General features: G+C 51.9%; 56 protein-coding genes, 1 pseudogene and 1 riboswitch. Of the genes and pseudogenes, 30 read left to right on the top strand and 27 right to left on the bottom strand.

All coding sequences use genetic code 11. The features are described 5' to 3' along the window. The 5 genes and pseudogenes from HCX92_RS01695 to HCX92_RS01715 form a co-directional block, all read left to right on the top strand. Window positions 1-606 (top strand): tripartite tricarboxylate transporter permease (locus HCX92_RS01695; protein WP_211182221.1); only part of this gene is annotated, 606 nt, incomplete at its 5' end. Between the two features lie 195 nt (window positions 607-801). Continuing rightward, window positions 802-1,407 (top strand): TetR/AcrR family transcriptional regulator, encoded by a 606-nt coding sequence (locus HCX92_RS01700; RefSeq protein WP_169293319.1) that lies wholly within the window; start codon window positions 802-804, stop codon window positions 1,405-1,407. A 2-nt stretch (window positions 1,408-1,409) separates the two neighbouring features. Further along, a complete protein-coding gene (locus tag HCX92_RS01705; protein WP_169293198.1) occupies window positions 1,410-2,561 on the top strand; it encodes an efflux RND transporter periplasmic adaptor subunit in 1,152 nt (383 codons plus the stop codon). Beyond that, a pseudogene (locus HCX92_RS01710) lies at window positions 2,558-3,304 on the top strand (ABC transporter permease); the annotation flags it as partial. The gene HCX92_RS01705 and the pseudogene HCX92_RS01710, both read left to right, overlap by 4 nt. Before the next feature lie 21 nt (window positions 3,305-3,325). Continuing rightward, on the top strand, window positions 3,326-4,042 hold the full coding sequence (locus HCX92_RS01715) for an ABC transporter ATP-binding protein (protein WP_169293200.1): 717 nt from the start codon (window positions 3,326-3,328) through the stop codon (window positions 4,040-4,042). 12 nt (window positions 4,043-4,054) lie between these two features. Here the strand turns inward: HCX92_RS01715 and HCX92_RS01720 are convergent, their stop codons facing one another. Together HCX92_RS01720 and HCX92_RS01725 are read right to left on the bottom strand one after the other, a co-directional pair. Continuing rightward, window positions 4,055-4,606, bottom strand: coding sequence for a cob(I)yrinic acid a,c-diamide adenosyltransferase (locus HCX92_RS01720; RefSeq protein ID WP_169293201.1), 552 nt, complete (start codon window positions 4,604-4,606; stop codon window positions 4,055-4,057). 84 nt (window positions 4,607-4,690) lie between these two features. Next, window positions 4,691-5,143 (bottom strand): universal stress protein, encoded by a 453-nt coding sequence (locus HCX92_RS01725; RefSeq protein ID WP_169293202.1) that lies wholly within the window; start codon window positions 5,141-5,143, stop codon window positions 4,691-4,693. 183 nt (window positions 5,144-5,326) lie between these two features. Here HCX92_RS01725 and HCX92_RS01730 point away from each other — a divergent pair, with 183 nt between their 5' ends. Then, window positions 5,327-5,620, top strand: a complete 294-nt coding sequence (locus HCX92_RS01730) for a copper-binding protein (RefSeq protein ID WP_169293203.1) — start codon at window positions 5,327-5,329, stop codon at window positions 5,618-5,620. A gap of 88 nt (window positions 5,621-5,708) precedes the next feature. Here HCX92_RS01730 and hslU read toward each other — a convergent pair whose 3' ends face one another. The 5 genes from hslU to HCX92_RS01755 all read right to left on the bottom strand — a co-directional run bounded on the left by hslU (window position 5,709) and on the right by HCX92_RS01755 (window position 10,097). Next, window positions 5,709-7,040, bottom strand: a complete 1,332-nt coding sequence (hslU, locus tag HCX92_RS01735) for an ATP-dependent protease ATPase subunit HslU (RefSeq protein ID WP_169293204.1) — start codon at window positions 7,038-7,040, stop codon at window positions 5,709-5,711. Between the two features lie 12 nt (window positions 7,041-7,052). Continuing rightward, on the bottom strand, window positions 7,053-7,586 hold the full coding sequence (gene hslV / locus HCX92_RS01740; RefSeq protein WP_169293205.1) for an ATP-dependent protease subunit HslV: 534 nt from the start codon (window positions 7,584-7,586) through the stop codon (window positions 7,053-7,055). 69 nt (window positions 7,587-7,655) lie between these two features. Then, entirely contained in the window at window positions 7,656-8,108 is a 453-nt protein-coding gene (gene dksA, locus HCX92_RS01745; RefSeq protein ID WP_169293206.1) for an RNA polymerase-binding protein DksA, read from the bottom strand. A 125-nt stretch (window positions 8,109-8,233) separates the two neighbouring features. Further along, window positions 8,234-9,346: a GTP-binding protein gene (locus tag HCX92_RS01750; protein ID WP_169293207.1), complete on the bottom strand. Its 1,113-nt coding sequence runs from the start codon at window positions 9,344-9,346 to the stop codon at window positions 8,234-8,236. 259 nt (window positions 9,347-9,605) lie between these two features. Beyond that, window positions 9,606-10,097, bottom strand: coding sequence for a Fur family transcriptional regulator (locus HCX92_RS01755; protein ID WP_169293208.1), 492 nt, complete (start codon window positions 10,095-10,097; stop codon window positions 9,606-9,608). Window positions 10,098-10,272: 175 nt separating this feature from the next. Between HCX92_RS01755 and HCX92_RS01760 the strand changes: the two genes are divergently transcribed. Genes HCX92_RS01760 through HCX92_RS01775 form a run of 4 tightly spaced genes read left to right on the top strand, consistent with a single transcriptional unit; the run spans window position 10,273 to window position 13,087 of the window. Continuing rightward, window positions 10,273-10,470 carry a hypothetical protein gene (locus tag HCX92_RS01760; RefSeq protein ID WP_169293209.1) on the top strand — a complete coding sequence of 66 codons (198 nt, stop codon included), beginning with the start codon at window positions 10,273-10,275 and terminating at the stop codon, window positions 10,468-10,470. Further along, window positions 10,467-11,177, top strand: coding sequence for a metal ABC transporter ATP-binding protein (locus HCX92_RS01765; RefSeq protein ID WP_169293210.1), 711 nt, complete (start codon window positions 10,467-10,469; stop codon window positions 11,175-11,177). The genes HCX92_RS01760 and HCX92_RS01765 overlap by 4 nt, the downstream gene beginning before the upstream one ends. Then, complete coding sequence (locus HCX92_RS01770; RefSeq protein WP_169293211.1) at window positions 11,177-12,043, top strand: metal ABC transporter permease; 867 nt, start codon at window positions 11,177-11,179, stop codon at window positions 12,041-12,043. The genes HCX92_RS01765 and HCX92_RS01770 overlap by 1 nt, the downstream gene beginning before the upstream one ends. Before the next feature lie 15 nt (window positions 12,044-12,058). Next, window positions 12,059-13,087 carry a metal ABC transporter solute-binding protein, Zn/Mn family gene (locus HCX92_RS01775; protein WP_211182222.1) on the top strand — a complete coding sequence of 343 codons (1,029 nt, stop codon included), beginning with the start codon at window positions 12,059-12,061 and terminating at the stop codon, window positions 13,085-13,087. On the opposite strand, the gene xerC is transcribed toward HCX92_RS01775, so the two are convergent. The 4 genes from xerC to HCX92_RS01795 all read right to left on the bottom strand — a co-directional run bounded on the left by xerC (window position 13,088) and on the right by HCX92_RS01795 (window position 16,553). Further along, on the bottom strand, window positions 13,088-14,041 hold the full coding sequence (xerC, locus tag HCX92_RS01780; RefSeq protein WP_211182223.1) for a tyrosine recombinase XerC: 954 nt from the start codon (window positions 14,039-14,041) through the stop codon (window positions 13,088-13,090). Between the two features lies 1 nt (window position 14,042). Next, entirely contained in the window at window positions 14,043-14,699 is a 657-nt protein-coding gene (locus HCX92_RS01785) for a DUF484 family protein (RefSeq protein ID WP_169293212.1), read from the bottom strand. A 4-nt stretch (window positions 14,700-14,703) separates the two neighbouring features. Further along, window positions 14,704-15,588 carry a diaminopimelate epimerase gene (gene dapF, locus HCX92_RS01790; RefSeq protein WP_169293213.1) on the bottom strand — a complete coding sequence of 295 codons (885 nt, stop codon included), beginning with the start codon at window positions 15,586-15,588 and terminating at the stop codon, window positions 14,704-14,706. Between the two features lie 74 nt (window positions 15,589-15,662). Then, window positions 15,663-16,553, bottom strand: a complete 891-nt coding sequence (locus HCX92_RS01795; protein WP_169293214.1) for a lysophospholipid acyltransferase family protein — start codon at window positions 16,551-16,553, stop codon at window positions 15,663-15,665. A gap of 407 nt (window positions 16,554-16,960) precedes the next feature. On the opposite strand from HCX92_RS01795, the gene metK reads away from it, so the two are divergent. From metK to metF, 4 genes are all read left to right on the top strand, one after another. After that, a complete protein-coding gene (gene metK, locus HCX92_RS01800; RefSeq protein ID WP_169293215.1) occupies window positions 16,961-18,124 on the top strand; it encodes a methionine adenosyltransferase in 1,164 nt (387 codons plus the stop codon). 89 nt (window positions 18,125-18,213) lie between these two features. Beyond that, window positions 18,214-18,329: riboswitch (S-adenosyl-L-homocysteine riboswitch) on the top strand. 71 nt (window positions 18,330-18,400) lie between these two features. Then, the gene (gene ahcY / locus HCX92_RS01805) at window positions 18,401-19,798 is read left to right on the top strand and encodes an adenosylhomocysteinase (protein WP_169293216.1); all 1,398 of its coding nucleotides are present in this window, start codon (window positions 18,401-18,403) and stop codon (window positions 19,796-19,798) included. Between the two features lie 121 nt (window positions 19,799-19,919). Beyond that, on the top strand, window positions 19,920-20,255 hold the full coding sequence (locus HCX92_RS01810) for a phage holin family protein (protein WP_169293217.1): 336 nt from the start codon (window positions 19,920-19,922) through the stop codon (window positions 20,253-20,255). Between the two features lies 1 nt (window position 20,256). Continuing rightward, on the top strand, window positions 20,257-21,099 hold the full coding sequence (metF, locus tag HCX92_RS01815) for a methylenetetrahydrofolate reductase [NAD(P)H] (RefSeq protein WP_169293218.1): 843 nt from the start codon (window positions 20,257-20,259) through the stop codon (window positions 21,097-21,099). An 87-nt stretch (window positions 21,100-21,186) separates the two neighbouring features. On the opposite strand, the gene HCX92_RS01820 is transcribed toward metF, so the two are convergent. Next, window positions 21,187-21,801: a 5-formyltetrahydrofolate cyclo-ligase gene (locus HCX92_RS01820; protein WP_169293219.1), complete on the bottom strand. Its 615-nt coding sequence runs from the start codon at window positions 21,799-21,801 to the stop codon at window positions 21,187-21,189. 23 nt (window positions 21,802-21,824) lie between these two features. Here HCX92_RS01820 and HCX92_RS01825 point away from each other — a divergent pair, with 23 nt between their 5' ends. Next, window positions 21,825-23,882, top strand: coding sequence for a lytic transglycosylase domain-containing protein (locus HCX92_RS01825; protein WP_169293220.1), 2,058 nt, complete (start codon window positions 21,825-21,827; stop codon window positions 23,880-23,882). A gap of 21 nt (window positions 23,883-23,903) precedes the next feature. Next, a complete protein-coding gene (locus HCX92_RS01830) occupies window positions 23,904-25,082 on the top strand; it encodes a hypothetical protein (protein WP_169293221.1) in 1,179 nt (392 codons plus the stop codon). Here HCX92_RS01830 and HCX92_RS01835 read toward each other — a convergent pair. Further along, the gene (locus tag HCX92_RS01835; protein WP_169293222.1) at window positions 25,079-26,263 is read right to left on the bottom strand and encodes a class I SAM-dependent methyltransferase; all 1,185 of its coding nucleotides are present in this window, start codon (window positions 26,261-26,263) and stop codon (window positions 25,079-25,081) included. The two genes, HCX92_RS01830 and HCX92_RS01835, sit on opposite strands and share 4 nt — an antisense overlap. 233 nt (window positions 26,264-26,496) lie before the next feature. On the opposite strand from HCX92_RS01835, the gene HCX92_RS01840 reads away from it, so the two are divergent. Genes HCX92_RS01840 through HCX92_RS01860 form a run of 5 tightly spaced genes read left to right on the top strand, consistent with a single transcriptional unit; the run spans window position 26,497 to window position 32,348 of the window. After that, the gene (locus tag HCX92_RS01840) at window positions 26,497-27,876 is read left to right on the top strand and encodes an imelysin family protein (protein ID WP_169293223.1); all 1,380 of its coding nucleotides are present in this window, start codon (window positions 26,497-26,499) and stop codon (window positions 27,874-27,876) included. A gap of 27 nt (window positions 27,877-27,903) precedes the next feature. After that, on the top strand, window positions 27,904-29,256 hold the full coding sequence (locus tag HCX92_RS01845) for a di-heme oxidoredictase family protein (RefSeq protein ID WP_169293224.1): 1,353 nt from the start codon (window positions 27,904-27,906) through the stop codon (window positions 29,254-29,256). Next, window positions 29,253-30,254 (top strand): imelysin family protein, encoded by a 1,002-nt coding sequence (locus HCX92_RS01850; protein ID WP_169293225.1) that lies wholly within the window; start codon window positions 29,253-29,255, stop codon window positions 30,252-30,254. Before HCX92_RS01845 ends, HCX92_RS01850 begins: the two co-directional genes overlap by 4 nt. A 2-nt stretch (window positions 30,255-30,256) precedes the next feature. After that, window positions 30,257-31,264 (top strand): sterol desaturase family protein, encoded by a 1,008-nt coding sequence (locus tag HCX92_RS01855; RefSeq protein WP_169293226.1) that lies wholly within the window; start codon window positions 30,257-30,259, stop codon window positions 31,262-31,264. Next, complete coding sequence (locus HCX92_RS01860; protein WP_248289973.1) at window positions 31,149-32,348, top strand: cytochrome-c peroxidase; 1,200 nt, start codon at window positions 31,149-31,151, stop codon at window positions 32,346-32,348. Before HCX92_RS01855 ends, HCX92_RS01860 begins: the two co-directional genes overlap by 116 nt. A gap of 783 nt (window positions 32,349-33,131) precedes the next feature. Here the strand turns inward: HCX92_RS01860 and HCX92_RS01865 are convergent. The 3 genes from HCX92_RS01865 to HCX92_RS01875 all read right to left on the bottom strand — a co-directional run bounded on the left by HCX92_RS01865 (window position 33,132) and on the right by HCX92_RS01875 (window position 36,490). After that, a protein-coding gene (locus HCX92_RS01865) for an IS5 family transposase (RefSeq protein ID WP_246587438.1) occupies window positions 33,132-33,895 on the bottom strand; the annotation gives its coding sequence in 2 pieces (ribosomal slippage) (window positions 33,132-33,580 and window positions 33,580-33,895; 765 coding nt in all). 636 nt (window positions 33,896-34,531) lie between these two features. Then, on the bottom strand, window positions 34,532-35,659 hold the full coding sequence (locus HCX92_RS01870) for an acyl-CoA dehydrogenase family protein (protein ID WP_169293227.1): 1,128 nt from the start codon (window positions 35,657-35,659) through the stop codon (window positions 34,532-34,534). Window positions 35,660-35,695: 36 nt separating this feature from the next. Then, complete coding sequence (locus HCX92_RS01875; RefSeq protein ID WP_169293228.1) at window positions 35,696-36,490, bottom strand: IclR family transcriptional regulator; 795 nt, start codon at window positions 36,488-36,490, stop codon at window positions 35,696-35,698. A gap of 120 nt (window positions 36,491-36,610) precedes the next feature. Here HCX92_RS01875 and HCX92_RS01880 point away from each other — a divergent pair, with 120 nt between their 5' ends. The 5 genes from HCX92_RS01880 to HCX92_RS01900 all read left to right on the top strand — a co-directional run bounded on the left by HCX92_RS01880 (window position 36,611) and on the right by HCX92_RS01900 (window position 42,592). Beyond that, entirely contained in the window at window positions 36,611-37,792 is a 1,182-nt protein-coding gene (locus HCX92_RS01880; RefSeq protein WP_169293229.1) for a thiolase family protein, read from the top strand. 30 nt (window positions 37,793-37,822) lie between these two features. Continuing rightward, entirely contained in the window at window positions 37,823-38,587 is a 765-nt protein-coding gene (locus HCX92_RS01885; RefSeq protein WP_169293230.1) for an SDR family NAD(P)-dependent oxidoreductase, read from the top strand. A gap of 106 nt (window positions 38,588-38,693) precedes the next feature. Then, entirely contained in the window at window positions 38,694-39,686 is a 993-nt protein-coding gene (locus tag HCX92_RS01890; RefSeq protein ID WP_169293231.1) for a tripartite tricarboxylate transporter substrate binding protein, read from the top strand. A gap of 18 nt (window positions 39,687-39,704) precedes the next feature. Beyond that, a complete protein-coding gene (locus HCX92_RS01895; protein WP_248289974.1) occupies window positions 39,705-41,420 on the top strand; it encodes a long-chain-fatty-acid--CoA ligase in 1,716 nt (571 codons plus the stop codon). Beyond that, a complete protein-coding gene (locus HCX92_RS01900; protein WP_169293232.1) occupies window positions 41,417-42,592 on the top strand; it encodes a CaiB/BaiF CoA-transferase family protein in 1,176 nt (391 codons plus the stop codon). The genes HCX92_RS01895 and HCX92_RS01900 overlap by 4 nt, the downstream gene beginning before the upstream one ends. A gap of 108 nt (window positions 42,593-42,700) precedes the next feature. On the opposite strand, the gene HCX92_RS01905 is transcribed toward HCX92_RS01900, so the two are convergent. From HCX92_RS01905 to rpe, 9 genes are all read right to left on the bottom strand, one after another. Continuing rightward, entirely contained in the window at window positions 42,701-44,290 is a 1,590-nt protein-coding gene (locus HCX92_RS01905; protein WP_169293233.1) for a DEAD/DEAH box helicase, read from the bottom strand. A gap of 376 nt (window positions 44,291-44,666) precedes the next feature. Continuing rightward, window positions 44,667-45,428 (bottom strand): uracil-DNA glycosylase, encoded by a 762-nt coding sequence (locus HCX92_RS01910; RefSeq protein WP_169293234.1) that lies wholly within the window; start codon window positions 45,426-45,428, stop codon window positions 44,667-44,669. Then, window positions 45,429-45,875, bottom strand: coding sequence for an HIT family protein (locus HCX92_RS01915; protein ID WP_169293235.1), 447 nt, complete (start codon window positions 45,873-45,875; stop codon window positions 45,429-45,431). Between the two features lie 4 nt (window positions 45,876-45,879). After that, window positions 45,880-46,671 (bottom strand): indole-3-glycerol phosphate synthase TrpC, encoded by a 792-nt coding sequence (trpC, locus tag HCX92_RS01920; RefSeq protein ID WP_169293236.1) that lies wholly within the window; start codon window positions 46,669-46,671, stop codon window positions 45,880-45,882. Beyond that, window positions 46,668-47,699 (bottom strand): anthranilate phosphoribosyltransferase, encoded by a 1,032-nt coding sequence (gene trpD / locus HCX92_RS01925; protein ID WP_169293237.1) that lies wholly within the window; start codon window positions 47,697-47,699, stop codon window positions 46,668-46,670. The genes trpC and trpD overlap by 4 nt, the downstream gene beginning before the upstream one ends. Continuing rightward, the gene (locus HCX92_RS01930; protein WP_169293238.1) at window positions 47,696-48,268 is read right to left on the bottom strand and encodes an aminodeoxychorismate/anthranilate synthase component II; all 573 of its coding nucleotides are present in this window, start codon (window positions 48,266-48,268) and stop codon (window positions 47,696-47,698) included. Before HCX92_RS01930 ends, trpD begins: the two co-directional genes overlap by 4 nt. A 23-nt stretch (window positions 48,269-48,291) precedes the next feature. Next, complete coding sequence (locus tag HCX92_RS01935) at window positions 48,292-49,815, bottom strand: anthranilate synthase component I family protein (RefSeq protein WP_169293324.1); 1,524 nt, start codon at window positions 49,813-49,815, stop codon at window positions 48,292-48,294. A gap of 232 nt (window positions 49,816-50,047) precedes the next feature. Then, the gene (locus HCX92_RS01940) at window positions 50,048-50,719 is read right to left on the bottom strand and encodes a phosphoglycolate phosphatase (protein WP_169293239.1); all 672 of its coding nucleotides are present in this window, start codon (window positions 50,717-50,719) and stop codon (window positions 50,048-50,050) included. Window positions 50,720-50,728: 9 nt separating this feature from the next. After that, a complete protein-coding gene (gene rpe / locus HCX92_RS01945; RefSeq protein WP_169293240.1) occupies window positions 50,729-51,439 on the bottom strand; it encodes a ribulose-phosphate 3-epimerase in 711 nt (236 codons plus the stop codon). A 91-nt stretch (window positions 51,440-51,530) separates the two neighbouring features. Here rpe and apaG point away from each other — a divergent pair, with 91 nt between their 5' ends. The 4 genes from apaG to HCX92_RS01965 are packed head-to-tail and all read left to right on the top strand — an operon-like array spanning window position 51,531 to window position 55,177. Next, the gene (apaG, locus tag HCX92_RS01950; protein ID WP_169293241.1) at window positions 51,531-51,905 is read left to right on the top strand and encodes a Co2+/Mg2+ efflux protein ApaG; all 375 of its coding nucleotides are present in this window, start codon (window positions 51,531-51,533) and stop codon (window positions 51,903-51,905) included. 19 nt (window positions 51,906-51,924) lie between these two features. Then, complete coding sequence (locus HCX92_RS01955) at window positions 51,925-53,196, top strand: murein transglycosylase A (RefSeq protein ID WP_169293325.1); 1,272 nt, start codon at window positions 51,925-51,927, stop codon at window positions 53,194-53,196. Beyond that, window positions 53,193-54,368, top strand: coding sequence for an FAD-dependent oxidoreductase (locus tag HCX92_RS01960; RefSeq protein ID WP_169293242.1), 1,176 nt, complete (start codon window positions 53,193-53,195; stop codon window positions 54,366-54,368). The genes HCX92_RS01955 and HCX92_RS01960 overlap by 4 nt, the downstream gene beginning before the upstream one ends. A gap of 47 nt (window positions 54,369-54,415) precedes the next feature. Then, the gene (locus HCX92_RS01965; RefSeq protein WP_169293243.1) at window positions 54,416-55,177 is read left to right on the top strand and encodes a DsbC family protein; all 762 of its coding nucleotides are present in this window, start codon (window positions 54,416-54,418) and stop codon (window positions 55,175-55,177) included. Window positions 55,178-55,241: 64 nt separating this feature from the next. On the opposite strand, the gene HCX92_RS01970 is transcribed toward HCX92_RS01965, so the two are convergent. Further along, window positions 55,242-55,967 (bottom strand): pyrimidine 5'-nucleotidase, encoded by a 726-nt coding sequence (locus HCX92_RS01970; RefSeq protein WP_169293244.1) that lies wholly within the window; start codon window positions 55,965-55,967, stop codon window positions 55,242-55,244. A gap of 3 nt (window positions 55,968-55,970) precedes the next feature. Then, complete coding sequence (argB, locus tag HCX92_RS01975; protein ID WP_169293245.1) at window positions 55,971-56,876, bottom strand: acetylglutamate kinase; 906 nt, start codon at window positions 56,874-56,876, stop codon at window positions 55,971-55,973. Window positions 56,877-56,878 lie beyond the last annotated feature (2 nt).

Consider the following 56,878-nt stretch of genomic DNA (forward strand, 5'->3'; position numbering starts at 1 on the left):
GCCGGCCCCGAGTCGGCCAACAACGCGGCGGCACAAACCTCGTTCATCCCCTTGCTGACCCTGGGTATTCCCGGTAACGCGGTGATGGCCCTGATGGTGGGTGCCATGACGATTCACAACATCCAGCCCGGTCCTCAGGTCATGAGCAGCCACCCCGAGTTGTTCTGGGGTCTGATCGTGTCCATGTGGATTGGTAACCTGATGCTGGTGGTGCTGAACCTGCCGCTGGTGGGCCTGTGGGTCAAACTGCTCAAAGTGCCTTACCGTGTCCTGTTCCCGGCCATTTTGCTGTTCTGCACGATCGGTGTGTACTCGCTGAACTACAACGCGTTTGATATTTACGTCATGGGTATCTTTGGCATCATCGGTTATATCTGGACCAAACTGAAGTGTGAAGGTGCGCCGCTGTTGCTGGGTCTGGTACTGGGCCCAATGATGGAAGAGAACTTCCGCCGGGCACTGTTGTTGTCCCGGGGTGACTTCCTGACCTTCGTTGAGCGTCCGCTGTCACTGACCCTGTTGTTAATGGCTGTTGGCCTGGTCATTCTGGTGGCACTGCCATCCATCCGCAAAAAACGCGAAGAAACGTTTGTCGAAGAGGATTAAAGACCGCTGAGATGCTGTTAACCGGCAAATAAACATTGCCATGCATGCAAAACTCCCTTGATGTCATTCCGGGCATCAAGGGAGTTTTTTTAACTCCAGTATCAGCGGTAATATTGTTTGGTGTGTAAAATAAACATACATTGTTAACAGAATCTGATAAGATAGTAATTGATTACTATCTTTTTGGGGGCGAACATGGAAGCCAGGGGCAAGAATCTTACTGCAGCTGAGCGCAGGTCAATGACAGTTATTTCTGTTGTTGAGCTTGCCGGTGCCCTGAATCCGGCAAATATTACGACGGCAGCGATTGCACAACAGATGAATTTGACACAGGGTGCCCTGTTCAGGCATTTTTCCAATAAAGATGCTATTTGGGAAGAGGTCATGAATTGGGTTGAACAAACCCTCTACAGCCGGATCATGAAAGCGATCCAGGAGAATCCGCATTCTGCGCTCGCAGCCCTGGAAAGTGTGTTCATGCAGCATGTGGATTTTGTCCTTGCTTATCCGGGGGTACCCAGGATCCTGTTTGGTGAGTTGCAGCATGTAGAGACCACACCCGCGAAGCGGATTGCTCTGGATTTAATACAGCGCTACACAGAGCGTGTCAGGCAATTGCTTGAGGATGGCAAGGCACAAAAGGAGATTACCCCTGGACTGGACTCGAAAGCTGCGGCTATCCTGTTCATAGGTACGCTTCAAGGGCTGGTAATGCAGTCATTGCTGGCAGGTGATATCCAATTGATGAAACAGAATGCCGGATCGGTATTTTCCTTGTATTTACGCGCAATCAGGGGTTAATAATGAGTAAAATTTCCATGCGTTCAAGGAAGCTAGGCCTGTTGCTGGTTATTTTGCCCTTGCTGGGTTTGTTTGGATATGTAGTCATCCGGACTGGTCCCCTGGCGGCGGTACCCGTGACCGTAACACAGGCTAAAGTCCAACCGGTTACCCCTTCAGTATTTGGCATTGGAACGGTTAGTGCACGCTATACCTATAAAGTCGGCCCTGTCATAACGGGCAGATTGCTTGATATTGCCGTTAATGTCGGTGACACGGTCAAGGCAGGACAAATTGTCGGGCAAATGGATCCGATTGATCTTGATGAGCGGATACATTCCCAGGAAAGAGTGCTGAAACGCGTCAGTTTGCAGCATACCCAGGCTCAAGTCAAATTTGAACATGCCGGTGTCCAGCTCAAGCGTTACCGTAAATTGTTTGCTTCGCGGTCAAGCAGTGAAGAAAGCCTGAATATCATGGAGCAGGAGTATCGGATTGCCCAGGCGGGGCTTGAAGCTGCGGCAGAAGATATTATCAAGGCAAAGGCGGATCTGGCTGCCCTGATGAGCCAGAGAAAATCACTGCAACTGATTGCACCTGTTGAGGGTATTGTGACATCACGAAATGCAGACCCCGGTTCTACGGTCGTTGCGGGGCAGGCCGTGCTTGAAATGATCAATCCGGCAGAGGTTTGGATTGAGGCGCGTTTTGATCAATCCAGTTCGATTGGGCTTGAGGCTGATTTGCCAGCCAGCATTGTGTTGCGCACACGTGGACAGGCCGTTTTTCCTGGCAAAATATCCCGAATAGAACCCAAGGCCGATATGGTTACCGAAGAAATGTTGGCAAAAGTCAGTTTCATTGCTTTGCCCGAACAAGTGCCTTCGCTAGGCGAACTTAGTGAGGTAACGGTGCATTTGCCTGAAATACCCGGTTTTGTGGTTATTCCCAATGCTTCACTGGTACGGGTGGACAACCAACAAGGTGTCTGGCGTGTTGTTGATAAAAATCTGCAGTTTGCAGCTGTGCAGCCGGGTGTAATTGACCTGGACGGTAATGTGCAGATTATTGCGGGACTGCAGGAGGATGATCAGGTTGTGGTATATAGCGAGAAAGCGTTAACGGCCAAAAGCCGTATCTTGATCACTGATCAAATTCCAGGGGTGACCCAATGATTAACCTGGCTTCCCGGGATATCCTGCACTCATGGGGTAAATTTATTTTTACAGGTATGGGTTTGGGCCTGCTTATCGGGGTAACCTTGGTGATGGCGGGCGTATACCGGGGGCTGGTCAGCGATGGCAAATCATTGCTTGACAATAGCGGAGCCGATATCTGGGTTGTGCAACAGGATACGCTGGGGCCTTATGCGGAACCTTCAAGCCTGAATGATGATGTGTACCGTGGTATCTTGGGCATTCCAGGTGTTGAACAGGCAAGCAATATTACCTACCTGACCATGCAGGTCCGTCATCATGACAAGGATATTCGGGTGATGGTGGTAGGAATTGCACCGGGAATGGCGGGAAAAACACCCGGCTGGCCCCGTTTTCTGGTGGCGGGGCGGCATATCACGCGCAGTCACTACGAAGCGGTTGCGGATATCGCAACAGGCTTGCAGCTGGGCGATAAGATAACTTTGCGCCGTAACCAGTATACGGTTGTTGGCTTGACCCGGCGCATGGTGTCTTCAGGCGGTGACCCGATGGTGTTTATTCCCCTGAAAGACGCGCAGGAAGCCCAGTTCCTGAAAAACAATGAAGCCATCTGGCTGGATCGTCGCAAAACGCAGGCCAATCCTGAATTCAACCGGCCTAATGTACCAGGCCTGCTGGATGCGGTTCTTGCATCAAAAACCAGTAATCTTTCGGTCAATTCGGTGCTGGTGACTTTAAAAGAGGGGGTTGATCCGGCTGAAGCGGTAGGGGGGTAAACAGTCATGTCCCAACGAGTGGGCGGTGTCAGGATCGAAAACCTGAAAAAGCAGTATGGGCAGGGGGCGAATGCATTTCTTGCTCTCAAAAACGTCAATATGCAAGTGGCTCCCGGAGAGGTGGTTGGGCTGATTGGTCCATCCGGTTCAGGTAAAAGCACTTTGCTTAAATGTCTGGGGGCCATTATTGACCCGACCGAGGGGGTGATGAAACTGGGTGATCAGCTTATTTATGACAATGGTTGGAAAGTGCGTGATTTGCGTGCTTTGCGGCGCGATAAAATCGGTTTTGTCTTCCAGTCACCCTATCTTATTCCCTTTCTTGATGTAGTTGATAATGTGGCCCTGCTACCCATGCTGGCGGGTGTGTCCAATGGGCAGGCAAGGCAAAAAGCCATGCATTTGCTGGAAGCGCTTGATGTGGCGCACCGGGCCCAGGCGATGCCATCCCAGTTGTCCGGGGGTGAGCAGCAACGGGTTGCCATTGCAAGGGGGCTGGTTAACCAGCCCCCCATTATTTTGGCTGATGAACCCACTGCCCCTCTGGATAGCGAGCGGGCGCTGGCGGTTATCCGTATCCTGAATGACATGGCGCGCGAGTATGAAACAGCCATTATTGTCGTGACGCATGATGAGAAAATTATTCCCACTTTCAGGCGTATTTATCATATTCGGGATGGCATTACTTATGAAGAAGCGGGGCAGGGGCGCCCGATTAATTAAAGAGTGGCTTGCCTAGCTTGTTTTTTCCTTTTGCCAGAAAATGTCCTGGCGGCCAGCTTCTTTGTTAAGAATGCGGGCAAGCATGAAAAAATAATCGGACAGGCGATTCAGGTATTGCCGGCCGATATCGTTCAGGGGTTCGCGCTGGTCCAGCGTAACCAGACCGCGTTCAGCCCGTCTGCAAATGCTGCGGCAGACATGCGCCAGGCTTGCCGGGCGTGTGCCTCCTGGCAGGATGAATTCTTTCAAGGGGGGCAGCTCAGCCAGTGAACGCTCAATTTCTGTTTCCAGAAAAGTCACATGGCTTTCGATTAGGGCTGAATAACCGGGCACACACAGTTCCGAGCCCAGATCAAATAAATGGTGCTGGATGCGTTCCAGGGCCGCTGGAATGTCCTTGGGCAAGGGTTCACAGGCCAGCAGACCGATAAAGCTGTTGAGTTCATCAACCTGGCCAATTGCTTCAATGCGGGCATCATTTTTGGCAATGCGGGAGCCGTCTCCCAGGCTGGTTGTGCCGGCATCACCCGTTTTGGTGACGATTGAGGTTAAACGGTCAGCCATGTTATATCCTTTTTCAGGCAGTTTAGGGTTGGGGGAAATAAAAAGAGCCATCAAAAGATGGCTCTTTGTTATGCCGCCAGAAAATTATTTCTTCTCTTGGGGAATAATGGTGACGGGGCAAACGCCAGCATTGATGATGGCGTAGCTGACACTGCCCAGCACACCGCTGAAGACGGGGTTGGTGCCTCGTGAGCCCATGACGATCAATTCAATGCGGTCTTCGCCTTTGGCGCTGTTGCGAACTTCCTCAACAATACGTTCTTTGGGGTCACCGATATCCAGTTTAAGATTGTAAGGAACTTCAGACGCTTTCAGTTTGTCTTCAACGCCTTCAGTGGCTTCCTTGAAGAGCTGCTGCTGGTATTCTTCCAGATCGGTTTTGTTGAAAAATGTTTTGGCATGAACGGTTCTGAAGCTGGGTTGAACATTCAGCAGCAGAATTTTAAAACCGGATACTTTTGCCAGGGAAATTGCCCAGTCCAGCGCTTTGTTTGCGTTAGACGAACCATCGAAGGGGACTAATATTGTTTTTGCCATTCATTGCTCCAAAGTTACTGGTATATTTTTAAGTCAAATGCTATGTACAACTTACATTCTAACTTAGTTTTATACTGCGTGAAATGAAATGCCTTTAGGCTTGTAAAGTAATTGATTTCCTCTTTTTCATAATAAATTTGTGTACTATGGAACGGTGGTCGTTCTTCCAGATAAGGAGTTTTCATGAAAAAGATGCTAGTGGCAGCGGTGCTTGGACTTGCCGGTTTACTGGCGACTGGCCCTGTGTTGGCGCAGAATGAAGCCAGTGCCACCGGAGAGGTTCGTCGCATTCAGGCAGAAAGGGGAAAAATCACGATTAAACATGGCCCGATTATTGATTTGAAGTTACCGGCGATGACATTGATTTATAACATTAACCCGGGTTTGCTCAAAGATATCCAGCCGGGTGATTCGGTCAAGTTCAGGGCATTGCACCAGAACGATCAATACATCATTATTGAAATCCGTAAAGATTAGGCGCCCATATCAATATTGCCCCCGTATGGGCAGCTGGTTCACTGCGGCAGCCATACGGGGGCAATACAGGGTTTTTCCAGGGGCGGAATTATAGAACGTAATGGGCCAGATCCTGGCTTTGGGCGGTTTCTTCCAGCTTGCTGTTTACATAGTTGGCATCAATGCGAATGGTTGACTCATTACTTGCCGTGGCATCAAAGGAAAGATCCTCCAGCAGTTTTTCCATGACGGTATACAGTCTGCGTGCACCGATGTTTTCGGTGCGTTCATTCACCTCAAACGCCAGCTCAGCAAGCCGTTTGATGCCTTCATCGGTAAAGTCCAGATGAACATCTTCAGTGGCCAGCAGGGCGGTATATTGCTTGATCAGGGAGTAGTCGGTGCTGCTCAGGATTTCCACGAAGTCTTCGGCAGTCAGCGAATCCAGTTCAACCCGGATCGGGAAACGGCCTTGCAATTCGGGAATCAGGTCTGAGGGGCGTGACAGATGGAAAGCACCTGAGGCAATAAACAGGATGTGATCGGTCTTGATCATGCCGTATTTGGTGTTGACCGTGGTGCCTTCAACCAGGGGAAGCAGGTCGCGCTGCACACCCTGACGGGAAACATCGGCACTGCTTTGTGACTGGCGTGCGGCGATTTTGTCAATTTCGTCCAGGAAGACAATGCCATTCTGTTCGGCATTTTTAACCGCCGCATTGCGGATTTCTTCTTCGTTGACGCGTTTGGCCGCTTCTTCTTCCACCAGCAATTTGAACGCGTTTTTAACGGTCATTTTTTGCGTTTTTTTCTTATCGCGATTCAGACCGGCAAACATGCCTTTCAATTGCTCGGTCATGTCCTCCATGCCCGGAGGCGCCATGATTTCCATTTGGGGCAATTGCTGTGCCACTTCGATTTCAATTTCCAGGTCATCGATTTTGTTTTCCCGCAGACGTTTGCGGAAATTCTGGCGTGCGCTGTTTTCTTCGCGAATCGGGTTTCCATTGGCATCGCGGGCGGGTGCTACCAGTACGTCAAGGATGCGGTCTTCAGCAGCGTCCTCGGCCTGGGTGCGTACGCGACGCATTTCCAGTTCACGGGTTTGTTTGACTGAAATGTCAACCAGGTCACGAATGATGGTGTCGACATCACGGCCCACATAGCCGACTTCGGTGAATTTGGTGGCTTCTACCTTGATAAAGGGAGCATTGGCCAGTTTGGCCAGCCGACGGGCAATTTCGGTTTTACCGACACCAGTGGGGCCAATCATGAGAATGTTCTTGGGCGAGATTTCGTGACGTAGCGGTTCTGCCACTTGCTGGCGGCGCCAGCGGTTACGCAGGGCGACCGCAACAGATTTTTTGGCCTTTTGCTGGCCGATAATGTTTTTGTCCAGTTCAGAGACAATTTCTTTGGGCGTCATTACGCTGGTTGTCATGAGATATCCTGATTAAAGCGTTTCAATAACGTGATTCTGGTTGGTATAAATACACAGATCACCGGCGATTTCAAGCGATTTTTTAACAACTTCGGCAGGCGACAGATCTGTATTATGAAGTAGGGCCAGCGCGGCAGATTGCGCATAGGCACCGCCTGAGCCAATGGCGGCAAGGCTGTGTTCGGGTTCAAGGACATCGCCATTGCCGGTCAGCACCAGAGTATGATCTTTGTCGGCCACAATCAGCATGGCCTCAAGGCGACGCAGGGCGCGGTCGGTGCGCCAGTCTTTGGTGAGCTCGACAGCGGCACGCATTAAGTGGCCTTGATGTTTTTCAAGTTTGGCTTCGAATAGTTCCAGAAGGGTAAAGGCGTCGGCAGTGGCACCGGCAAAACCAACCAGGACCTTGTCATTGTAAAGACGACGGATTTTTCGGGCAGTGCTTTTGAAAACGATATTGCCCAGTGTGACTTGACCATCACCGCCTATGGCAACGTCGTTGCCGCGGCGAACACAAACAATGGTAGTAGCGTGAAATTGTTCCATGAAATTCTTCCTGTAGTTTCCGTAGATGGGGCTGGCAAGAAGAATTTCAAGGGTGAAAAATGAAGATTTTTAATCGCCGTAGAGTTTTTGGCGTTTTTCGCGTCTTTCCTGGGCTTCCAGTGAAAGGTTGGCGGTTGGACGGGCTAACAGGCGACGCAGGCCAATCGGCTCTCCGGTTTCTTCGCACCAACCATATTCTTTGGACTCAATGAGCATCAGGGATTGCTGTACTTTCTTGAGCAGTTTGCGTTCGCGGTCCCGGGTACGCAACTCCAGGGCGTGTTCTTCCTCGATGGTGGCACGGTCTGCCGGATCGGGCACAAACTGGGTTTCGCGAAGGTTTTCGGTAGTGGCATCCGCATTATTGAGAATGTCTGCTTCCAGTTTCTTGAGTCGGTCCTTGAAGAACGCCAGCTGCTGGTCGTTCATGTAGTCCTCTTCAGGCATGGCGAGTAACTGCTCTTCAGTTAATAACGGTTGTTCTGTGATTGTGTCGGTATTTTTAGCTGATTTGTTAGCCATCAAACACTCCGTTCAGTAGTACTGCTTATTAATCAAATCAATGAGGGCGTGTTCAGGATGTATCAATTATTGTGTAAAAAAATCGAGAACCTGCCTTCATTGTGTGTAACAAACTTATTGCCTGTTTAGGCAAGGCATTGTGTCAGGCCGTTGGTAAATACGTCTTTGGGCAATTTGCGACCGATAAAAACCATCTTGTTGTAAGGTTTTTCTTTGGGGCCCCAGAGTTTTCCGGGTTCTGCACCCATGAGCATGTGCACGCCCTGGAACAGCATTCTTTGTTTGACGCCTTTCATATACAGGATGCCCTTGTAACGGTAAAGGTCGGGACCAAAAACCTGTACCACACCACTCAGGAATTCTTCCAGGCGTTGGGGATCGAAGGGCTTGCTGGAGGTAAATACAAAGGCACCGATTTCATCATCGTGATGCGCATGGTGATGATTGTGCTCATGGCCGTGATGATGGTCATGGTCGCAGTGTTCATCGCACTCATGATCGTGATGATGGTCATGGTGGCAGTGTTCATCGCACTCATGGTCATGATCATGGTGGTCTTCCTTCAGGAATTCCGGATCGATATCCAGAATGCTATTCAGGTTGAAGCCGGTGACATCCAGTATTTGGTTAAGATCGGCTTCACCAAAATGCACGGGCATGATTTGTGCACGGGGATTCATGTGCACCAGGCGATGTTTCAGCGAGGCATATTCCTCATCACTGACCAGGTCTTTTTTGGAAATCAGGATGCGGTCTGCAAAACCAACCTGTTTTTGCGCTTCGGGCTGGGTATCCAGGGTTTGCATGCCATGTTTGGCATCCACCACGGTGATGACTGCATCAAGACGGAAGTATTCGGCAATACCGTCATCCATGAAAAAAGTCTGGCAGACCGGGCCGGGATTGGCCACGCCGGTCGTTTCAATAATAACGCGCTCGAAGTTGAGTTCGTTGTTGAGGCGACGGTTTTTAAGGTCGGTAAGCGTTTTGAGCAAGTCTCCACGAACCGTACAGCAGACGCAGCCATTGTTCAGTTCAATGATTTCCTCATCACTGTCCTGGACCAGCAGTTCGTTGTCGATGCTTTCGGGGCCGAATTCGTTTTCGATGACGGCGATGCGTTTGCCGTGGAATTCGGTCAGGATTCGCTTGAGTAGAGTGGTTTTTCCTGCACCAAGGAATCCGGTTAGAACGGTGACAGGAACCATTTTATTGGCTTGTGCCTGGGTAACAGTCATAATTTGCTTCTTAACTAACATCGCAGGCCGAATTTCTGCCTGGCGAAAATTTTTAATATAATCGGGCAATTACATCACAGCTTTGATTATCTGGCAAATATATATCAGTGACTTTACAAAAAATTGAATCAATTTAGATATAAACCCTAATGTCGTCAGTATTGCCAGAAGAGAAAAGCGTTTTTGTGGTGCAACATCCCATAATGGGGGCATAAATGCGTAATGCAAGCCCCGGACCGGATTTCGTATGGCTAAGACATTAATGGTTATGTTGGGGCTTGTTTTTTTCCTTGCATTGCGCGCAGGTGGCCCTGATTTCCGTTTCGTTCGAGGTGAGCGAAAAACCGGTATTGGCGATCAGTTTTTTTAGCTGGCTGCTAATTTCAGGGGCGCTGATTTCAACCACTTTGCCGCATTGCGTGCAAACGACCAGCAAATCGTGGTGATGACTGTTGACATCGATACAGGCAGTCCAGGCATTGACGGCATCAAGGCGATGAATAAGCCCTTCCTCTTCAAGAAATTCAAGCGCGCGATAAACGGTGGGTGGTTTGGACTTTGGATGAATGGCCAACATGGCATCAAGAAGCTCATAGGCCTTGAGGCTACGCGATTCCTCGAGCATGAGCCGGAGCACCTGCTGGCGGATGGGCGTCAGTCGTTTGCCGCGGGACTCACAGAGCTGCTCGGCCTCAAGCAGTCGCTGGTCGACCGATTTATGCGAGTGAGAATGGTGATGAGTGGAATGCATGAGCGTTTTTAATACTAAAAATAATAAGTTGATCCTTTAGGTCAATGTACCATGAAGCGAAAAAAAGTGTGATCGCAAGAACAATTTTGATGACATTGCCGTTTATTTTATGTTTTAATATGTTATATCATATCATTTGTTGATTGTTTATACTTTTTCAACTCCGCGCACTGTTATGCAAACCACACTTTCCAGCAGCCATTCCGTTTCTGCCGATACCGTTCACCAGCGGATCCAGTCCCCATTGCTCAATTCCGCATTGGCAAGGGTGATTCAGGCCGGGCTTTTCCTGGCGCTGATGTGGGGCGTAACCGGTTATGCCTTGGGCTGGTTTCCGGAAATCGGCACACTGGTTTCAGGTATGGCCCTGTGAATCCGGTTATCCGCCTGAATGATGTATCGCTCGGGTGGCGGGACAAGCCAGTGCTTCAGCATGTTTCCGGGCAGTTCAACCAGGGCACGCTGACCGCCATTCTGGGCGCGAACGGGGCCGGCAAGTCCACCCTTGTCAAAGGTATCATCAATTTTCTCAAGCCCACTGCGGGTAGCATAGAATTGGCACCGGCTTTTCGCAAGGAATTGACCTTGCTGCCACAGCTGAGTGACCTGGATCGCAGTTTTCCCATCACGACTTACGAACTGGTTGCCATGGGTGCCTGGCGCCGGATCGGGCCATGGCGGCATTATGGCAAGGCAGAGCGCATCCGCATCAATCATGCCCTTGAAAAAGTGGGTTTGCAAGCCGTTGCCGACCAGTTGATTGGCAGTCTATCGGGCGGTCAGCTGCAGCGGGCCCTGTTTGCCCGTTTAATCGTGCGTGACGCACAGGTATTGCTGCTTGATGAACCTTTTGCCGCGGTGGATGAAGATACGTGTGAAGATTTGATGCGCATTATTTTGAACTGGCATGCTGAAGGACGCACCATTATTGCTGTTTTGCACGATGTGGAAAGGGTGAAACAGTGTTTTCCCGAGACGCTGCTGTTGGCCAGGCAGGTGGTGGCCTGGGGGAAAACCGCGGATATCCTTACTGAAGAAAATCTGCAGAAGGCCCGTCGCCTGTCGTTGGGAGGTTTCTGATGGGAGCACTGTATGAAATTTTCCTGTCTCCCTTCGTTGAATTCGGATTCATGAGCCGTGCCCTGTTTGGCGCCATATTTCTGGCTGTTGCGACCGGTCCGCTGGGTGTATTTCTTATTTTGCGGCGCATGAGTCTGGTGGCTGATTCCATGTCACATGCCATTTTGCCTGGGGTGGCTGCCGGTTTCCTGGTTGCCGGGGTCTCCCTGACAGCCATGTTGGTGGGGGGGATGGTAACCGGTTTGCTGGTGGCTTTGCTGGCTGGTGTGGTATCTCGGCTGACGTCCCTGAAAGAAGACGCCAGTTTTGCCGCCTTGTACCTGATTTCGCTTGGGCTGGGTGTTGTCTTGCTGTCTTTGAAGGGCTCCAATATGGATTTGCTGCATGTCCTGTTCGGTTCTGTCCTCGGGTTGGATGACAAGGCCCTGCTGTTTATTATGGTGGTCAGCAGCCTGACCATTCTTCTATTGTCTTTAATTTATCGGCCATTGATTATAGAGTGCCTTGATCCCGGTTTCCTTCGTTCGGAAGGGGGAGGCGGGTCGCTGGTGCATATGCTGTTTCTGATGTTGCTGGTTGTGAATCTGGTGGCCGGTTTTCAGGTTCTGGGTACCCTGATGGTGGTCGGGATGATGATGTTGCCCGCCGCCGCTGCCCGATTTTGTGGCCGCACGGTGGGTCGGCAGCTGGTGCTGGCCGCCGCTATTGGTGCATTGTCTGCCTATGTCGGTCTGGTCGTTTCCTATCATTATGGCGTGCCGGCATCATCGGCCATTATTCTGGTTGCCGGTCTGTTTTATATCCTGAGCTTGATGTTTGGTCGCCAGGGTGGCGTGATTCGCAGCCGTATTCGTTTTCTCAATTAATAACAGGATCAAGTAATGAAATTCCAGGTTTATCTGAAAGGAGCGCCAGCCATGGTGTTGGCGGGTTTGTTGGCCACTGCCTTGCCAGTACAGGCAAAGGCCCCCATTGAAGTGGTGACCAGTTTTTCCATCCTGGCGGATATGGTGAAAACAGTGGGTGCCGATCAGGTCAATGTTGTTTCACTGGTGCCTGCCGATGGCAACTCACATGAGGTTGAACTGACACCTCGGGATATCAAAAAAATGTCCTCACCCGATACCCAACTGTTGTTTGTGAACGGACTTGGCCTGGATAGCTGGACCGACCGTTTGCTGGCTTCTTCGGGCTTTCAGGGAAAAGTGATTGTGGCCAGTGATGGTGTGAAAGTGCGTAAACTGGACGAGGCAGCCGACCACGATGTGCATGATCACCATGCAGCCGATAAAGATGATCATGACAGTCATGAAGAGCATGATCACGAAGAAGGGCATGAACATGAACATGAAAAAGATCACGATCACGGTCATGGGCATGATCATGGAGAGTTTGACCCGCACGCCTGGCAGGATCTGGCTAACGGGCAGGTTTATGTGCGCAATATTGCCCGGGCTTTGTCGCAGGCTGACCCGGCCAACGCCGCGCTGTACGAAGGCAATGCCCGGGATTACATCCAGCAGATGCAGGCGCTGGACGAGCAGGTTCGCAAGGCCATGGCAGATATTCCTGCCGAACGCCGGAAAATTGTGACCACCCATGATGCTTTTGGATATTTTGCCGATGCCTATGGGCTTGAGGTGATTGCCCCATTAGGTATCTCTACCTCTGCTGAACCCTCAGCCAAGGACATTTCTGCGGTTATCAGGCAAATCAAGGAACAAAAAATCCCTGCCGTATTCCTGGAAAATGTGAAAAACAATAAACTTCAAGACCAGATTGCCAGGGAAACGGGGGCCAAAGTGGGGGGTATGCTGTATTCCGATGCCTTGGCCACGAGCGGCGAAGCCGCTTCCTATTTGGGGATGATGCGCCATAATACCGGTGTGATTACCGAAGCGATCAGGTAATCAGTTTTTGCGTTTGGCCCTGGGGTGTGCCTGGTCATAGGCTTTGGCCAGGTGCTGGAAGTCCAGCCGGGTATAAATTTGCGTGGTTGAAATGTTGGCATGCCCCAGCAGTTCCTGAACCGCGCGCAGATCCTGGGCCGATTGCAGCAGATGACTGGCAAAACTGTGACGTAATACATGCGGGTGGATCTGGCCGGGCACTTCCGATAGCTGTGCAAATTTCTTCAGTTGCAGCTGTACCACCCGTGGCGAGATGCGGGCACCACGTTCACCCAGAAAAAGGGCATTGATATCATTTTCAGGCGTCGCCGGTTTCAAGAGTGACGGGCGGGCGGCCAGCCATGTTGAAAGGGCTTCCTGTGCTTTCCTGCCCAAGGGAACCAGCCGTGTTTTATTGCCTTTTCCTTTTACGGTTAATTCCTGCTCAGCCAGGTTAAGCCAGCCAGCCGATTCATAATTGTCTTTTTTAACGTAATGGGTGTCCAGTTGCACCAGTTCGGACAGGCGCAGGCCACTGGCGTAAAGCAATTCGAACATGGCCTGGTCACGCAAGTGGATGGGGGCATTTTGCGCCTGTCTGGCCGGATGATCAAGCAGGGCCTGGGTTTGTTCGACTGATAAGGCTTTGGGAAGACTTTTGGGCACTTTTGGGGTTTTGACATTTTTGGCTGGATTGAGGCTTAATTTGGCCAGCGGTACCCACCACGCATAGAATCCGCGCCAGGCTGACAGAATCCGTGCCAGGCTGCGCGGACTCATTTGACTGGCGTGCAGGCGGGCAATGGCGGTACGGATTTGCGGGTTGCTCAGGGTGGCCAGATCGATATCGGGGTACAGGCGTGTCAGTTGGGCCAGATCTCTTCGGTAGGCTGCCAGCGTATGGGCAGAGTAACGCTTGTTGGTGCGCAAATAGTCCAGCCATTGCTCCATGGCTGCAGGCAGGTTGTGGTTCATTTTACTTAATAAGGCGGCTTAGGCCGGCACTGGCCAGTCGCCCCAGGTTTTCCAGGAAAACCGTGCCCATGTCGGGGGTAAAATGTTCTTCATGGCAAGAGCCAAACACCAGCAGGCCAAAGGTTCGGTCTTCTGTTCTCAGGGGGACCAGGGCCACTGAGGCCGGCTTTTCTTCAAGCCATTCATGCGCCGGCAGATAGCCTTCGGGACCGCAATAAGGTTTTTCCAGCGAATCGGTGTAAGCCTGCAATCCAGTATCATCATCAAGCTTGAATTTTTTTGCCCGGAGCATCGGCAGGTTCCACAGACGCAGGGAAACATCAAGTTGTTCAAAGGCCTGTTTCAGGCTGTCAATCGTGCGCTCGGGTAATTTCTGGCTGTTTTTTTCGGCCAGCATCTGAGAGCACCAAAGCGTCATGCTTTGGCTGATAGAGGCGTTTGAGTCGGCGTTATGCATCAGTTCCGCCAGTTTCCATTCAAGCGCTTTGCTACGCTTGCGCAGGGTCATGACTTGACGGGCACCTAAAGACAGGGTGCGGTCTGCATAAGGGTGTGGAATGGACAGGCTGGCAAACAGCTGGGCATGATCCTCAAAAAAAGAGGGGTTGTTTTTCAGGAAAACAGCAATCTCATCCGGCTCAAACGTTGTCTCTGACATAAGTCTACTCATCCTTTAAGCAAAAATCTTTGACCAGTTTATCAATATCAATCTGGCCAGAAAATACGGTGGTGGCCGGGCCGGTCATTTTCAATTGAGTGCCATTCCACTCAATGGTTAATAGTCCTCCCCGGGTTTGGACGGTGACCGGAGAGTCCAACAGGCCACGACGGATGCCAGTGGCAACAGCAGCACAGGCACCGGTGCCGCAAGACAGGGTTTCACCCACACCACGCTCATAAACGCGCAGCCGAATGTGGTGGCGGTTGACGACCTGCATGAACCCGACATTGACGCGATTGCCAAAGCGGGGGTGGCTTTCGATGAACGGGCCCAGTGTTGCAACGGGGGCGGTGTCAATGTTATCCACCAGCAGTACCGCATGCGGGTTGGAAATGGCCAGTGTCGACAGGGTAACCATACCCCCCTGTGGCAGGGGCAGGTTCCAGAGCGTTTCTTCATGTTCCTGGCTGTGGCTTAAGCCTTCTGTGTCAAAAGGCAGCGCAGCCGGATCGAAACGGGTAACCCCCATGTCAACGGTAACACTATTGTCCTCTTTTTCTTCAAGCGTAATCAGGCCGGTGGCAATTTCTGCCCTGAGTGGATTGCGGCGGGACAATCTTTGTTCGTGGACAAAGCGTACAAAACAGCGGGAGCCATTGCCACAATGCTCAACCTCACTGCCATCGGCATTGAAGATGCGATAGCGGAAGTCGGCTTCCGGGTGGGAAGGCGTTTCTACCAGTAAAATCTGGTCGGCGCCGATGCCAAGCTGGCGATGCGCCAGGGCACGTGCCCGTTCAGGGGTCATTTCAATGGGCTGGCTGACGCCATCAAGAACGATGAAATCATTGCCAGCACCATGCATTTTTGTAAATTGCCAAATCATGGGTGTCTGATACGTAAAAAAAATTCATTATGGACTGAAAATTCCCGTCATGCAGTGCTGTTGCCCGATCTGTTTCAATAAATTTTTTCCTCACCCTCGGGGCGTGTCTTGAAACGGCGGTGAACCCAGTAATACTGGCTGGGTGCTTGAAGAATCCATTGCTCAAGCAATTGATTGATGCGTGTAGTGGCGGCCTCAATGCTTTGTTCTCCGGGAAAATCCGTCAGGGGGGGCAAGACCTGGACATGATAGTGTCCGGTTGTCGGGTCCCAACGGCTCACAATCGGCACCACTGCCGCATGCCAGGATTTGGCAATTTGTGCGGTGGTGGGCAGGGTGGCGGCAGGGATATTGAAAAACGGCACGAAAATGGAACCCTTGCGACCAAAGTCCATGTCGGGAAGATAATAAACCGGTGTGCCTTCTTTCAGGTGGCGCAGCATGCCACGTACCCCTTCCTTGCGGCTGATCAGGTGAATTTCATTGAAACGACCACGTCCTTCCCGGACAATATCGTCAATGTCCGGATCGTGTTGAGGGGTGTAAATAGTGGCCGCTTTTTTCAGGGACATGGAAAGCCGGGTGGCTGCCGCGTCAAGCGCCACAAAATGGGGTGCCAGCATCAGGACGGGACGTTTTTCCGCCAGGAGCCGTTCTATGTGTTCAAAGCCATCCATATGGATGGTTGCCAGGATGTTTTCCGGTGAACCGAACCAGAACAGGCCTCGATCAACAATGGATTGGGCCAGTACCCGGAAGTGTTCTTTTTGCCATTGTTGGCGCTGCTCGAGCGATGCTTCGGGAAAGCACAGTTCCAGGTTCTTGCGAACGATGGCGGCCCTGCGCTTCATGATAAGCGGAGACAGGGTACTGAGCAGCCAGCCAAGTTGCTGGCGTCGCTTGTGTGAGGTGTTGCCAAACCAGTGGAAGACGGCGTCAAGGAATTTTCTTTTGGTGGATTTCATTCAATTGGACATTTATGGCTGTTTAATTCAGCGCAGGGAAACCTTAAACAGCTGAGGTTTCAACAGGGTGTTAGCTAAAAAGCAATTTAACATAAGCGGCCGGCGGATGGAAATGAGCGGCCTGGGAAACGAGAACAAGGGCTGGCCAAGCAACGTGACAGGGGGGCCGGGGATTTTTCAAAAAATCTGTGACAAAAAGAGGGGCTTTGCTTGGAAATTTTTGTAAATGTTTTAAAATGGCCGACAGTCGCTGAGTTAACCGACAACTTGCGGGGCGACATGAACTGGTTTCATAAAACACCGCTAAAGCGTCGCGCCTTAATTTTATTTCATTTGAAATAAGGGTGCTGCGCGTTCTTACCTCAAAAACGTCGGAGTTTCTGACATTAATAAAAGGACGCTGTTAAATGGCTCAAAACGATTTTTTATTTACTTCCGAGTCTGTTTCCGAAGGTCACCCCGATAAGGTGGCTGACCAGATTTCCGATGCCATCCTGGATGCCATTCTTGCCGAAGACCCCACTGCCCGGGTAGCTGCCGAAACCTTGTGCAATACCGGACTGGTCGTGCTGGCCGGTGAAATCACCACAACGGCCAACATTGATTATATTCAGGTTGCACGTGACACCATCAAGCGTATTGGCTACGACAATACCGCTTACGGCATTGATTACAAAGGCTGTGCCGTGCTGGTTGCCTATGACAAGCAATCGCCCGATATTGCCCAAGGCGTTGATCGCAGTCCCGATGAAATCCTTAATCAGGGTGCCGGTGACCAAGGCCTGATGTTTGGCTACGCCTGCGATGAAACGCCCGACCTGATGCCTGCTCCCATTTGGTATGCACATCGTCTGGTCCAGCGCCAAAGCGAATTGCGCAAAGATGGCCGCCTGCCATGGTTGCGCCCCGATGCCAAGTCACAGGTCACGTTCCGCTATATTGATGGTAAACCTGCAGAAGTGGATACGGTTGTGCTGTCCACCCAGCATGCCCCTGAAATTTCACAGTCTTCCATCCGCGAAGCGGTTATCGAGGACATTATCAAGCCCAGCTTCCCTGAAGGCCTGATTACACCCAAAACCAAATTCCTGGTCAATCCGACCGGTATTTTCGTGATTGGTGGTCCACAAGGCGATTGCGGTCTGACCGGACGCAAGATTATTGTGGACACCTATGGTGGTGCCTGCCCGCACGGCGGTGGCGCCTTCTCGGGTAAAGACCCTTCAAAGGTAGACCGTTCGGCTGCCTATGCCGCCCGTTATGTGGCCAAGAATATTGTGGCTGCCGGTCTGGCACGCCAGTGTCAGGTGCAGGTCAGTTATGCGATTGGCGTGGCCGAACCCATTAATATCACGGTTTACACTGAAGGCACCGGTGTTATCCCCGATGACGAAATTGCCTTGCTGGTTCGTGAGCATTTTGATCTGCGTCCACGCGGGATCGTGCAAATGCTCGACCTGTTGCGTCCCATTTACGGCAAAACCGCTGCTTACGGTCATTTTGGACGTGCCGAACCCGAGTTCAGCTGGGAAGCCACCGATAAGGTCGAGGCATTGAAAAACGCCCGTTAACGGGTTGATGTAAAGGGTGTCTTGTCATCTTTTGTGGCGAGACACTTTTTGAACCTTCAAGACCTCGTTTGAGGTAAACTGTTCCGGACATTTCCGAGGGGCGCTGCGACAGTTTTCCTGTATGGCATGATTGGGTCATGCCTTAACAGTGAATGCTGCCAGGCTCGGAATACCTCTTTTTTTCATGTAACGGCGCTCATCATTAACCTGCTTTGTAGTTGATGGTGAGACAAGCTCGCATTCATTACCAAAGCAGCATTTATTGGATTTTTTACAATGACTACTGCTGATTATAAAATTGCTGATATTTCCCTGGCCGGCTGGGGACGTCGTGAATTAAGCATTGCCGAAACAGAAATGCCCGGCCTGATGGCCACCCGTGAGGAATTTGCCGCCTCACAGCCCCTGAAAGGTGCCCGTATTGCCGGCAGCCTGCACATGACCATCCAGACTGGTGTGTTAATTGAAACCCTCGTTGCTTTGGGGGCCGAAGTGCGTTGGGCTTCCTGCAATATTTTCTCTACCCAGGATCATGCCGCCGCTGCCATTGCCGAGCGCGGTATTCCCGTGTTTGCGGTCAAGGGCGAGTCTCTTGAAGAGTACTGGCAATATACCCATAAAATTTTTGAGTGGCCCGGTGAACAGGCCAACATGATCCTTGACGACGGTGGTGATGCCACAACGCTGCTGCACCTGGGTGCCAAGGCAGAAAAAGACATTTCCGTGCTGGCTAACCCAGGCAGTGAAGAAGAGCGTGTGCTGTTTGCCGCCATCAAGGCCAGGCTGGCCACAGACGCAAACTGGTACTCAACCCGCCTGGCGCAAATCAAGGGGGTGACCGAAGAAACCACTACCGGTGTTCATCGTCTGTACCAGATGGCACAAAAAGGTGAGCTGCAGTTCCCCGCCATTAACGTGAACGACTCGGTAACCAAATCCAAATTCGATAACCTGTATGGTTGTCGTGAATCCCTGGTTGACGGTATCAAACGTGCCACCGATGTCATGATTGCCGGTAAAGTGGCTGTTGTAGTGGGTTTTGGTGATGTGGGTAAAGGTTGTGCACAAGCTTTGCAGGCCTTGCGCGCCCAGGTGTGGGTGTGTGAAATTGATCCGATTTGTGCGTTGCAGGCTTCTATGGAAGGCTATAAAGTGGTCACCATGGACGAAGCTGCCGACAAGGCTGATATTTTCGTGACCGCTACCGGTAACTACCATGTGATTGACCGCACTCATATGGAAAAAATGAAAGACCAGGCTATTTTGTGCAATATCGGTCACTTCGACAATGAAATTGACGTGGCTTCGGTTGAAGACCTGCAGTGGGAAGAAATCAAGCCGCAGGTTGACCACATCATTTTCCCCGATGGCAAACGCATTATTCTGCTGGCCAAGGGCCGCCTGGTCAACCTGGGTTGCGCAACCGGCCATCCTTCTTTTGTGATGTCCGCCTCTTTCACCAACCAGACCATTGCCCAGATCGAATTGTTCACACGTACCGATGCCTATCAAAAAGGCCAGGTTTATGTGTTGCCCAAACACCTTGACGAAAAAGTGGCCCGACTGCACCTGAAAAAACTGGGTGTGCAGTTAACCAAGCTGTCACAACAGCAGGCTGACTATATCGGGGTTCCCGTAGAGGGCCCTTTCAAACCCGATCACTATCGCTATTGATCTGTAAAATCCTGCAATCCGGCTATCCTGAAATATCCGGATTGCATATACGTTACTATGGAATTATTGTATAGGAACTGTCTTTAAGGCAGCTTTCCGATCCCCTTTTCTGGAGCAGCACATGTCATTAATACTTACCTGGTTGTTGCAGGCGCTGGCACTGATGGTGGTGGCCTATATCCTGCCTGGTGTTACGGTTGCCAGCTTTGGCGCGGCATTGATTGCGGCAGTTATCCTGGGTCTGATCAATACAATTATTTATCCTGTCCTGGTTTTTCTCACCATTCCCATTACGATTGTCACCCTTGGATTGTTCCTGTTTGTCCTGAATGCTTTGCTGTTCTGGCTGGCGGGTTCCCTGTTTAACGGGTTCCAGGTAGATGGGTTCTGGTGGGCACTGGCCGGGGCATTAGTCTATAGTATTATTTCAGGGATCCTTTTAAGTCTTTTGAATTAATATGAGTTCGTTTTCCAAAGAGTCGTTCAGCCTGGAGTTTTTTCCACCGAGAGACCAGGCTGGGCGTGAGCGTCTGCTGAGTACGGCCAAGCAGTTGCAAATCATCAATCCGAGTTATGTCAGTGTGACGTTCGGTGCCGGTGGCTCCACCCGTGAAGGGACTGCAGAAACCGTGCGTCTTTTCTCCCGGATGGGTTACGAGGCCGCACCGCACTTATCATGCATTGGTGCCGACAGGGATAGCATCTGTCAAATTCTTGATGCCTATCGGGCCGAGGGCGTCAAACGCCTGGTTGCCCTGCGGGGTGATTTGCCTTCGGGAATGGGTGTGGTTAGCAGCGACTTGCGTCATGCCAGTGACCTGGTGAAACTGGTTCGCGAGCATTCCGGTGACTGGTTCCATATTGAAGTGGCCGCTTACCCAGAAATGCACCCGCAGGCACAGGGGTTTGAGCAGGATATTGAGCACTTTGTGCAAAAAGTCAGGGCAGGGGCCGATAGTGCCATCACCCAGTATTTTTTCAATCCCGATGCTTATTTCAGTTTTGTGGACAGCGTGCGTGCCAAGGGGGTGGATATTCCCATTGTGCCGGGTATCATGCCGATTACCAATCACACGCAGCTGGTTCGTTTTTCACAAATGTGCGGGGCTGAAATCCCGCGCTGGATCCGTCTGCGTCTGGCCGAGTTCGGTGATGACAGGCAGTCGATCCGCCAATTCGGGACAGAAGTGGTTACCCGGTTGTGCCAGGAGCTTATTGACAATGGTGCGCCAGGTATTCATTTCTATACGCTTAACAATGCGGAAGCCACGTTATCCATTTGGGAAAACCTGAGCTATTGATCCGGGTTGAGCATTGTCTCAGTGGTCCCGGCTGAAAGGCCGGTGCCACCGTCAATCATCATCAGCTTTGCCTGCTTGTAAATCCGGTTAGTGAGCGGGTACATGCAGGCCTGAGGGCGTCAGGATATAGTCAAGCGGGATATCATGTGGTTCGGGCGTATAGGGTATGGTAATTTCCCCTTCATCCCAGGCAACACCCATTTTAATGAAATCATGGCCTTTTTCGTGCAACCCTGCCAGGGTACGGTCATAATAGCCTTTACCGTAGCCAATCCGGTGCCCATCACGAGTGAAACCCAGGGTGGGTACCAGTATAATATCGGCAGGCAATGATTTTTCAGTCAATTGCGGTTCGGGTATATTGAATTTGCCGGGGTATAAGGGTGTTGTAGCCGTCCAGCGGTAAAACTCCAGGGCGCTGTCCGGTTTTGTGATGCGGGGCAGGCTAAGTTCATGGCCCTGCCGGTCGAGCTCGGTCAACAGGGGAATCAGGTCGGGTTCTTCTTTGATGGGCCAGAATCCGGCAATCCGGCAAGAAGACTGCGGGTGCTCCCGGGAGAACTGCCTGAACCATGTCATGAAATGCCGCCGTATTTGCCCGCTGTATTTTTCACGGATTGATGCTGACAATGCCTGGCGTGAAGTGGTCAGCCATTTGCGTATTTCCTGATTGTTCATGGGAGCGGTTCGGGTTATGTTCATAGGTACCGGTTTTGAGGATCAAAATGACAGAAAGTAATCATTCAAAAAAAACAAGAATAACATGTTGGGGCATTTTCAAGAAACAGGCCTCCCGTTGGCAGTTGGGCATGATTCCATTCCTGTTATTGTTAACCGCCTGTGCCGAAACGTCCACATCGGCCGCTGAAAAGAAAATCGAAGGCCAGCTTGCCCCATCGTTGAAATATTATGGCCCGCCAGCCCAAGTGCCTGCCGATGCACGTAATGCTGTCATATCGGCTTATGCGGCGATGCAGGCCAAAAACTGGGCGCTATTGCCGGCTCTTGCCCAGCAGGCTCGTGCCGATCAGGAACTGGGCGAGTACCCCATGTTCTGGTATTTGCGCAACCAAATCAGGAGCCGTTCCGAACCCATTCCTGCCGCTGACATTCTGGCTTTTCTTGAAAAAAGCCAGAACCCTTATTTGCATGAGCGCTTGAAAGCGGACTGGATACTGGAAGCCGCGCGCACCAGGGATTTTGCCACAGTTCGCAAACTGGGTAATGTGAACCTGGATAATGCACAGGTGGATTGCGCTGTTTTGCATGCCCGACATATGGGTAATGGGCGCGTCAGTGCCAGTCAGGCCATGGATGCCTTTCGTCCGGGAACCGCCTGCTGGGATATGATGGCGCAACTGTATGCGTCAAAAGTGCTGCAATGGGATCACATTCAGCCCCTGTTGCGTGATGACATTGAATATGACAATAAGGCAAATGCCCGCCGTTACGCTGCCATGCTGTTCAGCCCTGCGCAAATGAAGGACTATGATGCGTTCATGGTCAACCCAAAAGCCTGGCTGTCGGGACAAAGCGGCAAGGCACAAAGCCGTGAGCAGGAAGAATTAAGAACACTGGCGTTCAGCCGCCTGGCCAGACAGGACCGTGAGGACGGTTATGCCTTTTTGCAACGTACCGGCAATACACTGGTGTCAGCTGAAAACCGGCAATGGATCCTGACTCAGTTTGGCCTGGTTTCCGTCCTGAACCTGGAAGACCGGGCGGATCAATGGTACAGGCAGGCCGGAGAAGGTTTTCGTTTAAGCGAATACAATCATGCCTGGCGGGTGCGGGCGGCTTTGCGTCAACCCAATATAGACTGGCCATGGGTGGCCAAAGCTATTGGCATGATGCCTCCTGCACAACAGCAGGAGCCCGTCTGGATATACTGGAAAGCCAGGGCCTGGCAAGCCATGGGCAATACGTCGGCTGCCCGTAAGGGGTTTGAAACGGTGGCCAATGAGGATCATGGCTTCTACGGGCAACTGGCCACTGAAGCCCTGGGGCGCAAAATCATGTTGCCACCCCAGGCACCAGCGAGTACATCCGCCGAACTGGCGCATGTCAGGCAGAACCGGGGATTGCAGCGTGCCGTCAGCCTGTTTAATTTAGGCTGGCGCCCCGAAGCGGTTGCCGAATGGAACTTTGCCATCAAGGGACTGAATGACCGGGAGCTGATCGCGGCTGCCGAGTGGGCGGTGCAGGAAAATATTTATGACCGGGCCATTAATACTTCTTTATTGACGCAGGGCGATATCAATTTCAGGCAGCGGTTTCTGGCGCCCTTTGAGGGCAAGGTGGGTCAGCAGGCCCGGAATGTGGGGCTTGACCCTGCCTGGGTTTATGGTCTTATCCGGCAGGAATCCCGTTTTGTGCCGGTGGCCCGTTCACAGGTGGGTGCAGCTGGCTTGATGCAGGTCATGCCCGGTACGGCAAGAATGGTGGCCAAAAAAATTGGCATGTCCGATTTTTCAATGAGCGATGTGAATGAGTTTGATACCAACACACGGTTGGGTACTTCATACCTGAGCATGGTGAAAAGTGATCTTGGCAATTCCGAGATCTTGGCCACGGCGGGCTATAATGCCGGTCCGAACCGCTCCAAGCGCTGGCGTAGCAGTTTATCGGGGCCGGTGGAAGGCGCCATTTTTGCCGAAACCATTCCCTTTACTGAAACCCGGCTTTACGTCAAGCATGTCATGTCCAATGCCACCTGGTATGCCACCCTGTTTAGCGGGCAGCCGCAATCATTGGTGCAGCGCCTGGGCACGGTTACGCCTTAGTCATGACGGGAGCGGGTTCAAGTGAGCAGTACAAAAAACAATAGCCTGGAAGGCCTGGAGGTTTATATTGTGGGTGGTGCGGTACGAGACCGCCTGCTGGGCCTGCCCGAAGGCGACAAGGACTGGGTGGTGGTGGGGGCCGCCCCCGAAGACATGACTGCACGCGGATTCCTGCCTGTGGGGGGGGATTTTCCGGTATTTTTGCATCCGCAAACCAGGGAAGAATATGCGCTGGCCCGTACCGAAAGAAAATCCGGGCGCGGCTATCAGGGGTTCACGTTTTATACCGGCAAGGATGTCAGTCTTGAAGATGACCTGAAACGACGCGACCTGACCATCAATGCCATGGCGCAGGACCGGGAAGGGAATATTATTGACCCATTGAACGGCCAGGCGGATTTGCAGGCATGTGTATTCCGCCATGTGGGGGATGCCTTTATTGAAGATCCCGTCAGGATTTTACGGGTGGCCCGTTTTGCGGCACGGTTTACCCATTTCAGCCTGGCGGACGAGACGCGCCAGTTGTGTCGCCAGATGGTTGACAATGGCGAAGTGGATGCTCTGGTGCCGGAACGGGTCTGGAAAGAAATTTCCCGGGGCATGCTGTATGAAAAGCCGTCGAAAATGTTCAATATGCTGGCTGACGTGAGTGCCCTGCCCAGGGTGATGCCGCAGCTGGTATGGAACGGGCGGGTGGCGGGTTTGCTGGATGCCGCGCATGGCTGCGGCTTGCCCTTGCCGTCGCGTTATGCCATTTTGTGCCTGGATACGCCAGATATTGAAGCCTTGTCCCGGCACTTGCGGGTGCCTAATGATTGCCTTGATTATGCCCGATTGTTGCCACTGGTTTTGCTGGGGCTGCAAGCATGGCAGGCGCAGGAAAATGAACATGATCTGCAAAAGGCGGATGATATCGTTGTGCTCATTGAGCGTTGCGATGGCCTGCGTAAACCAGAACGTTTTATGGATTTGATACAGGCCGCGGCATGTGCCGGAAAAACCGGTTTCCCCTTGCCGGATACGGCAGCCATACAGCATGTTGACGTTCCCGTTGCTTTCTGGCGTATTTGCCTGGAGCGGGCAAAAGATATTGATGCCGGTGCCATTGCGCGGGAATACGCAGGGCAAGCGGCTCAAATAAAAGAGGCTGTCAGAAAGGTCCGTGTTGAATCGGTTTATGAGTATTTAATTCAATCTTAAAGCGTATGACGACGGTCGGCTCGTGTGAAACCAAGCAAATCTTCGCCAATATCAAAGCCAATCGCCAATACCTTGAACAGTTCCCCCATTTCCGCTTCGGAAACCAGTTTTTGTACCGGGGAAATTTCTTTGGCATAGCGTGCCACGTCTTGCGGGTCCAGTGCTGCCAGCAGGTCCATCAAGCCGCAATTAAGCAGGAAATTGGCCTGGGACGTATAGCCCAGTACTTCAAGGCCGCTATCCAGGGCGGCATCGGCCATGGCCGTAAAATCAACGTGGGCAGTAATGTCCTGAATACCGGGGTAAATTAAGGGGTTGCCGTGGGCATGATGGCGCAAGTGGCACATCAAAGTGCCCTGGCTGCGTTGTGGGTGATAGTATTCCTTTTGCGGAAAGCCGTAATCAATCAGAATGGCCACACCTTTCTTTAGCCAGTTCCCCATCTCATGAATCCAGGCCTCTGCCTGCAGGTTTACTTCAGAAGCATAAGCTGGAAAAACCGGCATGCGGGCAGTGATTTTTTCCACCATTGCCGCGTTCGCAGGCTGTTTAAGCCAGGTAAATTCCCCTGCCTCGTTCAGGGAGACATGTTTTTCCGCCAGGGAGCCGTCTTCCTGCCATTCAAACAGGTTGACGGGCATGGCATCCAGTACCTCATTGGCAATCACGCAGCCCTCAAAGTGTTTGGGCAGGGCATCAAGCCATTGCACCTGGCCGTTAAAATCAGCCAGTTTTTCCTGTTGCCGGCTTTTCAAATCGGCAGATAATTCAAGTATTAAATATTTGATAGCAGGGTTATTGAGCGTGGATAAAATATCATAAGCCAGCTTGCCCGTACCTGCGCCAAATTCAAGAATGGCGGTGGTGCCGCTTGCCTGCAGCACTTGCTTTATTTGCCTGCTTAACGTACGGGCAAACCAGGGGCTTAATTCAGGGGCGGTTGTGAAATCACCTGGTAGTCCCTGTGTTATGGCCTGATTCTGGTAATTGCCCAGCTTGGTATTGCCACTGGCGTAATAACCCAGGCCCGGTGCATACAGGGCTTCATGCATCCACACCTGGAACGGAATGCTGCCCTGTTGGCCAATCAGCTGTTTTAAATGGGTAGCCGTATGGGTGCTGTGCTCAAGGGAGACGGGGTCAATGTCAGGAAAATGGTTCTTGCGTGGGATATGGGACATGATGGTGGAATCAATAAAATAAGCTGACACTATTGTATATAAAACATGATGCAACAAAGCGCATTCCATGGCAGCGTTGTAATTGCGTGTTTGAAGGGCGATATTGTATTATTTGATTTTTCGCAAAGCTGCTTAGGTAGATAAGACTTATATTTTTATTTAAGATCTATAATAATAATCATTATCATTTACGATAATTGATCAACGGTGTTATTTTAATAGAGATTTTCTACATGAGAAGCCATACTTTTACCAAAATTTCCCTCAGTGTCCTGGCCGCTTTTTCCATGGCTGCCGTTAGCATACCCATGCTTGCCCAGGCACAAACCAAAGCGACAGCGCAAGTCCAGGCACAGCAAAAAATCGCCATTGAAGATGTCCTGCAAACCTATGCGGCGCAGGCCCAGCAGCTTTATGCCAACAGCGTGAAAGATCTTGAGGCGCTGCAAACGGCCATCAATGCTTTTGCCAGCCAGCCAAACCAGGCTACGCTGGACGCAGCCAAGGCGGCATGGCTGCAGTCACGTGAAAGTTACGGCCTGACAGAAATCTTCCGCCTGTCCGAAGGTCCGATTGATGCAGAAGAAGGTTGGGTGGCAGAAGCCTATGGGGCGCTTGAAGGCCAAATCAATGCCTGGCCCCTTGACGAGCACATGATTGATTACACGCTTGATGCCGATAACAAGCGTACCAGCGGCAATATCATTGATACTATTGGTAAATTCACACCGGGCGGCGAAGAAGCCGCAGAGGTGGATGTGACTGAAATCACCGTTGAAGCCATTACCGAGCTTAATGAAAATGGCGGAGAGGCCAATGTGGCATCCGGCTATCACGCTATTGAGTTTTTGTTGTGGGGCCAAGACCAGGATTACAACAATTTCCTTGAAGACAAAATTACCAAGGGTGCCAAAACGGCAGGGCAGCGCCCGTTAAGCGATTTCACCAGCGACCCGTTCGCCAAACGCCGTCTGGCTTACCTGCAGGCAGCCACCAACAAGTTATTGGCAGATGTCAAAACGGTAGCCGAAGCATGGGATAACAAAGTGGATGGCCATAAAGGTTTATACCGTGCCGCTTTCCTGTCAGCGCTAAGTGGTAATAATGCCGATAAAAACATTCCCGCTGAAACCGCCCTGCGCCAGGTGCTGGCAGGTATGGGGGTATTCATCAAATCAGAACTGGCTAACGAGCGCATTGCCGTGGCCGTGTTAACACCCAGCGAAGAAGACGAGCATTCCTGCTTTTCCGATAATACCCATCGGGATATCGTACGCAACTATGAGGGTTTCAAAGACGTATTGCTGGGGCAGCTTAATGGCAAAAAAATTGGCCCTGCGCCCTATGATGCCCTGGGCCAGGCAGAAAAACAAACCATTGACAATTTAATGGGCAAGATAGAACAGCGTCTTGAGAAAATGGATACCCTGGCAAAAACCAGCATGCATTTTGATTACCAGATTATGCCCGAGCATAAAGAAGAGTCAAAAAACATCGTTTCCATGAAAAACGACATGCGTAAACTGGGTGACCAGATGGTTCCGGTGGCATCGGCTTTTGATATCAAGTTAAGTGAAGAAGATGTCACTGATGCTGAAGAAACCCAAATTTAACGTGTATTGATTGATAAGGAACGGGTTGTGGCTGTGCAGATAAAGGGGCTGGTGTTGTTAATGGCTTGCGTTTTGGCCGGTGGCAGTCATGCCGGGGCCTTGTCTGGCATGGCCACCGCGGTTTCAGCCACACCGGCGGAACTATCCAGTGAAGAAGAACAGGACAGGCTGCTTATTGGCCGTTCCTTTTTTACTGTTCCCTGGGTAGCTGCACCTAGTGCCACCACCGCCCGTGACGGGCTTGGCCCCTTGTTTAACAGTAATACCTGTGCCAGTTGCCACCAGGCCAAGATGGCCGGGCATCTGCTGAATGACAAGCATGAGCAAAGCAGGGCTTTGGTGGTCAAGCTGTCGCAACCGCAAAAACATGCGCTGCGCGATAAAACCACCATTACGGTACCCGATCCGGTTTACGGTTCTCAAATTGCCATTAACGGGGTCAGTGGTGTTTTATATGAAGCCACGCCCGGGCTGGACATGCAGGTGAAAACCGTGGTTTTCCCCGACGGCACGGAAGTTGGTTTAAGCTGGCCGGTACCTTATCTGAAACGCTTGAATTACGGGCCTTTAAGCCCCGATACCCGTTTAAGTTTGCGGCTGGCCCCCATGCTTAACGGTACCGGCTTGATAGAGCAGATACCCGAACAGGCCATTCTGGCCGGTGCCGACCCCAATGACCGGAACCGGGATGGTATTTCGGGCAAAGCCAACTGGGTGTATGACCCTTTGCTGCAAGCCTTCAAACTGGGGCGCTTTGGCCATAAGGCAAGCCAGGCCAGTGTCATGATGCAAACGGCCGATGCCGCTGCCCACGATATGGGTTTAACCAACCCTTATTTTCCTGAAGAATTGTGTGGCAGTACCCAGACCGCCTGTTTGCAGGCACCGGCAGGCAGGCCGTCGGCAAGGGGGGAAACCCTTGATTTGCCCATGCACCGGCTGGAAGCCATCAGCTTTTATGTCAACCACCTGAACGGCTCGCCCAAACGAAGAAGTGATGTTTTGCCGCAAGCGCTGGCTGCGGGAAAGGCGCTGTTTCAGGCCGTTGGCTGTGTCCAATGCCATCGCCCCTCTTTTAAAACACAAAAGGGGCAAACCATTTACCCTTACAGTGATTTTTTATTGCACGACCTGGGGCCTGCGCTGGCCGATGCCCGCCCCGAGTTTGATGCACAACCCAATGAATGGCGTACCGCACCTTTATGGGGGAGCGCTGAAAAAGTCCGCCAGGGCTGGCGTTTTTTGCATGATGGCCGTGCCGCCAACCATCTTGAGGCCATTTTGTGGCATGACGCAGAGGCTGCGGCATCACGTCAGGCATTTATGCAGCTTAATGTCACAGAACGGGAACAACTTATCCAATTTCTGGAATCTTTATGAAAAAAGTCGCCGCCGTGCTTACCTTGTTCTGCACAAATCTTGCCTTTGCAGCCCCGGATATTTCCGGGCCGGTGGCTTCCGTGTATGACAGGGTGATCGTGCACAATGCCAACAATAGTGTGCAGGTATGCAATAATTTTAAAGTTAAGTTAAATGAAACAAAAGACGGTGCAGCTGCCGAGGCACTTGATACCGTTTTCAAACAATTGCTGCTGGCCTGGAAAAAGGTGGAAGCCAGCTATATGGCGGGTGAACTGGATCATGACTATCTGGATACCCCCCGTTTCATTGATGTGTTTCATAACAGCAATGAAGACTTAAGCGCCATTATGCAACGCCAGCTGGCTTCTTCCAGCCCGCCAGCCAAAGCATTGTTCAAGAATTCATTCAAAACGGTCAATGCCCTTGAGGCCGTGTTGTACGCCGATACGCAACTGTCTGCCCGTGAACTGTCGTTTGCAGCCGTGATGGCTGACAGCATTTGCGGGCATTTGCAGGATATTGCCACGGTCTACACCGACCAGCGCCACGCTTTGCTGGCCGACCCTGAAAAGGCGCTGGCCTTGTATACCCATGCCCTGTCCAACAGTATCTTTACCGGCAAAGAATGGCGCATTGCCGATCCGGCCGGTTTAAGCCGGAAATATAAAGACCAGCCCAATGCCAAACGTAGCGAGTATGCCTTAAGCGGGCACAGCCTGGCTGCCATTGAAGCGGTGTTTGAAGTGCATCAGGCCATGATGGGGCAGCAGGATTATGCCAACCTGGCTGACGTCATCAAAATGTACCAGGCCAATGAACTGGCAGAAGCCATCAATTTGACACTTGAGCAGATCATGCAACAGATTGGCCAGCTTGGGCAGCAGGCGTTTGCCTTCCAGCCCGATTTAACCCGTCCGCTCTATGACAGTGCCGGGCAGCTGTACCAACATTATTATGTCAGTCTGCTTAGTGCCCTGCCCATCGTGGGTAAAATTCTGGAAGCCGACGGAGACTGAGCATGCCATGGGATTATGTGCTTGAATCGGGGCAGCGCCTGTTCTGGCTTTACCTGCTTTCTTCGGCATTGATTGCGCTGTTGTTTACCGGTTTCAGGGTGATACGGCAACAGGGCTTTGCCATCCGGCAGTATTGGCTGCATCCCAGTGCCTTGCTTGATTACCGCTATTTTTTTGTCAGCTGGTTTATCAAGGTGTTTATGCTGGCCCCTTTGCTGTTGTCGGCCAAAAGTATTGCCTTATGGACATTCCAGCTGGCTTCCCCCTGGCTGTCGCGGCCGGATTGGCATCTTTCTTATGAATCACTGGCTTTGCTTTATACCGCCTGCCTGTTTGTGGCCAGTGACTTCTCCCGTTACTGGCTGCATCGTTGGCTGCATACCAATAAATGGTTATGGCAGTTTCACAAAGTACATCATAGTGCACCGGTGCTGAATCCGCTTACCTTTTACCGGGTGCACCCGGTAGAAAATTTCCTGTTTGGCTTGCGTTACGCGCTCAGTGCTGGTGTGGTGACCGGTTTGTTCATGACGCTGTTCGGGCCTCGTTTAAGCCTGATGACCATCATGGGTAGTAATGGTTTTATTTTTGTTTTTTCTTTGCTGGGCAGCAATTTACGGCACTCCCATGTGTTTCTGGGCTATCCGGCCTGGCTGGAACGTGTGTTTATTTCTCCGGCCCAACACCAGGTGCATCACTATAGCCGTTATGCCCGTTTCAATTATGGCGGCTATCTGGCGGTGTGGGACTGGCTGTTTGTCTCTTTAATGCCTTCGGGCAAGGCGCAGCGCAGTGACCGGTTTGGTTTTCAGGCGCAGCAAATGAATGACTATCGCACGATACCGCAACTGCTGTATGCGCCTTTTGTTTCCTGTTATCGTTTATTGGCTTATTATGCAAAAAAGAAAACTGTTATTGATCGCCGGGCTTCTGATGGGGGCGGCAGCCGCCACGGTGCCGCTGTGGCAAAACCGGGTGCTGGCACAATTACCGGCACCGGCAGACCATAATCCTGAAGAGGAGAAAATCGCCCTGGGCCGCCTGCTGTTTTTTGATGTGAACCTGTCAAAAAACCGGACCCAGAGCTGTGCCACCTGCCATGATCCGGCCCGGGCATTTAGCGATGGCAGAAGCAATGCCGGCAAGGGCATGGTGTCGCTGGGTGATGATGGCACTTCTTTTGGCAATCGCAATACGCCCACTGCCATGTATGCCAAGTATGCGCCCGATTTTCATTTCAACCAGAAAACCGGGCAGTATGTGGGCGGGCAGTTTCTGGATGGCCGTGCCAACGATCTGGCGGCACAATCAGGGCAGCCACCGCTGAATCCGGTGGAAATGAATATGCCCAGTGTGGGCAGTATTATTGAGCGGCTTAAAAACAATCAATACTATCTTGATAATTTCCGTCGCGTTTATGGGGAACAGGTCTGGGATAGCGAGGAAACCGCCTACGAGGCCATGATGCAGTCACTGGCGGCCTTTGAACGTACCAGCCAGTTTGCGCCTTTCAATTCAAAGTATGATAAATACCTGCGGGGCGAGTATGAGATGACGGTGCTGGAAGACTTGGGCCGTACCCTGTTTTTTTCCAACCAAAATGTGAATTGTTCGGTATGCCATAAGCTGCGTGCCGAAGATGCGCCTTTTGAAACCTTCAGCAATTACGAATATCACAATATTGGGGTGCCCCGTAATGAAGATGTGGTGGCTTTGAATAAGCTGGCACAGGATTTTGCCGATCATGGTTTGCTGGAGAACCCGCTGGTAAGCGATGAGGCCATGAAGGGCAAGTTCAAGGTGCCTACCTTGCGTAATATTGCCATTACCGGCCCGTATATGCATAACGGGGTGTTTAAGGATTTGCGTACGGTGGTGCTGTTTTATGACAAGTTCAATAATCCAGAACGCAGTGTTAATCCTGAAACGGGGCAAGTCTGGGCTGAGGCCGAGGTGCCTGAAACCGTGAATTTGAAGGATTTGCGGGCCAATGTGTTAAGCGATCGCAAGGTAGATGCCCTGGTGGCGTTCATGAAGTTGCTGACCGATGAGCAGTATGAACATTTGCTGGAGGCGGAAGAAGCGGGGAAATAATAGGTTGCGTTACGGGTGAGGGATGGTGTCTGGTTTCTTCTGTGGAAGCGGAACAATCATTCAGCTTTGCTCCGACGCCGCTGCGCGCCGAAGTCGCTGCGTAAGCTTACCGTCATTTTTTGCTTTTATTTTTTGTTTTTCATCCCTTCAAAACCAGTCTCGGCCACGGGTTTGAATTCGGTGGAACCTTTCATGTCCGAACCATTGTCCGCGTGCAATAGCAGCGGCTTATGCGCACATTTTTCACGCAGTACGGCCCGCTGAATCAGGGTGCCGCCGCGCGCCCACGGCGATGCTGTTCACCCGCCATCCGTGCTTCATTGACCAATTCAACAATTTGGCGGCGATCTGTGGCATTGGTCATTTTTCCTCGTCCCCCCAGATCGCCTGGACTTTTTTTCGCAAGGCCAGGATGGCCGCCGTTTCAGCCAAGGCGGCATCTTTACGACGCAGTTTGCGCTCCAGTTCCTTGATGCGTTTACGTTCTGCTTTAGTGATTTCTGCTTGCTGTGCGGATGCTTTGGCACTGACGTCATTGGCTTGTTCACAACTGCTGCGCCACCGACGTATTTGCTCAACATACAGGCCACGACGGCGACAATATTCGGCCAGTTCCGTTTCGGATAAGGCAGCGGTTTCCAGGACGGCATTGAATTTTTCTGCCGAGTTCCAACCTTCTGGTGTGCTGGCTTGGTTTGGTAATAACCGGCCTTGATCACGTGCCTGTTTACGCCAATTGTAAAGCGTCGCTTCGGAAATGCCTTCTTCCTGGGCTAGGGCGTGTTAACACAAACGCAGTCCGTCCATCACGAGTACGAAATTGACGAATCCAATGAACATGAGATCGAGCTTCTCAAAGCGGGAGAAGATTCTTCGGTAGCCTTTGAGGCGACGAAACAATCGCTCCACCTCGTTTCGCCGTCGATACATCGCGCGGTCATACTCCCATGGATCCAACCGCCTGGAGGACGGGGGTACGACGGGGATATAGCCAAGATCGAGCGCAAGCTGCCGGGTTTTATTGCCCTCATAAGCGCGATCCATCAGCAAATGGACGGGCCGAGTGAGCGCGCCGAGCCGTTCGAGCAAGACACGTCCAGCAGGCGCATCATGGGCCTGTCCGGGAGAAAGTGAAAACGCTACGGCAGTTCGATCATCCGCGGCAACCATATGAATCTTGGTGTTCCAGCCCCCTCTCGACTTTCCAATGGATTGGGGGCCGTTTTTTTTAAAGCACCCGTGCCATCAGGATGCACCTTTATGCTGGTGCTGTCCAATGAGACCGCTTCGATCTTTATACGCACGATCTGATGCTTCTGAAGCTCAGCAAACATCCGATCAAGAACACCAGCCTTTGCCCAGCGGTTCATGCGCGTGTAAACGGTGTGCCAGTTCCCGAATCGCTCGGGCAGACCACGCCACTTGCAGCCATGCTCGGCCACATAAAGGATGGCATTGACTACCTGCAAATTCGTTAGCTTGACATTGCCTCGTTGCCGGGGAAGGCAGCTTTCGATATGCGTAAATTGTTCAGGTGTGATTTCCATTCCTGTAGGATAGGCAATATTGCGGCCGATTGTCTATTAGTGTTAACACGCCCTAATTCAGCAACCGTTCGGTTATGGGGAGCCATTAATTTGGCCAGTATCGCTTCTCGGCGTTCGGGTGAGTATTTCATAGGAACCTTTTCTTTGCCCCCATCTTAGGATGGGTTAAATTCTAACATCGGTTGAGGTTCCAACTAGTCTGACACAGGGGGGATCATTATCTTTTTTTTCCATCCGACAGGATGTTTGGTAAAACGCTTGTTAAGGCCTTGCCGGTATTTATTAGGCTTGAACAGGCAAATACTGTCTGCCTTTTAAATATCACACAATCATCCTCGCTAGAGTTTGAAGGGTGTGCTGCACTTGCAATATCCAGTGCGGGTTTGGAACAGTTTCGTCCTGCGCTTGATATATTACAACCCTATACCTTGGAAGAAGCGTGTCGTCCCGGTCAGGAGGGGTGGCAGGCGAAGCCTGACGGGGTGGTGCTGCCGTTTGCCCTCATGTGTCGTGAGAGTCAAGCAACCACCCCGGCGCTTCGCGCCACCCCTCCACAGAGGGGAATTTATTCTAAGGTCACCAACAGCCGACTGCTCAAGAACGGCTGTTGCACAAAACGCGTCTTGTCGACAATGCTTACAGCGTTCGGGCAATAATTTCTTTCATGATTTCATCGCTGCCACCGTAAATTCGCCCGATACGGGCATCAATCCAGGCCTGGCCAATACCATATTCGGACATATAGCCATAACCGCCGTGCATTTGCAGGAACATGTCCAGCAGGCGTCCTTGCATTTCGGTGGCATTGAGCTTGGCCATGGCCGCCTGGGCCGGAGACAGGGCCTTGTCCAGGTGCAGCGCGATGCATTGGTCTACAAACACCCGCAGCATGGTGCTTTGGGCCTTGGCTTCAGCCAGCCTGAAACGGGTATTCTGGTAGTCAAACACGCTTTGCCCGAAGGTTTTGCGGTCACGGGTATAGGCAATGGTTTTTTCCAGGAAAGATTCAATCGAGGCGGCGGCACGCACGGCAATCACCAGGCGTTCCTGGGCCAGTTCGTGCATCAGGTAGCTGAAGCCGGCATTTTCTTCACCCAGGCGGTTGCTCACGGGCACTTTGACATTATCAAAAAACAGTTCGGAGGTATCCTGGGCGTGCAGGCCGATTTTTTCCAGTTTTCTGCCTTTGCTGAAGCCAGGGGTGTTGGCATCAACGCAGATTAGGGAAATGCCTTTGGCGCCCAGATCGGGGTCGGTTTTGCAAACCACAATCACCAGGTCGGCATTCAGGCCGTTGGTAATGAAGGTTTTCTGGCCGTTAATAATATAATGGTCGCCCTCGCGTTGGGCTGTGGTCCTGACCGCTTTCAGGTCGCTGCCGGTGCCGGGTTCGGTCATGGCAATCGCGCCAATGATGTTGCCACTGGCCATGGCTGGCAGCCAGCGGTCTTTTTGTTCTGGCGTACCGTAGCGGAAAATATAGGGGGCGACAATTTCCGAGTGCAGGTTAAAGCCCGGGCCAGTGGCATTGACCTTGCCCATTTCTTCAATCAGTACGGCAGAGTGGCCAAAATCACCGCCACCGCCATAGGGTTCGGGCAGCATGCAGTTAAGCAAGCCTTCCTGGCCCGCTTTGGCCCAAACTGATTTGGGCACAATCCCGTCTTTTTCCCATTGCGCATGAAAAGGGCTGATTTCCCTTTCTATAAAGCGTTGCACCTGGGTGCGGAAGTGTTCGTGGTCGTCCCGGAATACGGTTCTCATTTGTCTCTCTCTTTTGTGAATATGGAAGGAATGGATTTAGATGCTGTAATTGGGATTGCCTAATGACGACTCAACCGTACGCACCAGCGTGATCAGCCTGGGGGCGATATCTTCATCGATACGTTTGCTTTCTTCGCTGTAAACCGGTACTGAAGCGGCAAACATCCAGTACTCGTTATCAATGGGTTTTCTCAGGGGCACGGCAATCGCATCAATTTCGCGATGGAAGTCGCGGTGCCCGCGGCAAAAACCCAGGGTTGCAAGGTCATTGGCCGCGTCTTGCAGGCGTTCTTCAAACCAGGCCCGTTGGCCCGGGTATTTTTTTTCCAGATCAATCAGATAGCGTTCGCGGAATTCAGCGGGGATGGAATTGATATAAGCGCGACCGGTGGAGGTTCGGGAAATGGACATGCGCACGCCTACTTCCGGGCGATATATTTTGCTATTGGCACCTTGCGCGATTTCGACATAGCACATCTTGCTTTTACTGCCCATGACCAGTTGAACCTGTCCCGAAATATAGTCGGCCAGTTCCTGCATGAGTGGCCGTGCGATCTGGCGGATGGTCATGCGTTGCAGCACAGGGGCTGACAGGTTCAATAAACCGGCCCCTGGCACATATTTGGACAGGCGATCGGAGTAACGGATCAAGCCGTATTCACTAAGCGTCTCGAGCAAGCGGGACAGGGTAGGTTTGGGCAGACCTGTTTTTTCGCCAATTTCCTTGGCACTTAACTCATATTGAACCGGTGAGAAACAGTTGAGGATATTAATGCCTCTGGCAAGCGCGCTAACCAGTTTGCTCTCATCCGGGGTTTCTGAAGTAGACATGGTTTGTTCTCTTTATCTATTAAATTATTTGAGGTTTAATAAAATTATGATACATTAATATCAAAATATCAATTAAATTATATAAATAATGAGACATAAGTTTCATTTTAAGGAGATAAAATGGAAGAAGCGGTTATTGTTGATGCCATCAGAAGCCCGATTGGCCGTTCCAAGGCTGGCGGTGCCTTTACCCAAATGCATCCCACCGATTTATTGGCACAATTGCTTAAAGGGATTGTCGAACGCAATAAATTGGATCCCGCCATGGTGGATGACGTGATTACCGGTTGTGTCAGTCAGGTGGGCGAGCAATCCGGTACACCGGGGCGGGTCGCATGGCTGGCAGCAGGTTATCCCGAGCATGTGCCTTCCACCACGATTGACCGCAAATGCGGTTCCAGTCAGCAGGCGGTGCATTTCGCCGCCCAGGGCATCATGGCGGGAGCTTACGATATTGTGATTGCCTGCGGTATTGAATCCATGAGTCATGTACCCATGGGAGTGTCCCGGCTTGATCAGAATCCCTATGGTGAAGCCTTCCTCAGGCGTTACGAGCCAGGCCTGGTTTCGCAGGGTGTGTCGGCCGAGCTGGTGGCTGCAAAATGGGGTATTTCCCGCCAAGAACTCGATGAATACAGTGCCCGCTCCCATGAGCGTGCGCATCAGGCACGCGAAGCCGGTTTGTTCAGGCGGGAAATTCTCCCCATTCATACCGTGAATGGTGTGGTGGATCAGGATGAAACCATCCGTCCGGGCACGCAGGCCAGTAAATTGGCCGAGTTGAAATCCCCCTTTGAAAATGAAGCCATGTCGCAACGGTTTCCGCAGATTGGCTGGCATGTTACAGCAGGCAATGCCTCGCAAATCAGTGACGGGGCCGCAGCCATGTTAATCATGAGTCGCCGCATGGCCGATCAGCTGGGCCTGAAACCGCGTGCCCGCTTTGTGGCTTTTGATGTGCGTGGCGATGATCCCTTGTTGATGTTGACGGCGCCCATCAGTTCAAGTCGCAAGGCTATTGATAAAAGTGGCCTGAAACTGGAAGAGATCGATCACATAGAGGTGAATGAGGCCTTTGCCAGTGTGCCTTTGGCCTGGCAGCGGGAATTCCAGGTGGATAATGCCAAATTAAATCCACGGGGCGGTGCCATTGCACTGGGACATCCTTTGGGCGCATCTGGTGTTCGCCTGATGACGACCATGTTGCATGCACTTGAGGATAATGGCCAACGTTATGGTTTGCAAACCATGTGTGAAGCGGGTGGTATGGCAAACACCACTATTATTGAAAGATTAAACTAATTAATAAACCGATCAAGGCAGGAGATACCTATGCAGTTGCAGGAAAATATGTCGGCAGTAGTAACCGGTGGTGCATCAGGCCTGGGCCTGGCGACCGCGGAAAAGCTGCTGGCCAAAGGGGTTCAGGTGGTGATTGCCGACCTGAACGATAAAGGACAGGAAGTGGCTGATCAGCTGGGCAATCATGCGCACTTTGTGAAGGCGGATGTGTGTGAGCCGGAGCAAATGAAAGCCGTCATTGAAAAAGCGGTTTCACTGGCGCCCTTGCGTGCCCTGGTGCATTGTGCCGGATATGGTGCACCCATCCGGGTGGTTGAAAAAGATGGAGAACCCGGAAATCTGGAAAAATTTGAAGCCATTATCCGTGTCAATGTGATTGGGACCTTCAATTCCTTGCGTCTTGCCGCAGCCGCCATGGCCAAAAATGAGCCGCTGGACGGTGAGCGTGGCGCCTGCGTGTTAACGGCATCGGTGGCAGCCTATGAGGGGCAAATCGGTCAGATTCCGTACTCTTCAGCCAAAGCCGGTATTGTGGGCATGACGCTGGTGGCGGCACGGGATTTGGCGCAACGCCTGATTCGTGTCAATACAATTGCCCCAGGTTTGTTTGATACGCCTTTGTTATCTAAATTGCCGGAGCATGTGAAATCGGCCTTGGGTGCCTCAGTGCCGCATCCGGCACGTTTGGGTTTTCCGTCAGAGTACGCCTCATTGGCCGTACAGATGCTGGAAAATGCCATGCTCAATGGTGAAACCATCCGGCTTGACGGTGCCATTCGCATGACGCCCCGTTAATCATTCAAGTATTAACCAGTAAGACCTGCCCCGCCATTAAATCAATAAGCAGTAAGGGGGCAGTTTAGAAAACCGTAGCAGCATTCTGAATTTCCAGGAGACAAAAATGAAGAAGGTGACAAGACGTACGGCAGTATCCATGATGTGTGCAGCAGTCGTGGGCATGAGTGCCCTGCTGACAGCAAATGCGCAGGCCAGCACAGACAATTATCCCGACAAGCCCATACGGATCGTGGTTCCATTCCCTCCGGGTGGCGGCACGGACACGATTGCCCGCATGATTTCCCATGAACTGGCCAATGAGCTGGGTACAACGGTATGGGTGGAAAACAAGCCGGGAGCAAGTGGCACAATCGGCAATCAGTCTGTGGCCAAGGCAGCCCCCGATGGCTATACCGTATTGCTGGGTATTACGGCGCTGGTGCAGGCACCCTGGTTGTATAAAAACCTGCCTTATGACATCAGTGAGCTGAAGCCTGTTTCACAGGTTGCCCTGTCGTCCGATGTGTTTGTGGTGAAAAGTGATCTTCCGGTTAATACGATGGAAGAGTTTATCGAGCACGTGAAGAAAAATCCGGGCAAGTATTCATATGGGTCCTACGGTAATGGCACCTCATCTCATTTGCATGGTGAACAGTTCAAGGTGATTAACGGCATTGACCTGATGCATATTCCTTACAGGGGTTCAGGCCCTGAGGTGACCGCCATGTTAAGCGGTGAGCTGACATCGGCCTTTATTGATATTACCGCCATCAGTCCGCATCTGAAGTCAGATAAATTCAAGGTGCTGGGCGTGACCGGTTCCAAACGCCTGACCTCATTGCCCGAGGCCAGAACCTTTAATGAAATGGGTATGGAAGGCTTCAATGCCAACGGCTGGTTTGGTTTCTTTGTACCTGCCGGTACCCCGGAGCCAGTGGTGGATCTGCTCAGCGGGAAAATCCAGAAAGTCATGAAAGCACCTAAAATTCATGACCGTTTAACGGATATGGGCCTGATTCCTGTGGGTAACTCTGCTGCCGAATATGCTCGAATCGTCAAAGACGACTTGGCTGAATATGGCAAAGTGGCCAAAGAAACCGGTATCCGGATGGATTAATCCGAAAGGCATCAAGGTATGAAAGACTCATCAGGAGACAAGCAGATAATGAGCCCAATCAAGCGTAAATTTTGGCCTAAAGGTGTACCTGCCAATGGGAGTGTGCCGCATGTGACACTTCCTCATTATCTTGAAACCGCTGCATTGCGCTATCCGGATAAAACCGCCATTATCTATGGCGGCAGGCATATCAGTTACCGGGAGCTGAGGCAACATGTCCATGCCATGGCTGGCTTTTTGCAACAGAAAATGCAGTTGGCCCGGGGTGATCGCGTGTTGCTGATGAGTCAGAATTGCCCGCAGTTTGTGATTGCATTTTATGCCGTCCTGCAGCTGGGGGCAGTGGTGGTGCCGGTTAATGCAATGTGTACCTCCTCTGAAATTCAGCACTATATGGATGATAGTGGTGCCTGGTTCGCTTTTGTAGCGCAGGAGTTGTTAAAGCAGATTGTCCCTTGCATGCAAAGTAACAGGGAGGACGGGTTGCGGCATGTCATGGTGCATGCTTACCGTGATTTTGTGGCGGATCTGGCTGATCCCGATTTGCCTGATTTTGTCAGGCAGCACCATGATCCTGGCTTGTCTGATGGGATGGTGGCATTTTCCGAGGCGCTACAGGCGGGTTTGTCGGCCGAAGCGGTACAGACCGACCCGGATGATTTTTGTGTGCTGCCGTATACATCGGGTACCACCGGCAAACCCAAAGGCTGCATTCATACGCATTCAACCTTACTGGCCTCATTGGTGAATTCAGCCATCTGGCGTAATTTGCATGCCGAATCGGTCATGTTGTCGGTGGCACCCATGTTTCACATGCTGGGTATGCAAAATGGCATGAACATGCCCATCGTGCTGGGGGGGACCGTTGTCATGATGCCGCGCTGGAATGCCGAATTGGCCCTGAAATTAATGGAAAAACATCGGGTTTCCGTATGGACGGCCCCGCCTGCCATGGTGCTGGATTGTTTTTCGCAGCCTTCGGCCGATCAACGTGATTTATCCAGTCTGGCCTTGCTGTCCGGAGGGGGCGCTGCCATGCCGGAAGCGATTGCCGCCATGCTTAAAACGCGTTTTGGCATTGTTTACAATGAGGGTTACGGCATGACCGAAACCGCTTCTTTCCTGCATTGTAATCCGCTTGAGCACAGCAAACGTCAGTGTCTGGGCATACCAACCCAGGGGGTTGATTCACGCATTGTTGATCCGGCCACCTTGCAGGAGTTGCCGCAGGGTGAGGTGGGTGAGCTCATCACCAGTGGTCCGCAGGTCATGAAAGGATATTGGAAAAACGAACAGGCCAACCAGGAATCTTTTCTGGAACGTGATGGTCGGGTTTTCTTCCGTACGGGTGATTTGGCAAGGATTGATGAGGATGGTTACTTTTTCATGTGTGATCGCCTTAAACGGATGATCAACGTATCCGGGTATAAAGTCTGGCCCAGTGAGGTGGAAAACACATTCTATGATCATCCTGCCGTTCATGAGGTATGCATTGTCGGTATCCAGGATAGCGTCAAGGGTGAGATCGTGAAGGCACTGGTTGTGCTGAAACCGGAGTACGAGGGGCAATTGTCGGAGCAGGATTTGATTGCCTGGGCCAGGGAAAAGATGGCGGTTTACAAGGCGCCCAGACTGGTCGAATTTGTGGACACCTTGCCAAAATCCAATACGGGTAAAATAATGTGGCGTAAACTGCAGGCAGATCAAAATAATATAACAGGAGAAAAAATATGACTCAGGTTTCACGTGCACCACTTCAGGGGGTCAGGGTGCTGGATTTAACCCGTTTGCTGCCGGGGCCGGCTTGTGCCATGCATCTGGCCGATATGGGCGCCGAGGTGGTCAAGCTGGAAGATACCGGAGCCGGTGACTATGCCTGGGCCGCCTTGCGCTCCCAGGTAAACCGGAATAAACGGGGCTTGCAGCTGGATTTGAAAAAAGAGGCCGGCAAGGCCCTGTTTCTGGATCTGTGTGAAAAAGTCGATGTGGTGATCGAGGGATTCAGACCTGGTGTCATGGATCGCCTGGGTGTGGGCTATGAGGCAGTCAAACAGCGTAATCCCGCCATTGTGTATTGCAGTATGACCGGCTATGGGCAAACAGGTCCTTACAGCCAGGCAGCCGGTCATGATATTAACTATATTGCCAGGGCGGGTGTTGCCGATCAGGTGGGGAACGGTACGGGGACACCGGCCTTGTCCAATCTGCCTTTGGCCGATCTGCTGGGAGGCGCTTCCACAGCATCTATTGGGATACTGGCGGCATTGTTTGACGCACAGCGAACCGGTCAGGGACGCCTGGTCGATATTTCTTTTTCTGACGGTATTCTGGCTTATGCCGGTTTACCGATGGCCGCCCTGAATGAGTTTGGGCAGGCCACCCCTGCGGGTGCCACCAAGCTAACGGGGTCGGCGGTTTATTATGGTTTTTATGAAACCGCTGATGGACGTTATATTGCCGTGGGTTCTTTTGAACGAAAATTCTGGGATGAGTTTTGTGAGCTGATCGGACGCGAAGACCTGAAACCATTCCATGACGCATCCGATCCTGAGCAGGTCAATTATGCGAAAAACGAACTTGGTCAGTTAATTGCAGCTTACGATTTTGCCTGGTGGTGTGAAAAACTGGCAGGCAGTGATTGTTGTGTCACGCCTGTGTTAAATATGGGTGAAACCGCCAATGATGTCCACTTTAAAGAACGGGGCATGATTATCGAGTCAAGCAATGAACAGGGTGAAACCGTCAGGCAATTGGGCAGCCCGTTCAAAATGAGCGGGTTCGAGTTTGCCATCCGGAATCCGTCGCCAATAGCCGGCCAGCATACGGTAGAGGTATTGCGGGAATGGGGTGTGAACAGTGAGCGTATCCAGCAATTGCTGGATGATAGGATCGTTGTTCAGGCTTGAATTGATTTTTTTCAATCAAATGATTGTTTCAATAAAAGTGCCTGAATAAAAAAAGGGAATCGTTATTAACGATTCCCTTTTTGTTTAAGCCTTAATCAAGTAGATTGATTAGGCCCAGGCACGAGGTGCCGGTTTTTTCTTGCCGCGAGCGAAAGACTCTTTATTGCCTTTGCCGAATGGACGGTCGTTGCCACGTGAGGCGGGCCGGCCTTCCTTGGCAGGACGATCACCGCCGAAACCGCCACGTGATGGACGGTCACCAAAACCGGCCTTGGCAGGACGATCACCAAAAGACGGGCGATCACCACCGAAGCCACCACGGGCAGGGCGGTCACCGTAAGCGGCACGGGCGGGACGGTCACCAAATGAAGGGCGTTCTGCACGGGCAGGGCGATCGCCAAATTCAGCGCGGGGTTTGTCAAAAGACCTTTCCTGATCGCCTTTTCTCATGGCAAAGCCGGAGCGGGACTGGTCTTTGCCTTTGTTGAACCTGCGCTCACCACCACCATTGCGACCACCGCCTTTGCCACCCTTGCGTGAGCGTGTGCTTTCTGCCGTTTTAGTGGGTTCCAGGCCTTCAATGGTTTCTGCATTCAGCGTTTGGCCGATGAAGTGTTCGATACGACGGATTTTATGTCTTTCGCTATGGGTTGCCAGTGTAAAGGCCAGACCGTTTCTGCCGGCACGGCCGGTACGGCCGATACGGTGAACGTAGTCTTCGGCCTGCATGGGCAAGTCGTAGTTGATGGCGTGGCTGATGCCTTGTACGTCAATGCCACGGGCGGCCACGTCGGTGGCAACCAGAATGCGCAGACGGCCACGTTGCAGCTGGTTCAGAGTGCGGGTACGCTGGCGCTGGTTCATGTCGCCATGCAGGGCTGAGGCGGCAAAACCCTCTTCGTCAAGGCGGTCGGCCAAGGCATCGGCACCCCGTTTGGTAGCGGTAAATACAATCGCCTGGTCTACCGATGCATCACGCAGCAGGTGATCAAGCAGGCGCATTTTGTGTGCAGCGTCATCTGCGTACAGCAGGGTTTGCGTGATGTTGGTGTGTTTTTGTTTCTGGTTTGAAATATCAATGCGTTTGGGTTCGTTCAGCATGTCTGCGGCCAGGCGGGCAACAGAGCCTTCGAAGGTTGCAGAGAACATCAGGGTTTGGCGGTTTGCCGGAGTTTTGGCCACAATGCTTTCAATATCTTCAATGAAGCCCATGTCCAGCATGCGATCGGCTTCGTCAAGAATCAGAGTGTGTACCTGTGACAGGTTAACGCGCTTGGCATTCAGGTGGTCGATCAGGCGGCCTGGGGTGGCAACCAGTACGTCTACGCGTCGTGAAAGCATTTTGATTTGCGCGCCATAGGGCATACCGCCCACAACGGTGGCAATACGCAAGTCCTGAATGCCCTGACCATAGGTTTTGGTCGCTTCAGCCACTTGCTGGGCCAATTCACGGGTGGGGGTCAGTACCAGCACTTGAACGCCTGCGCCTTTATTGGCGGGCATGTTGGCGATACGATTCAGGGAAGGCAGCATGAAAGCGGCGGTTTTGCCACTGCCGGTTTGAGCAGAAACAATCAGGTCATGCCCTTCCAGTGCCTGGGGAATAGAGGCGGACTGCACGGAGGTCGGTTCGGTATAACCGGATTTTTTCAGTGCAGATAAAAGAATGGGCGATAAACCAAGAGTGTCAAATGACATAAGTGTCCTTAAAGTATTAATTAACAAGCCTGGGGATGTGTCTGTTTTGCGCAGAAACATCGAATACCACAGGCATGAACGAACACGATAAAACGCGACTCATGCTAAGTATGAATGTGTGAGCAAACAGAAAACGAAAGGGGTAAGGCCAGACGAGTTGTTGATCGGAGCATCGTGCCGACCGGATCAACCAATGGATGTATTAAAACAGCGCAGGTCAGGAGGTAGGAGCGATGATGGTTGGCATATGGGCTAAATAAGCCTTAACTACATTAACTACTGAATTCACTGCTGAAGTAAAAATGCCAATCAATTTGCAGTAAGAAGTCAATGATAAAGGGTTTTTACTAACTTGTAAAGATTAAAAGACAGTAAATCAGATATTTAAGTCAAGTTGTAGCTTTTGTTTTGTATCATTATGTGACAGGGCCCAGTTGACGGGGGCCTGGTCATGGGCTGAAAGCCATTCATTGCAGGCCTTGAAATGTCCATTGCCAAGAAAAGGTTCGGGGGGGCGGCTGGCAGATAAGGGAGAGGGATGGTTGCTTTTCAGTATAAGGTGATTTCCCTGGCCTGCCAGGATCAGGGGGATTTTACTTTGGGCATGCGCACCCCATAACAGGAAAACGCAATGTGCCTGGTTGGCAAGATGGCTGATGACGGTATCGGTAATGTGTTGCCAGCCCAGCCGGGCGTGGGAAGCCGGTTGGCCGTTCTCAACGGTCAGGACAGTATTGAGTAGCATGACACCTTGGTTGACCCAGGGGCTCAGGTCATTTCCTTCAAGCCTAATGTTTTGGTATTCCTGAGCCAGCTCTTTGAAGATATTGCGCAGGCTGGGAGGGGTTTTGATGTGGTTCGGCACGGAAAAAGCCAGCCCTTGCGCCTGGCCCGGCCCATGGTAAGGGTCCTGGCCCAGGATAACGACCCGGGTGTTTTCAGGCCCCAGTTGCTCGAATATTTTGAGGGGTGCCGCCGGGTAAATAATGGCCCCCGCCCGTAGCCGTTCGTTCAGGAAATGGTTGATGTGTTCCATGACGGGTTTAAGCGAGGGCTGCCTGAACAGGGCCTGCCAATGGGGATGGCAGCGCATGAGTTGATCGGGCAGGGATCCCTTGAAGCAGTTTGACGCAGACATTCAGATTTCCGCCAATGCACGGGCAAGGGCCTGGTGGTAGGCCGGTTTCAGTTGATTCATTTGACTGAGATGGTCCTGCCATTCGGCCGGTGCCTCGCTCTGGGTAAAGCGGGGAGTGCCCCAGGTGGAGCCGGGAAAGTGCCGGTCTTGCCTGAAACGGGGAATAATATGCCAGTGCAAATGCGGCACCATGGTGCCGAATTGTGCCAGGTTGATTTTGTCCGGATTGAGTACCTGTCGTTGAAGCGATTCAACGCATAACACAAAGCGCATGAAACGCATTTGTTCGTCGGGGGACAGGTCGGTCATTTCCTTGACGTGTTGTTGCCAGATAACACGGGTATAACAGGGGTAGTCTGCATCGGCAGCGTCAATGACGCGAACCTGTTCATTTTGCCAAATAAGCGGTTCGTTGCTGGCGTTACATAATACGCAGGCGTCAGTCATTGGGTTATTCCCTGATGAAACCGGCCAGTGCCAGACCCGGGTCGGGTTCACGCATGAAGGCCTCGCCAATCAAAAAGCCATAGACATCATGGTCTATCATTTTTTGAATGTCTTCATGCGAGTGAATGCCGCTTTCAGTAATGACAGTGCGGTTGTCGGGAATCAGTGGCAAAAGATCCAGGGTGTTTTGCAACGAGGTTTCAAAGGTACGCAGGTTACGGTTGTTGATGCCGATGAGCGGTGTTTTAAGCTCCAGCGCGATTTCCAGCTCGTCGCGGTCATGAACTTCGACCAGTACATCCATGCCCAGTTCAAATGCCAGCTTTTCAAACTCTTTGAGTTGCTCTTTGGAGAGGGCGGACACGATCAGCAAAATGCAGTCGGCACCCATGGCGCGGGCATTGATGATCTGGTAGGGATCGATCATGAAGTCCTTGCGCAGGACGGGTAACGGGCAGGCCGCGCGGGCCTGGCGCAGGTAATCGTAGGAACCCTGGAAAAACTGGACATCGGTTAAGACGGACAGGCAGGCCGCGCCATTGGCGGCATAGCTGCGCGCGATTTCGGGCGGGTTGAAGTTTTCCCTGATGATGCCTTTGGAGGGAGAGGCTTTTTTGATTTCTGCAATGACCGCAGCCTTGCGAGCACCTATTTTTTCACGCAGGGCATTGGCAAACCCACGGACATCCTGCCGGGCCTGGGCTTCGCGCAGCAAGTCCGCTTCGCTGCGGATCTGTTTCTGGGAAGAAACCTCTTCTTTTTTAACGGCCAGAATCTTGGCTAAAATATCGCTCATGAGTTGAATTTCCTTGTGAATGCACAGAATTCTTCCATTTTATCCCGTGCCGCGCCAGATGCAATCAATTCGCGTGCCTGATGGATGCCATCCTTGATTGAATCGGCTTTGTTGCCTGTGTAAATGGCCAGACCGGCGTTAAGAATAACGATATCCCTGGCTGCTCCTTCACGGTTGTCCAGGGCTTCCCTCATTTTTTCCAGGGATTCTTCCTTGTTGGCCACTTTCAGGCTGCGGTTGGACACCATTTGCATGCCAAAGTCTTCAGGGTGGATTTTGTATTCACTGACCACGCCATTTTTCAATTCGCCAACCAGGGTGGCCGCACCCAGAGAGGCTTCATCCATGCCATCGAGGCCGTGGATGATGAGGACGTGTTTGGCGCCCAGCTGTTGCAGAACGCGAACCTGGATGCCGACCAGGTCGGGGTGGAAGACGCCCATGAGCTGGTTACCGGCCTTGGCAGGATTGGTCAGGGGGCCCAGGATATTGAACATGGTTCGCACACCCAGCGCCTTGCGTACGGCAGCCACATTTTTCATGCTGGCATGGTGATGCGGGGCGTACATGAAGCCGATGCCGATGTTTTCAATACATTCGCGAACCTGGTCGGGTTGCAGCTCGATATTGGCGCCCATGGCTTCCAGTGCATCGGCGCTGCCGGAAGAGGATGAGGCGCTGCGGTTGCCGTGTTTGGCGATTTTTACGCCCGCGGCCGCGGCAACAAACATGGCGGTGGTTGAAATGTTGAAGGTGTTGCTGCCATCACCGCCCGTACCGCACATGTCCAGCAGGTCATCGGTATTGTCCAGGTTGACCGGGGTGGCAAATTCGCGCATGACGGTTGCCGCTGCGGTCAGTTCGCCAACGGTTTCTTTTTTGACGCGCAGACCTATCAGCAGGGCACTGGCAATGGTGTCGGGTACTTCGCCATTCATCAGTTGACGCATCAGGTGCAGCATTTCGTCATGGAAAATTTCGCGGTGTTCAATACAGCGGGTAAGCGCTTCGGTATAGGTGATTTTCATTTTTTGTTCATATCCAGAAAATTTTTCAACAGGGCATGTCCATGCTCGCTAAGGACCGACTCAGGATGAAATTGCACCCCGTAAATGGGCAGGGTTTTGTGGGCGACGCCCATGATTTCACCATCGTCGGTTTCGGCGGTGACGGTCAGGCAATCGGGCAGGGTTTCGCGCTCGATGGCCAGCGAGTGATAGCGGGTAACGGTGAAAGGAGATGGCAGGCCCTTGAAAACATCGGTCCCGGTATGGGTGATGGGTGAGGTTTTGCCGTGCATGATCTGTTTGGCACGAATGATCTTCCCGCCAAAGGCGGCGCCAATTGATTGATGCCCCAGGCAAACGCCCAGGATGGGTTTTTTGCCGGCAAAGTGTTTGATCAGTTCAACGGAAATGCCTGCCTCGGCGGGTGAGCAGGGGCCGGGTGAAACGCAAATCAGATCCGGATCCAGGGCGGCAATTTCTTCCACCGTCATCTGGTCATTGCGCACAACCTTAACGTCTTCGCCCAGTTCGCCAAAATACTGAACCAGGTTATAGGTGAATGAATCATAGTTATCTAGCATCAGCAACATGTTGTTATCCTTCTTCTGTACTGTTAAACGGGTTGGTCAAGGCCATACTGGACCTGTTCGGCCGCACGCAGTACGGCGCGTGCCTTGGCTTCGGTTTCGAGCCATTCTTTTTCAGGATCGGAGTCGGCCACAATGCCGGCGGCGGCCTGTACGTAAAGCATGCCGTTTTTAATCACGCCGGTACGAATCGCAATGGCCACATCCATGGTGCCGTTGTAGCTTAAGTAGCCGGCGGCGCCACCGTATACGCCACGGCGTACCGGTTCAAGCTCGTCAATGATTTCCATGGCCTTGACTTTGGGCGCACCGGTCAGTGTGCCGGCAGGGAACGAGGCGCGCAAGACATCAATGGCACCCATGCCCGGTTTAAGCGTACCCTTGACATTGGAAACCAGGTGCATCACGTGTGAATAACGTTCAATATTCATCTGGTCGGACACGACAACAGTGCCGGTTTGTGCCACGCGCCCCACATCGTTGCGGGCCAGGTCAATCAGCATGACATGTTCGGCAATTTCCTTGGGATCGGCCCTCAGTTCTTCGGCCAGCGCGGCATCTTCGGAAGGCGTTTCACCACGCTTGCGGGTTCCGGCCAGCGGACGGATGGTAATCGTGGATTGTTCCTGTTTGTTTTCATCCAAAAATACTTCCTGGCGCACCAGGGTTTCGGGTGAGGCACCCACAACATGGAAATCGCCAAAGTTCCAGAAGTACATGTAGGGGGACGGGTTCAGTGAGCGCAGGGCACGGTACAGGGACAGCGGTGAATCACGGAATGGCTTGGCAATCACCTGGCCGACCTGGACCTGCATCAGGTCACCGGCAGCAATATGTTCTTTGGCTTTGAGGACGGCCTTGATGTAGTCCTCTTTCTTGAAGTCCCTGATTTCTTCCGTCACCATGCTGGGCAGGCTGTAGGGAATTTCAACCGGTTTGCGCAGCATGGTACGCAATTTCAGGAGCCGTTTCTGGGCTTTGCTGAAGCTTTCCGGGACGGACGGGTCGGCATAAATCATGAGGTAGGTACGACCGATCACGTTGTCAACAATGACCAGTTCATCAACTTGCATGAGCATGATGTCGGGAATGCCTTCTTCCTGACCATGCGGGAAAGGCTTGACGGCAGGCCCCAGGCTGGGTTCTATGTTGCGAACGGTATCGTAACCGAAATAACCGGCCAGGCCACCGGCAAAACGGGGAATGCCGGGGCGGGTGGCCACTTTGAAACGCTGCTGGAATGTCTTGATGAATTCAAGGGGATCACCGTCATGGGATTCAACCACTTGGCCATCGGTAATGACTTCGGTGTGCTGTCCGCTGGCCTTGATGACGGTTTTGGCAGGCAGCCCAATAAATGAGTAACGGCCAAATTGTTCACCACCCACCACTGATTCCAGCAGACAAGTCATGCGGCCGGCTTCTTTGCCGGAATGGGCCAGTTTGAGGTAAATCCCCAAGGTGGTATCCAGGTCTGCGTAGGTTTCCTTGACAATTGGAATGCGGTTGTAGCCTTGTGCTGCTAATGCGTTAAATTCAATTTCAGTCATCATAGAGGTCTCATTTTTTTAATTAGACCGGGCAGAAATAAAAAACCCGGTCTTGCCATACAGGTTACCGGGAATTTTATTTACTGCTTGATTGACGTTAAGGATGCGTGGACGCGCCTTTTACTTGAAAATCCCGGAACACAAACGCCACCAGCGCCAATAGTTGGCGCGATAAGAAGAAGCGAATGCATTGAAAAGGGTTTTCATGGGCGTAGCTGATTTCCTGAGTCTGTCATTGATTGGCCAGCCATTGGGCCGCACCAGTCATTGAGTCAATAATAGCATCTACTTTAAGGGTTTGTACACTGTTTCCTTCGTTATACCCGTAAGGCAGGATTAAAACAGGCATGCCAGCGGCCTGGGCCGCCTGCACATCATTGATGGAATCACCAATAAACACGCTGTTTTCGGGCGGATAACCCAGTTTTTCACAGGCATACAATAAGGGCTCTGGATGTGGTTTTTTTCTTGCGCAGGTGTCACCGGACACTACTGTGTCAAAAAAACCGATCAGGCCGGTCTGGGTTAACAGGGGCAGGGTGAATGCTTCGGCTTTGTTGGTGACCACGGCCAGTTTCAGGCCTTGTGCCTTCATGGCTTTCAGACCGTCGATGACACCGGGGTACACGGTGCTGGCATCACCGTTAACCAGATGATAATGGCGAACGAAAATTTCCCTGGCTTGATTGAAAACCTCAGGAGGAAGTTCCTCGTTGTCAAGACTGCCATTGATGGTGCGAGTAATCAGGTTGTCGATGCCTTTGCCTACAAAGCTGGCAATGACGTCTTGTCCCAGGGTATGCATGCCCAGTTCCAGGCGCATGGCATTGGCGGCATGCGCAAGGTCGGGAATGCTGTCTACCAGGGTTCCGTCAAGGTCGATAAGAACAGCGTTGATGGTCATGGTGTGCCCTTATGTTGAAGAAGCTGCTGTGGCTTCGCCCTTGGCGATTTCACGGCGCATTTCAGCGATGATGGCGGCATAGTCTTGCTGGCCGAAAATGGCTGAGCCGGCCACAAAGGTATCAGCACCGGCGGCACGGATCTGGGCGATGTTATCGGTTTTTACGCCACCGTCAACTTCGAGTAGAATGGATTGGCCACCCTGGTTTTGCCATTGGTCAATACGTGTTCTGGCCTGGCGCAGTTTGTCCAGTGTGTTGGGAATGAATTTTTGTCCGCCAAAACCCGGGTTGACCGACATGAGCAGAACCACATCGAGTTTGTCCATGACATGATCCATGAAGGCAAGCGGGGTGCCGGGGTTGAAAACCAGGCCAGCCTTGCAGCCATGGTCACGGATAAGTCCCAGGCTGCGGTCTATGTGACGGGATGCCTCGGGGTGGAACGTGATGATATTGGCACCTGCCTTGGCAAACATGGGGATCAGGCTGTCCACTGGCTCACACATCAGGTGGACATCGATGGGGGCGGTGGTATGGGGACGAATCGCTTCGCACACCATGGGGCCGATGGTCAGGTTGGGGACATAATGGTTGTCCATGACATCAAAATGGATCCAGTCGGCACCGGCTTGGACGACATCGCGGACTTCTTCACCCAAACGGGCGAAATCGGCAGACAGGATGCTGGGTGCAATTCGGGTAACATGCTGTAATGACATGATGATTTTTCGTAATTTGAGATGGTGGAAGTACAATAAGCGGTTATTATTTCACATAAAATAGTGTGATAATTCATTCAGGAGAATTCTGTTGAAATCTGATAGCATCGAGATTGAGGTCATTGCGCAATATCTGCCGGAGCAATCGGATCCTGAAAAAAGGCAGTATTTTTTTATTTACACGGTACGCATCAGGAATAACGGTTTGTTTGCGGCACAAGTTATCAGCCGGCACTGGATTATCAGGGATGGTAACGAGCAGGTCCAGGAAGTCAGGGGGCTGGGAGTCATCGGGCAACAGCCGCTGATTGCCGTGGGCGATACCTTTGAGTACACCAGCGGGTGTCCGCTCAGTACGCCTTATGGCACCATGAAGGGCAGTTATCACTGTGTGGGTGAAAACGGTATTCCCTTTGATGTCGATATTCCCGAATTCGTGCTGACCGTACCTCGTACCTTACATTAAGAACGGAAAAAAAATAATGATGAAACTTCGTCTTCTGACCCTTTCAGTCAGTTCGGCTGTTTTGCTGGCTGCCTGTTCGGGTGGCACCCCTTTTGTATCCGTCGATGCACCCGAGGCACCTGCCATTGATGCGCCTTTGACAGTGCCTCCGTTGTCTTCCTTTGCGGAAACCTCAGCACGTCAATTGTCAGGCCAGTATACCCAGGCTTCCTGGTCTGATTTGCCCGGTTGGGAGCAGGCCCAGGTTGATAATCTTTGGCTGACTTTACTGAATAATTGCCGGGGCCTGATGCGACCCATTTCCGGTTCCCTGACAATACCTGCACGCGCCACACCACAAGCCTGGCAGCCTGTTTGCAAGGCCGTTGCCGAATCGGGTCAGCCTGCCCGCAGCAATGATGCCGCTTTTGTGAAAAATTTTCTTCAAACTCATTTGATGCCCTGGAAGGTTTCTGGCGCAAATGGCAGCCGCAATACCGTTACCGGTTATTATGAGCCGGTGGTCAGAGGGTCCCTGACACAAGGGGGCGTTTATCAATGGCCCATGTACGCCCCGCCCGCTGATTTACTCACCATCGATCTGGGCAGTGTCTATCCTGAGTTGGCAGGCAAACGCATCCGGGGCAAACTAGAGGGCAATAAAGTGGTGCCTTACGATACCCGTGAGCAAATTAACGCCAGCGCCAATAAGCCGCCGGTTATTGCCTGGCTGGATGATCCTGTTGAGGCCTTTTTCCTGCAAATCCAGGGTTCAGGCCGTGTCCTGCTTGATAATGGTGAAACCCTGCGCCTGGCTTATGCCGACCATAACGGCCGCCCTTATACTTCCATTGGAAAATGGCTGGCCGATAAGGGTGAACTGCCCATCAGTCAGGCATCCATGCAAAATATCAAGGCCTGGGCCAAGGCCAATCCCCATCGTGTTCATGAAATGTTGAATGCCAATCAGGCCATGGTGTTTTTCCAGCCTGAAAAAGTGACCGATGAGGCGATTGGACCTAAAGGCGCTTACGGTATTCCTTTAATTGCCCAACGGTCGGTGGCGGTTGATCCCACGTTCGTGCCATTGGGTTCTCCCCTGTTTTTATCCACGACCCAGCCGGGCTCCACCGAGCCGTTGCAAACGGTGGTTTTCGCCCAAGATACGGGTGCTGCCATCAAGGGGGCTGCCCGAACTGATTTTTTCTGGGGTAGTGGTCCCGAGGCCGGTAATCTGGCTGGTAAAATGAAGCAGCAGGGAGAAGTTTGGATTTTATGGCCTAAACAGGCTGGAGCACCGAGTGCAAGATGAGTAAATATGATGTAGTGGTTTGTGGGGGCGGTATTGTTGGGTTGTCCTGCGCGCTGGCCTTGGCCAGGCAAAGAGTGAATGTGTGTTTGCTGGGACCCAGGAAAAAGCCCATGGCTAACCTTGGTGAGCAGTACCATCCCAGGATTTATGCAATTTCTTCAGCCAGCCAGCTGTTTTTGCAAGAGCTGGGTGTCTGGAATTCCATTCCTGCCGAGCGCATTGTGCCGGTTGAAAGCATGGAAATCCATGGTGACCGGGATGGTATGGTGGTGCTTGATGCCTGGCAGGCGGCACAAGCCGAGTTGGCCTGGATTATGGAGTCCGGGGAAATAGAACAGGCCTTGTTCCAGGCAGTGCAAATTTTTGGTGTGCCCTGGATTGATGACAAAATGCAAAGCTATTCGCCAGGCCAGGTGGTTACTGAAAAAGGTAAAACGCTTCAGGCCGAGCTGTTCATCGGTGCCGATGGCGCGCGCTCTCCGTTGCGCAAGGCGGCAGCGCTGGCACATGAAGCCAGGTCGTATGGTGATACCGGTCTGGTTTTGCAGCTCACCACTGAAAAACCGCATCTGAATACGGCCATTCAATGGTTCAGACCCAACGGTATCCTGGCATTCCTGCCATTGCCTGATACCCGTGATGGCCATCAGGTTTCCATGGTGTGGTCATTGCGTGATGAGCAGGCCAACGTGCTCCTGGCCATGGATCCAGAACAGCTGGCCATCGAGTTGCCCCGCAAACTTGATGAAATTACGCAAGGCAGATTGGGCAAGGTCAGTGTACGCAGCCCTCTGTATGGTTTTCCTCTTACCCTTGAAAAAGCCAAAATGACCGCACCGGGTATTGCCCTGGTGGGAGATGCCGCTCATCGCGTACACCCCCTGGCAGGGCAGGGACTGAATCTTGGGTTGGTTGATGCGCAGGTTTTATGCCATACCCTGGCTCAAAAGGAACCTTTTCGCTCTTTCGGTGATCTTAGAGTACTTGAACGCTATCAAACCGAGCGTGCGGAGGCCATTCTGGCCATGCGATTGGCCACCGATGGCCTGCACAAACTTTTTGCATCGCCGTCATCCGGGCCTTTGGCACTTTTGCGAAATGCCGGCATGGACGTGGTGCAGCGCTTGCCGTTTGTCAAGCAGCGTTTGATCGCGGCGGCTTCGGGACTTTAATTTATCAAAGGCGGGTTGTTATCTGCTTTATACAGGAAATAGTTGGAATGAAATTGCATTTGAATAAATGGGCAAGGCTCAAGGCACTGTCTTTGTGTTGCTTGCTGGGCTTTGCTTCGTCACCGCTTTTGGCACAAGAGGCAACAAACACAACGGATAGCATAAAAGAAGCCATTGCCTCGGCCTTTGAGGTAGAAGTAACGGCTGTCGAAAAAACCCCTTATGAGGGGATTTATGAAGTCCAGATGGGTACCAATATTGTGTACACCACTGAAAAAGCCGATTTTGTGATCGCTGGCAATCTGATTGATGCCAAGACCAAAAGCGATGTCACCAGTGAGCGGGTGGCCAAGTTATCCGAGGTGCCGTTTGAATCCTTGCCCATTGAGCAGGCTGTCAAACGGGTTATTGGGAATGGCGAAAGAAAAGTGGCCATTTTTGAAGATCCCAATTGCGGTTATTGCAAAAAACTGTATAAAGAGTTCGAGAACGTTGATAACGTTACCGTGTATACCTTCCTGATGCCTATTCTGGCCCCTGATTCCATGGTGAAAGCCAAGAATATCTGGTGTGCCAAAGACCAGGCCCTGGTATGGGGAAACTGGATGGGTAAAAATGAAACACCGCCTACTGCAAAATGTGAGGACGAAACGCCTATCAACCGTATTCTTGCCTTGGGCAGAGACTTGGGCGTGCAGGGAACACCTGCCATGTTTTTTGAGGATGGCAGTCGCATCAATGGCTATATGCCAGCTAAAAACCTCAATGAGGTACTGGACCGCCAAAGTCGGAAGGTTAGCCAGAATTAATCATTAATACGATTAAGTTGACTGCCTTTAATGAAAAAAAGCCGGTTTTGGATGCCGGCTTTTCTCATGAGTGAGAGAACGGATGGCGCAATAGCTCATGGACCGACTTGACCCGCAGGTCCACATAAGACGGCCGGATTTTATGTTTGGAGCTGAAAGGCGTGCCGGCATTGAAGATATGAACGGTTTTCATATGCAGTTGTTTGGCAATCTTCAGGTTTTTCAGGGTGTCTTCAACCAGGATGGTTTCGGTGGGTTTGCATTTTAGCTGGGAAAGCAGTTGATGCATTAAGGTCGGCGAGGGTTTTGGCCGAAAGGTGCCTTGCAGGCGCATTTGATCGATGGAACAGATACCGGCAAAACAGTGACGGATGCCCAGCGTGTCAAGGACCGAGCAGGCATAACTGTGCGGGGCATTGGTGAGGATGTACTTGATACCGGGGGTGTTTTTCAATAACCCGGCCAGATTTCGTTCCGGTTTGACAAAGTCGGGCGCGTGAAAATCATGACTCATGTGCAGGAATCGCGAGGCATCGACGCCATGATGGCGCTCCATGCCAATCATGGTGGCTCCGTAGCGTTCCCAGTATTTTTGCCGTAGTGCGGTGGCCGGTACAAAACCGATGTCCAGCGCTTTCATGATGGCTTTAGTCATGCTGACATCAATCTGGGCAAACACGGCGTGAGAAGCGTCGTGCAGGGTATTGTCCAGGTCAAAAAGCCATACACGGCCGGTTTGACGGTGTATGGCTTTTGCACCTAATGGCTTGATCAGGTTGGAACAGTGCATGCCTTAGGCGGTAATCATGGTGCCAACGCCTTTATCGGTCAGGATTTCCAGCAGCAGGCAATGCGGAACGCGGCCGTCAAGGATATGGACGGAATTCACACCATTTCTGGCTGCTTCAAGGGCTGATGAGATTTTGGGCAGCATGCCGCCGGAAATCGTGCCATCGGCAAAAAGCTCATCAATCACTTTGGCGGAAAGGCGACGCAGCAGATTGCCTGATTTATCGAGCACGCCGGGTGTATTGGTCATCATCAGGAGTTTTTCAGCTAGCAGGACTTCGGCCATTTTGCCCGCCACCACGTCGGCATTGATGTTGTACACATTACCGTCTTCGGGATCGTAACCAATAGGGGAAATGACCGGGATGAATTGGTCATCCTGCAGGGCCTTGACTACGGACGGGTCGATGCTGGTGATATCACCCACAAAGCCGATATCCAGCGGTTGGTCGGGATTTTCCTTGTTGGGCATTAATTTTTTGCGTGCCTGGATGAGGCCGCCATCCTTGCCGGTCAGGCCCACCGCCTTGCCACCGGCTTCGTTAATCATCATGACGATGTCCTGCTGGACCTGACCGCCCAAGACCCATTCAACCACTTCCATGGTGTCGGCATCGGTCACGCGCATGCCCTGGATGAAGTTGCCATCTTTGCCCAGACGCTTGAGGGCGCTGTCGATTTGCGGACCACCACCGTGGATGACAATGGGGTTTAGGCCGATGAGCTTGAGCAGGACAACGTCACGTGCAAAACTGCGTTGCAGGCTTTCTTCGGTCATTGCGTTGCCACCATATTTGATAACAACGGTTTTCCCATGAAAGCGGCGAATATAAGGCAGGGATTCAGAAATGATATCCGCTTTTACAGATGGCGGAACAACATTGATATCCTGTGGCAAAATGTCGGTCATTT

It is taken from the genome of Advenella sp. EE-W14, assembly GCF_012923605.1.
Classification (GTDB): domain Bacteria; phylum Pseudomonadota; class Gammaproteobacteria; order Burkholderiales; family Burkholderiaceae_B; genus Advenella; species Advenella alkanexedens.

Coding starts and splice junctions, on each gene's coding strand:
- HCX92_RS01700 (WP_169293319.1), top strand. CDS start 802: ATGGAAGCCAGGGGCAAGAATCTTACTGCAGCTGAGCGCAGGTCAATG.
- HCX92_RS01705 (WP_169293198.1), top strand. CDS start 1,410: ATGAGTAAAATTTCCATGCGTTCAAGGAAGCTAGGCCTGTTGCTGGTT.
- HCX92_RS01715 (WP_169293200.1), top strand. CDS start 3,326: ATGTCCCAACGAGTGGGCGGTGTCAGGATCGAAAACCTGAAAAAGCAG.
- HCX92_RS01720 (WP_169293201.1), bottom strand. CDS start 4,606: ATGGCTGACCGTTTAACCTCAATCGTCACCAAAACGGGTGATGCCGGC.
- HCX92_RS01725 (WP_169293202.1), bottom strand. CDS start 5,143: ATGGCAAAAACAATATTAGTCCCCTTCGATGGTTCGTCTAACGCAAAC.
- HCX92_RS01730 (WP_169293203.1), top strand. CDS start 5,327: ATGAAAAAGATGCTAGTGGCAGCGGTGCTTGGACTTGCCGGTTTACTG.
- hslU (WP_169293204.1), bottom strand. CDS start 7,040: ATGACAACCAGCGTAATGACGCCCAAAGAAATTGTCTCTGAACTGGAC.
- hslV (WP_169293205.1), bottom strand. CDS start 7,586: ATGGAACAATTTCACGCTACTACCATTGTTTGTGTTCGCCGCGGCAAC.
- dksA (WP_169293206.1), bottom strand. CDS start 8,108: ATGGCTAACAAATCAGCTAAAAATACCGACACAATCACAGAACAACCG.
- HCX92_RS01750 (WP_169293207.1), bottom strand. CDS start 9,346: ATGACTGTTACCCAGGCACAAGCCAATAAAATGGTTCCTGTCACCGTT.
- HCX92_RS01755 (WP_169293208.1), bottom strand. CDS start 10,097: ATGCATTCCACTCATCACCATTCTCACTCGCATAAATCGGTCGACCAG.
- HCX92_RS01760 (WP_169293209.1), top strand. CDS start 10,273: ATGCAAACCACACTTTCCAGCAGCCATTCCGTTTCTGCCGATACCGTT.
- HCX92_RS01770 (WP_169293211.1), top strand. CDS start 11,177: ATGGGAGCACTGTATGAAATTTTCCTGTCTCCCTTCGTTGAATTCGGA.
- HCX92_RS01775 (WP_211182222.1), top strand. CDS start 12,059: ATGAAATTCCAGGTTTATCTGAAAGGAGCGCCAGCCATGGTGTTGGCG.
- xerC (WP_211182223.1), bottom strand. CDS start 14,041: ATGAACCACAACCTGCCTGCAGCCATGGAGCAATGGCTGGACTATTTG.
- HCX92_RS01785 (WP_169293212.1), bottom strand. CDS start 14,699: ATGTCAGAGACAACGTTTGAGCCGGATGAGATTGCTGTTTTCCTGAAA.
- dapF (WP_169293213.1), bottom strand. CDS start 15,588: ATGATTTGGCAATTTACAAAAATGCATGGTGCTGGCAATGATTTCATC.
- HCX92_RS01795 (WP_169293214.1), bottom strand. CDS start 16,553: ATGAAATCCACCAAAAGAAAATTCCTTGACGCCGTCTTCCACTGGTTT.
- metK (WP_169293215.1), top strand. CDS start 16,961: ATGGCTCAAAACGATTTTTTATTTACTTCCGAGTCTGTTTCCGAAGGT.
- ahcY (WP_169293216.1), top strand. CDS start 18,401: ATGACTACTGCTGATTATAAAATTGCTGATATTTCCCTGGCCGGCTGG.
- HCX92_RS01810 (WP_169293217.1), top strand. CDS start 19,920: ATGTCATTAATACTTACCTGGTTGTTGCAGGCGCTGGCACTGATGGTG.
- metF (WP_169293218.1), top strand. CDS start 20,257: ATGAGTTCGTTTTCCAAAGAGTCGTTCAGCCTGGAGTTTTTTCCACCG.
- HCX92_RS01820 (WP_169293219.1), bottom strand. CDS start 21,801: ATGAACATAACCCGAACCGCTCCCATGAACAATCAGGAAATACGCAAA.
- HCX92_RS01825 (WP_169293220.1), top strand. CDS start 21,825: ATGACAGAAAGTAATCATTCAAAAAAAACAAGAATAACATGTTGGGGC.
- HCX92_RS01835 (WP_169293222.1), bottom strand. CDS start 26,263: ATGTCCCATATCCCACGCAAGAACCATTTTCCTGACATTGACCCCGTC.
- HCX92_RS01840 (WP_169293223.1), top strand. CDS start 26,497: ATGAGAAGCCATACTTTTACCAAAATTTCCCTCAGTGTCCTGGCCGCT.
- HCX92_RS01850 (WP_169293225.1), top strand. CDS start 29,253: ATGAAAAAAGTCGCCGCCGTGCTTACCTTGTTCTGCACAAATCTTGCC.
- HCX92_RS01855 (WP_169293226.1), top strand. CDS start 30,257: ATGCCATGGGATTATGTGCTTGAATCGGGGCAGCGCCTGTTCTGGCTT.
- HCX92_RS01860 (WP_248289973.1), top strand. CDS start 31,149: ATGCAAAAAAGAAAACTGTTATTGATCGCCGGGCTTCTGATGGGGGCG.
- HCX92_RS01870 (WP_169293227.1), bottom strand. CDS start 35,659: ATGAGAACCGTATTCCGGGACGACCACGAACACTTCCGCACCCAGGTG.
- HCX92_RS01875 (WP_169293228.1), bottom strand. CDS start 36,490: ATGTCTACTTCAGAAACCCCGGATGAGAGCAAACTGGTTAGCGCGCTT.
- HCX92_RS01880 (WP_169293229.1), top strand. CDS start 36,611: ATGGAAGAAGCGGTTATTGTTGATGCCATCAGAAGCCCGATTGGCCGT.
- HCX92_RS01885 (WP_169293230.1), top strand. CDS start 37,823: ATGCAGTTGCAGGAAAATATGTCGGCAGTAGTAACCGGTGGTGCATCA.
- HCX92_RS01890 (WP_169293231.1), top strand. CDS start 38,694: ATGAAGAAGGTGACAAGACGTACGGCAGTATCCATGATGTGTGCAGCA.
- HCX92_RS01895 (WP_248289974.1), top strand. CDS start 39,705: ATGAAAGACTCATCAGGAGACAAGCAGATAATGAGCCCAATCAAGCGT.
- HCX92_RS01900 (WP_169293232.1), top strand. CDS start 41,417: ATGACTCAGGTTTCACGTGCACCACTTCAGGGGGTCAGGGTGCTGGAT.
- HCX92_RS01905 (WP_169293233.1), bottom strand. CDS start 44,290: ATGTCATTTGACACTCTTGGTTTATCGCCCATTCTTTTATCTGCACTG.
- HCX92_RS01910 (WP_169293234.1), bottom strand. CDS start 45,428: ATGTCTGCGTCAAACTGCTTCAAGGGATCCCTGCCCGATCAACTCATG.
- HCX92_RS01915 (WP_169293235.1), bottom strand. CDS start 45,875: ATGACTGACGCCTGCGTATTATGTAACGCCAGCAACGAACCGCTTATT.
- trpC (WP_169293236.1), bottom strand. CDS start 46,671: ATGAGCGATATTTTAGCCAAGATTCTGGCCGTTAAAAAAGAAGAGGTT.
- trpD (WP_169293237.1), bottom strand. CDS start 47,699: ATGAAAATCACCTATACCGAAGCGCTTACCCGCTGTATTGAACACCGC.
- HCX92_RS01930 (WP_169293238.1), bottom strand. CDS start 48,268: ATGTTGCTGATGCTAGATAACTATGATTCATTCACCTATAACCTGGTT.
- HCX92_RS01935 (WP_169293324.1), bottom strand. CDS start 49,815: ATGACTGAAATTGAATTTAACGCATTAGCAGCACAAGGCTACAACCGC.
- HCX92_RS01940 (WP_169293239.1), bottom strand. CDS start 50,719: ATGACCATCAACGCTGTTCTTATCGACCTTGACGGAACCCTGGTAGAC.
- rpe (WP_169293240.1), bottom strand. CDS start 51,439: ATGTCATTACAGCATGTTACCCGAATTGCACCCAGCATCCTGTCTGCC.
- HCX92_RS01955 (WP_169293325.1), top strand. CDS start 51,925: ATGAAACTTCGTCTTCTGACCCTTTCAGTCAGTTCGGCTGTTTTGCTG.
- HCX92_RS01960 (WP_169293242.1), top strand. CDS start 53,193: ATGAGTAAATATGATGTAGTGGTTTGTGGGGGCGGTATTGTTGGGTTG.
- HCX92_RS01965 (WP_169293243.1), top strand. CDS start 54,416: ATGAAATTGCATTTGAATAAATGGGCAAGGCTCAAGGCACTGTCTTTG.
- HCX92_RS01970 (WP_169293244.1), bottom strand. CDS start 55,967: ATGCACTGTTCCAACCTGATCAAGCCATTAGGTGCAAAAGCCATACAC.
- argB (WP_169293245.1), bottom strand. CDS start 56,876: ATGACCGACATTTTGCCACAGGATATCAATGTTGTTCCGCCATCTGTA.